Source organism: Citrobacter sp. CK195, from assembly GCF_030333365.1.
GTDB classification, from domain to species: domain Bacteria; phylum Pseudomonadota; class Gammaproteobacteria; order Enterobacterales; family Enterobacteriaceae; genus Citrobacter_B; species Citrobacter_B koseri.
On record NZ_JAOWGB010000022.1, the window covers coordinates 1 to 52,623 of the forward strand.

Consider the following 52,623-nt stretch of genomic DNA (forward strand, 5'->3'; position numbering starts at 1 on the left):
GAAAAGATGTGATTGTATATTTTTTAAAATCACTAAAGATCGTCCAAGAGCATATGATTTTTCAGTGACTTACAAAAATTTCATTTCGGTACTATATGAACTTTACCGAATTTTATACGTTCTTTTCTGCCCCAAAACTGCCCCAAACGTACCATTTTTGCCCCAAAGGTGCCCCAAAAATTGCTTTCCTAAGCATTGACACTGTTTATTTATACAGTTTAAATTTAACTGTATATCAAACCAGTAAAAGGAGAATTTTATGTTTGTGGAACTCGTTTACGACAAACGCAATGTAGAGGGGTTACCGGGTGCAAGAAACATCATTCTTAACGAGCTGACAAAGCGCGTACACCGGATCTTTCCAGATGCCGAAGTGAGGGTTAAGCCGATGCAAGCTAACGCATTAAACAGTGACTGCACAAAGACTGAAAAAGAACGACTTAATCGTATGCTGGAAGAGATGTTCGAGGAGTCTGATATGTGGCTTGTGAATGGAGAAGGTTTTCGCTGATGATTTCAGAGATGATCACTACGCCTATCAATGTGTGCTGGTGAGTCAACAACCCCAAGCAGGTGGGAAAATACCTGCACTAAAGCACGGTTAATGGTAATATTTTTCATAACTATTATTTGATGGCAATGAAGAGGCTGACCTTGATACCAAAAAAGATTCACTATATTTGGGTAGGTAATAAACCTAAACCCCCATTTGTTTTAGAGTGCATCGCTACATGGAAAAAATTCCTCCCAGATTATGAAATTATAGAATGGGGAAATGAATGTCTGGACTCCATTAATAATACTTACGCGATTGAAGCGTATAAAAATGAAAAATGGGCTTTTGTGTCCGACTATATAAGACTCTACGCCTTATACCATCACGGTGGTATCTATCTGGATACAGATGTCGAGGTAACAAAAGAATTTGATAACCTGCTATCACTCGATTTTTTTAGTTGCCATGAAGTGTTTAATGGCAAAACTCTCCCTATTACATCAGCAGTAATGGGGGCTTCTAAGGGAAATGGTATTATAAAAGATTTACTGGATACATATAAAAATAAAAAATTCATAATTAAAAACACATTTGACCTAACACCAAACACACTGCTAATCACTGAGTTCCTTGTCAAGGAATTCAATATATCTCAACCTTTTTTATCTGACAACACAATTCACCTAAGAGAAAAGGAAATAATTTTCCCATCAAATTATTTTTGCGAGAGAGTTGATAATAAAACAAATTATTCCATACATCACTTCTCCGGCTCCTGGTTACTATCTCATACCAGAAAAGATAAATTAAAAATTTTCAACAGACTGATCGTTAGTCGATTAAAGAAAAAATCAGATAAAGGAGAACTCCCTATTCTATCTAATGAAAAACCACTTTTTTCAGTTAAGCTAACGAAAAAAATCTCATATTTACTCTTACTTAGAACCCCATGATCGCTCTACTCGACCTGATGCTGTTTACAATTACAGTGATATTCCGGAGTCATTGAACGGGTTTACAATAAACGAAATGTCGGTAGGCTGGCGAGAGCCAGAGAATTTATTCTGGTTGGAATGACAAAGCGCGTACAATCCGCAGTTGCGTCGTCTGCAAGAGTGCAACTGCGGCAATTCGCTATTCTTCGCCCTTTTTCTGTCCGCATAACCCGCAAAAAATAACCCTTATAACCCCAAAAGGTATTGACACCAGATTAGCCAAGGGTTACTATAACCCCATCAAGACAACACAGAGAGCCGGAGGATGGATAGCAGGAATGCAATAGCAATGATAGAAGCCGATGGGTGGTATCTGGTGAGAGTAAAAGGCAGTCATCACCAGTTCAAACACCCAACGAAGAAAGGGCTGGTAACGGTGAAACATCCACAAAAGGACATACCGCTACCAACTCTGAAAAGCATCAAAAAACAGGCGGGGCTTTAGGCCCCCCTACTGGAGGTTTTAATGTTATACCCCGTTGCTATTGATAAAGGCGATTCATCCTTCGGCGTTCGCGTACCTGATATTCCTGGCTGTTTTTCTGGCGGCGATAACTATCAGGATGCAATCGAGAGCGTACGTGAAGCAATCGACGCACATATAGAATTACTGGTGGAAGATGGTGAAGCTGTACCGGAAGCTACCAGTGTGGAAAACTGGCTGGACGATCCTGATTACGCAGATGTAGTATGGGCGCTGGTGGATGTTGATGTTACACGATTGATGGGGAAAGCGGAAAAAATCAATGTCACCCTTCCCTCTTTGTTGATTCGACGTATCGACCAGTTTGTCGCCGCACACCCTGAGTACGGTAGCCGTTCTGGCTTCCTGTCCCGCGTAGCTGCTGATAAAGTGATAGGACGAGAAAAACGATAAGCCTCGCAAGAGGCTTTATTTACAATAAATTTCAGTAAAATAAGGACATATTCAATGAGCGCCCCTTTCTTGTTAAGCGTCATAATTCCTTGCTACAACTGCCAGGATTATATTTATGAATGCTTGCAATCTGTATGCAGCCAGGTTGATGATAGTGTCGAAATCATTGTAATTAATGATGGTTCAACAGATAACTCGCTTAAAGAAATAGAATCTTTTATCAAAAAAGCGACTCAAACTGTCAGAGTGATATCTCAAAAAAATCAGGGGATATCCATCGCAAGAAATAATGGAATAGAGGCATCATCTGGAAAATACATAGCGCTACTGGATGGAGATGACCTTTGGACGCCGTCCTTCTGGGAGAAAATCCGCCCAGTGATAGAGAATGGCGAAACTGATCTAATCGAGTTTAATATAAAAGTGCTTTATGAATATAATAACAAAATGAAAGTCCCATTAATAACGTCATCTGATGGACACTTTAAAATAAACTCAATAAGTGATTTACGTGAAACTTTTCTAAGAAGTCAATGGTATGCCTGGGCCAGAGTTTACAAAAAGGATTTATTTAATGAATTTAAATTTCCTGCTGGAAGGCGCTACGAAGATGTTGCGCTATTACCAAAAATATACCTTTCAGCAAAAGAAATCCACCGCATAACTGATGAACTGGTGCTCTATCGCATCAGGCAGGGAAGCATAACCACCTCCACGGCAAGTATGGATGTAGATGATATAATATATGCTTTGAGCGTTTTCAAAGAGTTAGCTAATGGTAAAACTAAAGATGAGATTGAAATCATATCGCCATCTGTATACACTACATACAATTTTGCAAGAAAAATCAGCAAAAGAATTTATGGCTATTGTTTTTTTAACAATACGCAAATTCATGATATAAAGAAAGCACTCAAGCCATATTTCAGAACACAAAAAACAAGCCGTCGTATTAGATTGTTTTTTATCCGTGAATTTTGCCTTGTAAATAAATTCAAATACAAGTTAAGGCTACTCGCTGGCACTAAATAGTATAGAAGGTGGCGACCTGTGTTTGTCCGTTCCTTTCTAATGGGCTTAGAGATACCTAAGCCCAAATCACTTTGTTAGGCTGGTTGTTCCGGCCAGTTAATGTCCGGCGCATCTTCCGGTTTTACCCGACTAAGTAGCACACGGTATTTTTTCCAGGCGGTCAGCAACTTCACATCGTCATCGGTCGCCATATCGAGATCGACAGCATCCTGAAGCATAGCAATTGTGTTATTTGCCTCCTGCATCAGGCTGGCTTTAGTGTTTTGAGCGTCGGTGATGTTGGCGGCTTTTTCCGCTTCTTCATCCTTCACCCATTTTTTGCCATCCCATTTTTCATATGAGCCATCCGGTGCAACTGAAACTACGTTATCAGGCAATGATCCCAGTGATTCGATAGAAATAGCCTGTCCAGTCTGGATGTCATAGACAGTTTTACCACGATGATCTTCAACCACAGACCATTTCTGATCGTTATTATTAAAAACAGCAACATGACCAGCAGGAGTATCGGGAGGGGCAATATCTGTGCTCCATGCGGGTAAACCTGTATGCGCAGGAATAAAACCATCACCTTTCCCGATAAATTCACCACTGTCAGCGGAAAGATTATAAATCGTAATAATTCGGTCTGAGTCTGTCATTTCAAAAGTCATTATAAAACTCCATCGCAGGATGAGTGAACAACATGCTGCCTTCCTAGAGCATACTGCCAGTTAATGCTGGAGGGCGGAGTTACAATACTGCGCCACGCCAGTTTCATTTGTGCTGCTACGCTGCCAGCTGATACTTGCCCGCATCCCGCCCCCATAGCAGGGAACACAACGCGCCGAATTTTACTGTGTTCAGGATGTGTCTTGTTGTGGTGATATACAGCAAGCAGTGCTGCCCGCGTAGCAAGGTAAACAGCGTCAGTGCCACTGATAATCAAAGGAACACGCATCGTCGGAGCATGTACCAGCCAAGGGTGTTTAGAATCTCCGCTCTCAATGACAAAAGCCGAGCCAACAGGCTGCTCTCCCAAATATTCATTAACGATGCGCTGCTGAACTCTGGTCATCAGTTGCGTGCCAAAAAACGCGGTAATGGCGGCATCGACACCACCATCCATCAAGCCAAAAGAGTTAGCCGCGCTGACCATGCAATCAAAATCTGGAATTGTTTCAAACGGCTTACTGATAATTTCTACATTTTCATCATCAGAAAAAAGACGCTCAAATGCCTCCGCGATTTCAGGAACAGGGGCAGAAAGAATTAATTTAATCATGCAAGTCTCACGATATAGTTAAGCGCAATGTTTTTTACGGTGTTTTCTACATTACCTGCCGCAGCAACAGTAATAGTGTGATTATGAGCCCCCAACACCATATTATGCGTATGTGCCCCTAAAACCACATTATGGGCATGAGCACCAATGCCAACGTTATGGGCATGGGCTCCTATACCGACGGTATGAGCATGCGCACCATTTGAGGATGTGTTCATACCTTGTGAGTTGTAGTTCCAATGATCGCCCGCCATTTGAACATTACCGGGCGTTGCCCCTGTTCCCCATGTATTCCCGCTCGGTGGCGCTGAAATAGTGGTATGGCTATGCGCTCCAGTGTTATTGGTCGTTTTAGTACCGTGATCGAATGATACTGTCGATTTAGTACCATAATCGAATGATACTGTTTGTTTTGTACCGTAATCGAATGATGTTGTCGCCTTTGTCCCAAGGTCAGTGTTTGCTGCGGAAGCTGAGTGGTTGTGCGACTTAATGCCGTCCTGCTCGAAGGACAACACGGCACGACCGCTGGCAGGTTTACCCTTGATGGTTTGCCCACGCATATCAGGAATTATCCCCGAGGGATAGGCAAGCGCTAATTTGGGATACTTCGTTTTATCAAACGTCTGCCCCTGCATAAGAGCATATAATCCAGATGGATTTGAATCAGACGGCCACGGAATTGGCGCGCCAACGGGGTAAACATCATTTAACCCAAGCGTCGCCAGTTCCCCTAATGCCAGATTACTTCTTGCCTTTGCTTTATCCTGGAGATCTGCAAGGTTTTGCGCTTTTAACAAGGCATTACCCACACCACTCCCTACCAGCAACTGTATCGCCTCAAATAACTGGGTATGTTTCCCTTTTTCAAGGGTCTCACCAGCACCTTCCACGACACTGCAAATCTCTTCCTGTACGGCATCCCACATGTCACTGTTAAGATCCGTCGCGCGGCGGCCGGTTGCCGGGTCTCCGTTCGTAAAACCATTTTTCCCCGGCCCAAATTTATCAACCTGAGCCGTGGCTGTATCAATTCGATGCATCTTCTGTTCCTTCCGGATAGGCAAAAACAACAACGGTGTGCGACGGAGCAAGTTTGTCGATCACACATTCCGCAACGGTATCGCCCCATGTCCTGATCGCTGAATCACAGGTACTGCTGCATGTCTGCCAGTTAACATTCGCGTCAGCCGGAATATTCACGCGCCAGTAGTAACGCCAGAACTCGCCCCATTCAGGATCAGGCGTGCTGTCGAGGTTCTGAAACTGTTCAATGGTGGCTGTGGTATAACCGAGAGCATTAAGCTGGTTACGGTAAAACTGTTCGTTAATCCCCCCAGCGACGTTTGCTTTAGCATCCAGACGCTGCTGGCGCTGGCGTAACGTCTGCACGCCATCGGGGGCGCAGGAGTCCGGCAGCCCGTACAGCCCCTCATAGCGATCAATCAGTTCAGTCGTCTTTGCCGGGTCAATTTCATTCATCAGTGCGCCTGCGCGCTGGTGTACGCGGGCCAGTGACGGGGCCAGACCTTCAATCAACGGGTTCTTTCCTTCCCATGCGGGGCCGGGAGGGAGCAGGTGATAAAGAAGCTGTGTGTATTCATCATTCAGCGCCATGGCTATTCAGTCGCCTCCGTGTAGGTCTCCCAGGTGATATCCCCGAGTACCGGCAGCTCAGTCTGCCCCAGCACAACATCGACCGTCGGCGCGCGCAGCTGGTGGGCCACTTCGTCAGTCGCAAGGCTGATGGCTTCGCTGATGCGCGATACGTAAACCTTCCCGGATGGCTGGCCGTCGCGCAGCATCAGAGAATTAAGCTCTGCGGTAACGGCAGTACGAATCTCCGGGGTGTCTTTCGCCAGCGCAATGGTCACCGGAATAACTTTTTCTGCGGCCGCGAAAACAAACAGGCCACTGCCCGCCACCGGCGCCCGTGGCAGAATATGTTCTCGCACGGCCTGAACAATATCGTCACCAGGAGCCGGGTTTGCCGGGTCACTGGTCGCCACCATCACGCCGACCGTCCCGATCCCCTGGTAATGGCGGAACGTCCACGCACGGGTAATGACCGCAATCTCTTTGGCCCAGATGACGTAATCAGGATCCGCACCGCCCTGGGGTGTCCAGTAGTAGCGTTCCATCACTCGTGCCCGCCACGTCTCCAGCTCCTCCACATCATCACCGCCGTTCAGCGTATCTGCATACCCGGTTGATGGAATACCGCTAACCGGCGTCCCCAGGCGTAACGCGGTGCCATCATCGGTATTACCGGCAGAACCGGCAACGTCGGCAACAACCGGCACACGTAACAGCCCATCAGAAGCCGTAACGGTCTGCGTGGTGGTGAACGTCACCTGGTCATCGCGCTGGATCTGTGTACCCGCAGGCAGCGTCGGTGTACCGCCAAGACCATCCCAGCGAGCAAAACCGCTTGCAGCCACCGCGTCTTTTCTCGGGCATCGCTTAATCCTCGCATGCCGGTATAGCCAGTCCTCATCGCATAAATCCGGCAGCATGTTCCGGGCCAGATAATCAAGGTAGCCATAAAGCGTATGAACGGCGGCCGCCTGTACCCTGGCGTAAACCTCAGCATCCATACGCCGCAAAACAACATCCTGCTGAAAGCGCGTCAGTAAATCGCTGCGAATGGTGGCGATCAACTGCGGAAGTTCGGGTCGTGCAAATTGACTGTCAGCCATTCAGTTCGCTCCATATATCGTCAAAGGTAATGTTGTGAATTGCCCCGTCACGCTGATAAACCGTCACACCAGCAGCCAGGGTATCTATCCCTGTACGCTCTGAGATCACATCAATGCGCGCTGCCACGCCGTCTTCAGTCATCCACGCCAGCGCCTGCTGCATATATTCGCGGGCATCCTGCGGGGTTTTGTTGGTGAGTTTCCGTCGCTTCAGCAGATACAGACGGGAGCCGATACGGTCATTCTGGACAGTGGGCCAGGTGTCTCCCCACCAGCCGTATGGCTGCGGGGTTTTATCGTCCCGCTCAGCGCGGCGCCAGGAGAAGAGAGAAATCACCACGGCGCGCGTCAAAAGGTCGAGCGGATCCGTGGCATCCTTCCGGATTCCATTAACATAGAGGATCATGGTGTCAGCTCATGGGTTGGTCTGGCTTGTCGGTCGTTCCACCACCGTCGCCATTTTCTTTATGGGTGTGACCGTTATACGTTACGCGCATCTGCGCCATGGTTTTTCCGCTGCCGTCGCAGTTATCTTTGATGTCGTCGGTGGATTCGATCGGCATTTCAAAGCGGGCTTTGGGGGCGTTTGTGAACACAATCGGCTTACCGCCACCATCCACAACAATCCCGTTACGGGTCAGGGTGACCGACTGGTTCAGATCGTCATAAATAGCGACTTCTCCGCGTTTCAGCCCCTTCAGCCGATAACGTCTGTCGGCAACAATAACAGCAACGCCGTGGGAACGGTCACCGCCGGGAAACAGCACCACCGCTTCCGCGCCGTCCTGCGCAGCAGAGGTAAAACCGTAAGGCTCCAGATGCTCAACGCCCTCCTTGGGTTCGCCTGCAATGAGTTTCAGCCCGGCCGCCTGGCATTTTTTCGCCGTATCGAGCGCGGTAATAACAGCGCGCGCTACGATATTCCGAAGGGAATTGCTCATCAGAAATCGATCCCCCCGCTCGTTTTTTTAGCCGCTTTTGGTCTGGCGGGTTCCGGCAGATAAGCATCAGCAGGACCCACCCTGATTTCAGTGACGGTGCCGTTATTGTCCTGGCTGTACGTCACCTCGGCAATCACCAGCGTTTCATTATCAAAACCGTTCAGCGGGTCATACACCACCACGGACTGGTTAGGCTTCCATAATTCCCCGTTTCCCTGCCGCCAGCCCTGTACGGTGTAGGTGGTTTCCTTCGTTTTGGCTGCCCGCTGCCGCGCTTCAAATTCACAGCGTGATTTGCAACTGTCAGTAGTGGCCGTACCGGACTGCTGGAGCGTGCGGGGGCGATAGCGGGTCACACCTGCATCGGTGGTACTCTGCCGGATAGCCGCTATGGTCGCTTCGCCAAAATCATCATCGGTGCCCGGACGTTGCCCGGTGACAAGATAGTCTGAAAATCGGTCTCGCACGCTGCACTCAGTGTCGCATGACAGAATATTCTCCCCCAGCACCAGTGCGGTAACGGCTTTCGCGCTCCCCGGTTTGCCCAGCACCAGCCGCCCCTGCTCATCGTCATACGCCAGCGCCTGAACCTGCCCCAGCAGGCGGTTAAGGCAATCCACCACCGTTTCGCCATGCTCAGGCTGCGCATCAATGACGGCCACCGTAGGCGCACCGGTATCAACAACCTCCACGCCAAACGGCCGGGCCAGTGCGCTGGCGATACGGAACAGATTTTTCCCGCTCTGCTGCGCGGGCGCCGCAGTGCAGTCGATGAGATCTGCGGTTTTACTTCTGCCAACAATGCCACGGGTAATACTGCCGGCATCGTAACGCAGCGGCAGCGCTTCAACCCAGCCGGTGATCACCTTGTCATCGCCAATCAGCACTTCCACTTTATCCCCGTTTTTTATCCGGGGTGCGCCATCCTCACTGCCGGGCCACTGGCTGGTAATCGCCACGTTAAAATCCCGGGCGATACGGTCAATCCCGGCGCTAATCCTGACCGACGTCCAGCCGCCCCATTCGCGCCCGTTGACGCGCAAGAAAACCGTATTGTTCATCGTACTGGTACCCTCAGCGGTTCAACCGGGACAAAGCCAGGATGGCGGACAGGATTGCGTGTCAGAATATCGGACTCCCGCCCGGCGTCGTCATACCACGCAGCAGCCAGCACCAGCGCAGGCAAAACATCATCAGGCGTTCGCTGCGCGGTGCGCTCAACCTGCGCCAGCCGCGCAGAAATGTCGCGGTTCAGGTCAGTTCGCATCACGGAAATTTGCTGGAAAAGCACATCATCAATGATGCGCAACTGCTCCTGATCAATCGCGGTATTAAGCGCTGTCCGGATATCTTTCAGATCCTCATAGTTCGGTGGAGGACTGTCGTTGCTGACGGTCTGAGCGCCATCCAGCGCCGGGTGTGTGATATTGATAATGTCAGAGTCACGGCCGGTCCCTGCTGGTTGATTTGTCCCCCGCAGACCGGACACATCACGCGGCTGTGCCAGCGCCGTCACCGTACTGGCAGCCGTACTGATGGCCGTTGTCCGGATAGCCGAGGCGATCAAATTGCTCTGTGTCTTTTGGGTGATAACTGAACCAGAATCAGTGACCCAGGTTCCCCTGGGAGAAAGACCAGGATCCAGCGTAATGCCGGACAGGGTTTTTATCATCGTGACCAGATCAGAGGTATCGCCACTCAGACGGTCACCGGCGCGCCAGGCTTTCTGTAACGCACGAACAAAATCATTTGCAGCGCTGGGCGGCATCAGTATGACGGATAAATCCCCTTGCAGCAGACGCATGGCCGCAGAGACGCCGGAATCCACCATGTTGAATGCATCAGCGACGGTATTGATCATCGCCGTTGCATCAGCAATAACGTCATTCTGAATGAAATCCGCAATGCCTGAGAGGCCGAACGCAGAAAACATACTGTCAATGGCATCATCAAACAGCCCGCAGGACTCATCCAGACGCTGCGCCGTCGCCATACCTGCAACAGGAAAGGTAAGTTCACCACTCTCCACAAATTCGAAGGTTATTCGCGACATGCGCCCTTCCTGGCTGCTGTGCGATACCTTTACGGTTCCGTTAATACTGCCCTGCATCTCACCGTACTGCGGATGGACCAGCGTTCCCGGCCCTGCCGTTTCAACGGCAGCAATGAGACGATCCCGTTTATCGGCGTAGTCATCCCCGATAACGTAAGCGTTGACAGTTAACCGGCGCGCGGCCCGTCCCAAATCTTCCGTAAAGGGTTTGTCCCTGTTCGGGTATTCATGGGTCTGGACGCGCCGCCCGAAAGAGGCATCATCATCCTCAACGGAGAATGGCACCCCACGGAATGACGCATCGCGCAGGCGGTCGCGCCAGTCCGGCGAAGAAAAAAACGCCATGTTCTCACCTTATGAAAAATTGCCGGAGCAGGTTAACGAGGGGTTTTAAAGGGCGAATAGCCCACATCGTGGGAAATACCCATCAGCGGATTACCGGAGGCCGGAATATCAGTCACGCGCATCCCCTGAGGGGCATTTTCAAAGGTCACTTTGAGTTCACTGCGCTGCGTTGTTGATGAAACAGCACGATCCAGAACGCCCGGCGTCCTGTTTAGTGGAACAGAAGGTTGATAACGCCCTTCCGGGATCGGAGCGTCCATACCCAGGATTTCTTTAAGTCTGGGAATAAAACCGTTGTATCCCCGCTCCCGTTCTTTCGTCTGCATCTTCTGGACAACAAAAGAGCCAGCGTCCATCCCTGCATCACCGGCTGCTTTTCCCATATCCTGAAGTTCTTTAAAGAGTGATACCGCAACGCCGATTGTCAGCGTCATGGCTCCCATTCTGCCTATTTTACCCAGCAGTCCGGATAACTGGCCTGCCAGCAACACTGACTGCTGCAAAGCACCAATTGTTTTAACCGTAAAGGATCCGGCCATAACCAGACCAACACCCTTTATCACGTTTTCCCAGCCTCCCATCGCCTGTGCAACGTTATCCACTTCTTTCCATACGGCTTTAATTACAGGGCCAACTTCATCCCAGTTCTCAATGATCAGCATGGCGCCAGCGACAAGTGCAGCAATCGCTATTTTTGCCGGAGAGAGATTAATGACACTGTTCAGGATTTTAATGGCGCGGGACAGCGTACCAATCGACACACCGACAGCCAGCAGTGCGGCGCCGAATTTCGCGGCAGACTGCACCAGTTCAGGGTTTGCCCGGACAAACGTTCTGACCTGTTCCAGATAAGGCTTGACCTCTTCCGCAGCCTCATTAATCGCAGGTAAAAACGTGTCGCCAAGCGTGACAGAAATCGCATTGATACTGTTTTTCAGCAGGATCAGCTGGTTTTCCGTCGTGGCCGCGCGCGATGCGTATTCCTTCTGCATCGAGCCACCGTACTCCTGCGCATCCGCAACACGGTTAAAATTGGTGCGCAGCAGGTCAAGGTTTGTCAGCAATGGCGCAATCGCCCCTAACGATTCCTTGCCGAACAGGGCATTCATAACGGATGCCTGTTTTGCTTTCGGCACCTTCGCCAGCGAGTCCAGCACTTTCAGCATCGCCGCGCGTGAATCTTTCTGCATATCGGCGGCCAGTTGCGCCGGATTCAGCTTCAGAAAAGCCATCGCCCGCTTCTGCGACTTCGTCGCGGAGTTTCCGGCGGTAAGCGACAGCATAAAGTTTTTGATGCCGGTTGACGCAATCTCAGACTCTACGCCCATCCCGGCAATGGTGGCTCCCATCGCCGCAATTTCACCGGAGGCCACCCCGGCAACACTGCCTAATGGCCCGATCCGCGTCACGATATCAGAAATCTTTTTCGCATTCGCCGGACCGGTATTCCCCAGATAGTTAATTTTATCGGCGAGGACAACCACATCATCCTGCGTCAGTTTGAACGCCGTCCGCCACTGCGCCATCATCTGGCCTGACTCTTCAGCAGTAGTGTCAAACGCCACGCCCATCTTCACCGCATCGTTTGCGAACTGCATCAGATCACTGCGGGCAATACCGGACTGCCCCCCGGCAGCAACGATTTCGGCGATACCTTCCGCCGCCATTGGCAACCGGGTTGACAGGGTCAGAATATCGTCGCTCATCTGTGCAAAGGCTTTTTTATCGTCCAGCCCGTCAACCACCTTACGGATGTCGGCCATTTTCGATTCGAAGCCAATAGCAGAATTCACCGGCATTGCCAGCGAAGCAAGAATTGCCGTTCCGGCAGCGGCAGCCCCCAACGCCAGCCCTGCCATTTCCTTCTGAAACCCCTTCAGTTCCCGCTGCATCCCTTTCAGCGGGCCGGATAACTGGTCAACGGCGGTGATGATGGCTTTTAACTGGAAACTGTCAGCCATGCTTTATTTCCTCATTGATGCGGACGGCCTCCGATTCCAGATCCAGAAAATCGGATATAGCCGCCCGCCGGAGTTCAAGGGGGTTTATTCGCCAGTAGTGTGCTGTGTTGTAGAGCCGGCTTCTGAGGTTTCCTCCGTCTCCGATTGGGTAAAAAAATTGAGGATCAGCATGCAGCCTTTGAAAATATCCAGTTTTGTCAGCTGCGCTGCCGAAGAACGGGGGATCCCGGCAAGTAGCGGGAGATATTTCAGCGCGACGAAACTGTCCAGTTTTACCGCCCCTTCAGCGGAAACAGTAAACGGAAACCCCGTCGCCTCAATTTCATCATAGGACGGCTCACGCAGCTCCAGCACATGAAGCTTTTCGTTGTGCGCCATAATCGGCTTTTTAAGCACCAGTTCTTTTGTCATTGGTAAAATCCTTCCTCACCGTGGAACTCCAGATCCACCGTGCCCTCTTCGGGGTTATGGTTGGCCTCGCCGTGCAGCCAGGCGTTTGAGAGAACGTACACCTGACCATTTGCCAGCTCTGATGTGATGGTCATGGCATCAGACGATGTGATTTTGCTGACAGGGAAGTTCTTCGGCACTTTGGCCGTGACCTTCGTATACGCAGCCCGGCTTGTCTCCTTGTAGTCAACAGAACCGTCCAGGCCGATCACGTCATCACGGACTTTTGTGTTCATGGGGACTTCAATACCCCCGGTGATCGACAGCTGCTGGCCGTCAATTTTGAAATACGTCGTTCCAGCAATCTTTGCCATTATGCGGCCTCCTCGTTGTATTGCAGGCGGAACTGGTTAAGCACAGCAAACACGCGCAGCTGGTTGACATAATCCGGCGGGAACAGCACATCCAGACGGTTCGGATCGTTCGCGTTACGCTCAACAATCAGGTATTGCTGGAACAGGTCAAAGTTTTCCACAATGCCCTCACGTTCCAGTTGTCGGTACGTTGAACCCAGCTCACCACGGATAACGGCTGGCGTGACAATCGCCTGGCCGGGACCGAAGCGGGTACCGTCGTTCGCCAGTTTATGGCGGCCATATTTGCTGGTGATCACCGATTTCAGGCGGCGCAGCACATAAGCGCTGGTATGCAGCGTCTCGCTGTCGAGATAGCTGTTATCCGCCACACCGTAGGCATTGGTTTTGTAAGTGGTGATGTCACGCTGGATGCGCAGCACGCCAGCTTCCGTGTACGCGGTCGCAATCCCATGCATCAGCAGGGACTGCTGCTCGGTGATGGTAAAGCGCTTGCCGGTTGGTGCAGGTAGCGCACCGGTGAGTTCTCCGGTCTGCGTAGGACGTGCCGGATCGATACGCAGGAAAACAGCTGCCCGCGCCAGACGATAGCCCACCAGCTCATCAACACACGTCTGTACCTCTTTCTCATAACCGGCAATGGTGATGTGCTGATAGTTGAACGTATCACCATAGGTCACCAGCTCAGACAGCGTTCCGGTCCTGGCCGTGTAGACATGACCATAAAGCTGGCGAATGTAGCTCCAGCGTCCGGAGCTGTCGTTCATTTCAACAGACATCGCCTGAAGGGAGTTCGCATCACTGAACGGCAGGCCGATATAGTCAAAAGGCTCGTCCCCCATCGCGGCAATCGACTCAGACAGGTCAGGATCGCCTGCACCACCGCTCATTTTGCCGATCTGGATACTCAGCCCGGCGGGAGTTTCTTCACCGCTGGCGGTACCGTAGTAGTTCAGGGTTAACGGGATGCTGTTGCCCACCGTCCCGCTGTTCACCGCAGAAAGATTAACGGTACCCTGAGCGTCTCCGCCGGATGTACCCTGGTATTCAGCACTCACAGGCAAATCAGGATAGTTGTTGATAACACTCACCAGCGCCTGTGCTACCTGATCGCCAGTGTCCCCCGTCGCCACCGTCACCTGCACCTTACGGGTACCGACATAAAGATTCACGGAACCAGCATCTGTCACGGTGCCGGTAACCGTCACTGTACCGGTTGCCACCTCGCCATTATCAGGTACGGCAATCACCCAGAGTTCTCCGAACGGATCAACCTGGCGATATGCTTCAACCATACGCGCCAGCTGGCTGCCACGGCCTGCCATTTTTTTTGCCAGGTCCTTCGATGGCATGATCACCAGCTGATTCAGCGGCATATCTGATTCCGGTAATGCCATCCCGATAAGGAGGGAGGGAGCACCACCCTGGGCGGTATTCGCCGCGCTGTTATCCATTTCGGCATAAAACAGCGGCACCCGGTTATCCGCCGGTATAGTGTTAAAGCTTACGGTCATTTTTTATCCCCTTTACGTGAGATTTTCTCGATGTCACCGGCGGCTTCCCGGCGGTACCACCAGGCGCTTTCCTCAACATTTCGCCCGGCAGCAGGCAAAAGGTCGCCTCGGGCGGGATCCGGAACGGACCGCCCCTCTTTGGGTTTCACAAACATTATTTTTTCCAGTCAGGTGTGGGGTGATTACGGGAATGAGATTTCAGCGCGGTGTTCAATATTACCGTCCGGCCCGTCGCCGGGATCGATGTAGTCCACATCGATGCTAATCAGTTTCAGATCATCCAGCGCGTCAAGATCGTCCTGCTGGCGTGTGTCTGCCTCGTCGATCTCATACTTCACCGTGAAGTCGAACTGGTAATAAAGTTCATAGCGGTTCAGCTCCAGCAGCATGCCGCCAGCGTACTGAATTTCATGGGCGTTCGGATCCGGACACCAGCCCAGCAGGGCTTTCCAGAGTTCATGACGAACATCATGCACCGCATCATAAGATGCCCACTGGCCTTTTTCGTCGCGCTCATTACTGAGGACGACAATAACGGAAAAGCCCTCCGTCAAATCCTGCCAGTAGTCTGTCTGGGAACGTTGTTCCCCTGTCACATCCTCTGACGGTACGACATAGGCGGCGGGCAGTTTCAGCTTTCCGGACTCCGGGATCGCTTTAAACTGCGCGGCACCACCCACACGATTTTCAAAACGCGGGCAGCGGCCACGCAGCGCGGCCACAATGGGTGTCAGTTTCATTTCTTTTTCCTTCTCTGGGGACGCAGGGACCTGCGCAACTCACGCGACAGCACATAGCGGGTCCAGCTGCGGCGCCGCTCCAGCACCTCCGCCATATAGTTATTGCGTGGGGCGATTCTCCAGCCACTGCCACCGGACGCACCGCGATGATGGCCTTTTTTACGTTTCGCGCCACGGCGCACGCCGTAGAACAGAAACGCCGGATAAAAGGCACCGGAAATATGGCGATTCCCCTCACCGTTCTTCTGGTTGGGAGCAATCTTCACCATCAAACCTGGGCGTCGTCTGGATGCGCGAGGAACGTAATAACCTATTGAGCGGGCCAGTTTCCCTGTACGGTATGCCGGGTTTTCGCCAGGTGCAGAGCGTCCCCGACGCATGACCAGACGGCGGGCATCCCGCATATGTACCTGACCAATGGTGACAAACGCCCGTCGCATGCGGGCGCGATTGAAAACCAGCTCTTTCGGCTGTTCAAAATCAACGTGTAAAAATGCTTTGTTCTGCATAGCCAGCTCCCCGATCCGTGCCGAGTTCCTCGCATTCAAGCAGCAAAAAGCGGCGCTTACTGTTCAGGTCACGCACACGTCGGATGCGGTAACTCTGACCGTCACAGACCACCTCATGATCGGCGGTAATATTCCGGCGCCGGCGGATCGTGAAATAGTGCGTTACGGTGTTCTCTGTCTGCACGGAACCCTGGTAAGCAGCAGCACCGGGTTGCGCCATCTTTGCCCAGGTACGGATTTCATCCGGATACGTGGGGGACACGCCAAAATCATCATCCGGCTCATCCACCCGCAGGCGAATGGTAACGCGCTTATCCAGTTCGCCCGGGTCCGGCAAAATGTAGGTCGCGCTGGTCTGCGCCTGTCTGAGTTTCATAGCGGGATATACCTGTAAGGCCCGACCAGCCATTTGAAGCTCATCGGTAACTCAAGTTTTTCAACCTCAGTGACCGCCGAGCGGTTCTCGTAGAAGTGGGTGACAAGCATCAGTAAGGCCAGCTTCACGTCATCCGACATCACCAGCCCGTCGGGATCGTCAGTTGGTTCAGTTGCATACAGCTTACGGTTGAGAAAATTCTCAGTCCGGCTCTGTACCGCGTTTCCCAGCAACTCCAGCAGGCTGTCCTCGTCGGTAAAATCCTCGTCCAGCCGGAGCTGGAGTTTGATTTCTTCCATCTTCAGCAGCATAAAGCCTCCTGTGCCCGCCAGATTGCGGGCACAAAAAAACCGCATTACGCGGCGGACTGTTGTTCCGTGATAAAGGTTATCAGCTGCTGGCGCTGCCTTTGCCCACCAGCGCTTTAATGGCGGAGGTGTCTTCCAGGATGCAGTCGAAGCGATGGAACGCCAGGAAGCCGGTCTGATCAAACTCAGCGTAACGTTCCACCAGGCGTTTCAGGATCATGTAGCGCACGCGGCGGATAATAAAGCGGTCAAAGTCACCGCAGAACATGAATTTTTTACCCGCCCCGATATCATCAATCTCCTGATCGATAACATACGGCACATTCAGCACAGAGGCTGGCGCCACGCCAACGATATCCGGCAGCCACAGCGGACGCCCCTGACCATCTTCCATCTCGCTGATGAGTTTCAGCGTATTGTCGTTAAATGCCAGGCGGAACTTCGGACCGCGACGGTATGCCGGATCAATGCTGTGCTTCAGCGCCAGAATTTCCTGCCACTTCACCGCAGCGGCAGCCGCAGTCTGCGTGGTGCCACTCACGGAGGCGGCCAGACCTTTCGGCTGTTTCGGTGTGCCGGCACCGGTACCCTGAATCAGATAACGCGCTTCACCACGGCCGATACGCTCTGCAATGCGGCGGGCAAGATAAGCTTCCATGTCGATCGCGCTGTCCTGCAACAGTTCGTTAGACACGCGGATGATTTTGGAGGTCATTTTCAGCGCGCCCAGGCTGTCCATGCCAAATTCGGTATCTTCTTCACCGGCTTCTTCATTCTCGCCAAGCAGGACACCGACCTCGGCTGTACCGTCAGCCGTTGCCCATTCCATAGTGCGTCCGTCGGAGGTTGTCAGGATCTGCGCCACGCTGGCGATACCACCGTAAGCCTTCATCTGCTCGACGACTTTCGCAAGGAAAGTGTCCGGCACGGTATAGCCGCCCTTTTCATCCGGCGCGACACCCTGAGCACGCAGCTCACGCAGGGCCTTACGCTCTTCAGCGGTCAGCTCACTGGCACCGTGGCGCATCCATTTATCAAAAATCTGGCCGCGCTGTTCATCCGGCTTTTTACCGTTATCCTTATCCAGATTGTCGCGCTGCTCATCGCTTTTATCATCGATGTATTTCTGATCCATATCGCGCAACTCTTCTTCGCGGGCAATACGCTCATCCAGCCCTTCCAGCTCGGTTTTAGCCTTATTCCATTCAGTGCGCTGCTCATCAGTCCAGGCGTTATCGCCGATCTTTTCATTCAGCGCACGCATTTCGGTCGCGATGGTATTGCGCTTTTGTTTCATTTCATGAAGCTTCATGGATGTTTCCTTATGCATTAAGAAGTGTCAGGACGCGCTCACGCGCCATTCGTTGGTTAATGGCAAGCTTCAGCGCGCCGCTGTCGCGTGCTTCCTGCCAGGCTTTCAGGGAGCGAACCCCGGAATCAGCTTCCTGGTACGCCGGATACGTTACGGGGCTGACATCAAAGAGACGCGAGAAACGCGAAATCTCACGAATAACCACGCCCTCTTCATCCTCATACCAGCGCTCGCCGTCCCGGGCGACCTTGAAGGCAAAACTGGACTGGTTGATGTCGCCGCGCAGCATCGGTGCCAGCACCAGATCGCGGATGGTCTGGGTATCGGGTGCTTCGATGTCGTAACGCAAACCACGCTCATCGGTCGAAACCGTCAGCGTACCGGACGCACTGCGCCCCAGAATAAAGTTAGGATCATGGTTGAACAGGCCACGTACATCGTCGCCCAGCACGTCATCAAACGAGCCTGGCTTGATAATTTCGCGGAACCCCCATAGCGGTTCAGAGCGCGAATTAAACACCGAGCCATAACCGATAATGCGCGTCGGCTGTTGATCGTGCTGCTCGGCCCTGACTTCGCCGCTGTAGCAGCGTATTTCCCGATCGTCACTCATCGGAATTGCCCTCCGTTTTATCGTCGTCTTTAAAATCTTTTGCCGGATCTGCGGCGTTGACGCTCACCAGCATCTCGTCGAGCCCGTCTTTAGGGTTCATATCCTCAAAGGCGCGAGCCTCGTTGCGGCTCATCCAGCCATCAGTGATGGCAAAGTGGTAGAACTGAGCACGCTCTTTCGGCGTGCCGCGCAGCAGGCCTGTCAGGTTAAAGCGGACGTAATACCCGGCCTCCCGCTCGGCGCGGGTGAACAGACGACGGTTTATCTCCTGCTCCCAGTTCGTTACCCAGGGCATCATCGTGTAACGCACAAACTGAATGGCCTGCTCGGAGATATTGGAGAATGTCGCTTTTTCCAGGTCGTTAATCATGTGTGCCGGTACGTTGAAAATTCCGGCAATCATTGAACGGTTAAGCTTCATCATGTCGATGAGCTGGGCATCAACAGGGGAGACGGTCAGAGCTTTATAATCCAGCTCTGCCGGCAGCAACATGGTTCTGTTTTCCTGGCTGCGCAGCATGGCAGAGGCTTTCTGCCACATCTTTTTGAGACGATCCCAGGAGTTGTCGTTAAGTTCCCCTTTTACCGACACAATCCCCGCCGGACGGGCATTCCCGCTAAAAAAGCTCTCGGTATATTTCTGCCCGCTCATCCCCATACCGATCGTTTCGGCGTGCTGGAGTATCGGACTCAGCCCCATCTTCTGGTTATTCCCCAGCGCCCGGATGTGGATCATGTCGTCAGGGCTGATAGCAAAAGAGCCCTCTTCGTTGTACATGCCGTAGGTGTAGCGCCCGCCAGTATTCAGCAGTGTCGTTTCCCATGGCATGCAGGCTTCAAGCTGGATAACTTCACCCCGGCGATTACGCTTAACGTGGGTATAGCCATTTCCCCAGCCGAGGATATGGCGCTGTTTCAGCTCGCGCCATTTATAGCTGGTTTGCCAGTCGTTCGGCTCATCATGAACCAGATAAAAAACGGGGTGATCCCGCGCAGGCTCCACAAACTTCCCGGTTCGCCGCATAACGTGTAGCGGCATCTGGGCAACGTTAGAGGAAATGACGTAAATACAGGCATACACCGCCGCCAGCTTCATCGCCGTTTTGGGGTTAACGATCACGTCACCGTTAAAAATCCCGTCGTTTTCGGCCGCTTCAGCAGTCAACGGAACAGCCGGATTTTCAAGCGAGTTGCTTCTGAACATGGCATTAATCAGCATTTTGATCCCCTTGCTGCCAGCAGCGCCCATAACAGAAGCCCGGCACCGCCAGCCATAAGCGCAGTCGCGGCGCCGTATTTTAGGTAAATACCGCCCACCAGCGCGCCAAAGCCAGACAGCCCGGCGACATCGATAATTAGTGATTTCACAGGAATAAAACGTCCTCGTCTGGATCGAGATTGGAGAGAAAATCTTTTGGCTCGTTCAGCATTGCGCGGCCAACACCCATCATCATGCCGACGGCACCATCGATTTTGTTACCACCGCCCTCTTTGACCGGGCGGACAACATCATCACTGCCAGGCAGATACTTCCCGACAACGTTTGACACACACCATGTCATCAGCGGATTACCGTCGTGATGGAAGCGGCCAGCAGCGATCGCGGCCTCAATCTCCCGCATCGGGTCGCTCATGTTGGTGTAGTTCTGGGTGATGGTGACGGGCTCCAGCCCTTCATCCTGCAACATATGGGAAAGGCCTGTGGCGCCATAAGGGTCAATCGGGCTCGCCGCTATTTTCACGGTTTCACGTAATTTCAGGATCGCTTCGAAAATAAGGCGGTAATCCACCTCAGCCCCGTCCGACGGAACCAGCACGCCCTGATTAACAAAGGACTGGTAACGGTCGGCGATCGTTTTCAACGCCGGGTCCGTGGCGTATACGGTATCTTCCGGCACCCAGAAGAGAGGCGAAACACAGTAGTAATGGCTCAGGCCGTCTATTTCTCGCCGAAAAATCGGCACGACGGCGTTCAGATCCAGTTTTGATGCCAGGTCGATGCCAAGATAACACTCTTCCCCGGCAAAGTCTGACAATTTCAGCGTCTTATCCGCTGCTGCCATCCACTTCTGTAAGTTGTAGTAAGCCGCTTTAGAACTTACCCATTTATTGAAGTGTTTCGTCAGGATCTTGTTGGTCTGGCTCGGCGTGGACATCGCCAGCAACTGCTTCGCCCTGAGAAAACTGTCTTTTATCGACACGCCATAGTTTGGATTCGCCTTAATGAGTGCTTCCGGCTGAGTCCAGTCGTCTTCGTCATCAAGGGTATAAATAATCCCAAAAATAGCCTCGTTTTCGCCCCCTTCCCTGATGCGTTCCAGTATCTCGACAACCTGTGCGCGTTTCTCATAGCAGGGGGAAGCAATATCAAAGCCCGCTGTCGTGATGATCAGCGTGATGGGCTGTTCACGCGCCCCCATCCCGGTGGTCATCGTGGTATAGAGCGCATCAGTATCATGCTCGTGATACTCATCGATGATGGCGCAGGACGGTGAATCGCCGTCGCCGGGGTCACCGATAACGGGTGCAAACAACGAACCATCAGGGCGGGTCATTTTCTTCGCCCAGGGCTTGATGCTGAATTTCTGACGCAGTGACGGGAGTTTCTTCACCATCGCCAGCGCGGGTGCAAACACTTTCCACGCCTGTTTTTCGGTCGTGGCGCCACAGTAAACTTCCGCCGCATACTCGCCATCAGCGCAGAACATGTAATTCCCGACAGCGGCAGCAATCGCCGATTTACCGTTTTTACGCGGCACCTCAATGTATATTTCCGTGAACCGGCGAAACCCGTTATCCCTGCGTACCCAGCCGAACGGCACGCCCAGAGAAAACTTTTGCCAGGGTTCAAACTCAATACGCAGCTTTCTGCGCGCCCATTCGCCGGAGGTATGCGGCATTTTCTGGGCAAATCGCAGAAATCGCTCTGCCTTATTTTTATCGAAGCGGTAAGGCCATTTTGGATCTTTAGCGCGCTCCAGATCGTCCAGATGTCGCTGACAGGCAAGAATGGTTAACCGGCAGGCCAGAATCTTCCCGTTCACGACGTCCCGCGCATACTGGTTCGCCGCATTGACGTTCGGATATGTAGCCATCAGTCAAACTCATCAAATTCATTCCCTTCATCGTCCGGATCATTTTTGCCGCTGGTCATACGAATGCGGCTGAGCGGGTCTAACCCAAGAAGTGAACCCAGACGGGCGAGTTGCGATACAGAGTCATTTCTGACATTAATGGCCGGGTGTTTTTTTTCACCGCCCATTTCGCTGGATACCGTCAGGCCGTCTTTCGCAATAATATTTTCGGCTTCAAGCATCAGATGAAACGCATTGCAGTACGCCAGCAAAATCGGGGCGTCCTCCAGTTCAAACACGCCGCGTTCAATTAAAATTTTGCTCTGTGTTTTCCAGAGACGGATCGCGACATCCCCCATCAGTTCATCAGGCGGCGCGATCCTGGTCAGTTTGCTTTTTTGTCCGACGGGTAAAATCCGTTTTCGACCTCCACCTGAAGATCTAACAACACCCCCCATAAAATCCCCTTTATCAATAGGCAAAACCTTCCCGAAAAAAGTTTCTTATTTTGGGCGCGTAAAAATTTGATGAGGCGGGCAGTCCGGGAAGGCAAAGGCTGGAGAGATTTTACCCCGCCCCCCTGTTGCGTCCTTCGCGGGCTGTCTTCTCCCGGTGGCAGGCGGTGCAGAGACTTTGCAGGTTCGCATCATCATCCGTGCCGCCCTGAGATTTAGGAATGATGTGGTCAACGTGGCGAGCCTCGACAGCCACCCCCTGCCTGCGGTGCTCACAACAGAGCCCGCCATCACGCTTCAGTATCCGGATGCGCCGTCGATCCCATGCAGTTCCGTAGCCTCGCTGGTGGCGTGTCTGGCCGGGCTTGTACTGCTGCCAGCCATCACCTTTATGCTCATCACAGTAGCCGCTGCGATCGGTCGTGGTGTTCCGGCAGCCTCGTTTTCTACAGGCTTTCGGCGTTCTCGGTGGCATGCTATTTCCTCCGGAATGCGTAGCTGCTTATCCCGTCGCGGCCCAGCCTGCTTTCAATCGTGTTGTGCTCAACACAGGTAAATCCCTGCGCTTCGAACCACATCAGCAGCCCTTCATGCGTCCAGTACCAGATGTGCTCATCCTTACGGTAATGGCGGGAAGTCAGAATATGTTCAGCGTTGTCAAATATCGGTAGCGAAACAAAAACGAACTCTTTCGCCTGTCGTACCGCGCGTTCCGGATCATCAATATGCTCCAGCACATCCCACATCGTAAGCGCCCGCCAGCGGCTGGCATACAGATCGGCGTAAGCATTACGTTCATGCAGCCAGGCCACGCCCGCAGGATTAACATCGAAGCCCAGCGCGCCGGGGTAACTGCTGACGAACTGACCTGAGCCGATCCCCACATCCAGTACAGGCCCCTGATAGTGGCGCATCACAAGCTGAATACGTGCCGCCGTCAGTTGCTGCCCCATAGATGTATCGGCCATCGCCTGATAGCGCGCGAAGTAATCCGCGTTATAGGGCCGGTCAGCAGGAACGGGATAACGTCCCATTCCCAGCTCGGGCAACCACACCAGGCCGTTTTGCAGTTCATTTGAGAACAGTGTCATGTAACCAGCCTTTGAATTTGTCCAGAAAACCTGTGATGTGCTTGTTGCAGTCGTGTTCCATGCTGGCGCACATGCAGTAATCATCGGGCTGCGCCCAGCCGACACGGGACAGGTCCATTTCAGGATCTGTAACGATATGCGGGGCATTGTGGGCGCCGCAGCCGCCCTGAATGATGAAAACAGGCGTTTTGTAGCAGACTGCCGCAGGCAGCGCCCAGCCCACACCAGAAACGACAACGGCGGCATGTTCCACCAGCGCCAGCATTTCGGTTAGAGACAGCTCGCCGCTGTGCAGCTGCAAATCGGCTTCAGGTGGCTCACCCACCAGCCACTCTTCCCCGTCTTCCAGATCAGCCAGGCTTACTACGTAGAAATGCTTGCGCAGTTCCCTGGCAGCAGCGGCCAGATATTTCGGATCAGGATTGCGTGCCGGGTTCGCCCACTCTTTACGGACGGTTGCAGGACGAATCACTGCGATCGGCTTATCCGCCGTCACTGGTGACTCACCATACGACGGCAAATCGAACACGCTGGCCGCCTTGCCGAACTGCCATGTCATGGCGTCAACAATAGAACCTTTCTTCAGCTCTTCCGGACCATAGAAGATAGTAAGGACTTCTGACGGGCGCGCCGGTTCCCGCACATACACCAAGCCCGTTTCCTCTTCATTTTTACGCTGCGTTCGCAGGCTGGTACCGGAGCGGACAAATCGCACATCCAGATCAGAGTAAAGCTCCGGCCATGGAGTACGCAGGAACGCTCCGGGGAACTGGCGCACAAACGCACGCTGATAAATAGAATCACCAAGCCCGTACATCCCTCGGATGCAGACCTTTCGTCTTAATGCCATAAATGTCCTACAGAGAAAGCGCAGCCTCTAACGGCTGGCGGGGAAAGCAGGTAAGCCGCGTATAGCGGGAACAGTTAATAATTTCGGCACCACCAGCGATAGCCAGCAAGCGGCTGAACTCATCATGCCAGCGCGCCACGCTGAATTTATCCGGATTAGCCAGCAACTGGTGGTTGCCGTGCCAGTGGGTTCCGTGCCGTATTGAGCAGTCGTACCCCAGAAGCAGAACACGGTGTGCGCCCAGATGGAGCGCCAGTTCAATGGCGCGTTGCCCGGAGTTGAAGGAACCAGGCAACGCGGAGGGAAAGCAGTTAATACCAAAGCGGCGGGCGGTAAACTCATCGCCGCACCATCTTTCAGCAGATGAAGCGATCATGCGGTGGTGTTCTTCCCACCAGCAGCAGTCAGCCGCATAGATAGCGGCGCAAAACGGAGTCGCTTGCCACGAACTGTTCACCGCGATTATCGGAATATCGGCTTGATTAAGTGTCTGACAATCATCGTATGTCAGTGATGGGCCGCTAGCCACACATGCAAAAGTAGCCATACTGCATACCCGTTATGGCAATAAAAAACCGCCCGTAGGCGGTTTATTGAGATTTATCTTTAAAATAATAACCAATGATAAAGCCCAATGATGTTCCAAGAGCCCCAATTACCACAGCAAGAACCTTATCAAGTTCTAAAAGGGTTATATTTTTTGCTTCTTCATACAGCCCTTGCTTATGCAAATCAACAATCCATCGCACAGCATTGTCGTTATACCAAAGGGTAAAAAAGAAACACCCTCCAATCAGACCAAAAAAACCAATCATGAACCAAAAAGTGAGGGCGCTTCTTGTTTTCCCGTCCCTCTGTAATGCCCCGAGAGAAGAGAACTCCTGTTCATCAGCCTCTTTTTTCACTCTTTCGTGCTGAGCTTGGGTCTCTTTAATTTTTTTAAGGGCATCGCTTAGGCTATCGGTGATTGGCGTAATTTCAATCATTAGACTTATCCACCGCTTTTACACCAAGGGCTTTGATTACTTTTGTATAGTCTTTCCACATCGATTCATTGTAGTTGTGTGAATCATTCGATGAGGCTAGCAATAAGTCTATCATTTGCTTAAGACGAGAGAGCATCAGATCCTCACCCTCACTGCGATTTTCACGAGCTTCTGTCTCTGATATCAGATCAAAGATGCGTATTGAGATATTATAAATGTCTTCAGACAGCTTATCTCCGGCATCCCTGAACCTAGAAAGATGCTCTATCATTTGTTTGTTGGACAAACTATCCATGATTTCTCCCAATAAACGGTCAACTTTGCTATATAGGAAATCATAACATAATTAAGCATTATCACAGGCACTCCGTGAATGCCTGCTGTAATGCCTGTCACATTAAGAGAAGGAGACGCCTAAATTAACCAGTACGGCTCTTTTTTCCTCAATACGACGGTCAAGCTCAGCCACAGCATGTGGGCGTATAGCATCCAAAAAGGCATTATCCTGATAGGTAGATTGGATTGTTACCCCAAGCCCTGCACCACTCTCCAGAATACTTTTCTGTCGCTGTAGTTCTTTTATCTCGTTATTGATGTAATACGCTTCACTTAGGTTCTCTGCGTTCACGGGCAGACTCCTTCTTGCAGTTAGCCTGCACTGATTTGTTATGGGCCAGGATGTCGCGCTTGGTCTGCTTATCCAGCACGGCAATATCGTGTTCAGTAAGGTAGATGATATTCACCCAGTCACAGGCCGTGTCCGTTACTTCAGGTTTTGCGGGTAAAGTTTTCGCGCAACTCACGGTCAACATCGTCATCAGGAAGATGATTAACAGTCTGCTGTACATCCCTGGCTCCTTTTGTTTTCTCTACCCGGCGTTCTGCAACGGCTTCAGTAGCTGCCGCGCGTTCTTCTGTGCGCTGGATTTCGGCTTTGGCTTCCGCTTTACTGGTGCCGCGCAACTGGCCGAAACCAAAAGCACCAGCGATAGCGGCAATCACCGCTGCGGCCAGGCCGATAATCATTTCAAGTCCCATAGCAGCCTCACACCAGCACGGCTTTTGCCAGATTAAAACGGCGACGGCGGTCATCAAGACCGTTTTTACCGCCGTTGATGATGATCGTGATACGTTCCACATCGCCGGAATACACAAGGCATCCGCTGGTGGCAAAGAACCACGCTGCGGAACGCGCTGCATTTTCGTCCTGTTCCAGCAATTCCGGCTGTGTGACCAGATCCAGTTTTAGCGCCATGCCGCATTTGCGATAGTTGCTTAGCCCGGTGATTTGCTTCAGCCCGCGCCCGCGATATTTCCAGCCGTCACCAGCAATCTGGTTGCCTAGGTTCTTTTTGCCCCACTCGCCGCCGTAAACCAGATTGGCTATCGCTTTCTGATTAGCTGGTTGCGTTGCCGTTCTGCCGAGTGCGGCAGCCTGCTGTGCCGTGATACGGTGCTTGCCGAATACGGGAACAAGACGATCGGCTGCGTAGTTCAGACTTTCCACCAGCTTTTCATACCCGCCGGACTCATGCCCCATCTGCGCGATGAACATCGCCTGATCGAGCGGCGCAGTGATGCCGAATTCTTTCATTGCCGCGTCGATGTGCGGAAACCAGCGCGCAGATAATCCGGCGCTTATACCAGCCGCCTTCTGAAATCGTGATTGATTCATAAAATTACCCGCCAGGAAACTACCAGATTTAATAGGGATAAAAAAGGGAAACAGAGATGCTTTCAAATGTAATTTGATTCAAAATTCCAACCAAGAAAAATCCTAATACCTTTATGTAACCTTTGTGGGTTGTAGTGATGTCGTTACAACCCACTTTTTTATTTCTGAAGAATGTTGATTAAACGTGCCACGTTTCCCCGCGCCCATAGCACGGCGGCGCAAATTAGTACGTTACCCAACACCACAAACCAGTGAGATTCCTGATAGAGGCCGAACAGATACCGGAATGGGACGCTGGCATATACCAGCACTGTGAAGTAGGCCACCAGCGATATCAGAGGGCGATGTCTCGCGCTGCCGCGCTGGTAGAACATCAGCGCAACCACGATCACCCCACAAATTAACGCATTAAAGAATGCAGAAGGATCATTTAACATTACCCCCTCCTCCGCGCAGACGCGAAAGCATACCGAACAGGCTATTTAGATCCTGACTGTTGATGAATGTCAGCACCTTGATAGTGATGGCCGATACAATCACGGCGCCAAGCGCATCAAGTGGCCGGTCACTGTACCCCGTCCAGGCTGAAAGTTTCGAACCCAGTAACCCCGCACCGAGCACCCCAACAATGAACGATGTCATAAAGTATGCAGCCAGACGACCACGGGTAAGATTTGCAGCCGTTGCGACGTAGAAAACCGCGCCACCAAACGCACCAAATACAACGCCAAAATCGGTATGAGTGAAGATTCCGTAAATTACGGAACCCACCAGCCCACCTCCGAGCATCGCGCCGGAGCCAGTTACAGGATCGGACATTTAGCCCCCTCTATTGCTGTGAGTCCTCTCAGTACGAGGGGAAAGAAAAAAGGCCACGCAAATGCGTAGCCTGGAAAAGTAATGCTGTTGTGATGGCCGGTGCTGATCTCCGGCATCTGGAATATTAGTGCGACAGTTTATTCGGATTCAGTCATCTGCGTATCAAGGTGCCTGTCTTCGCAGAATAGTCGCTTTCGGTTCATCAATGTGCATTTCACCCGGTTTCCCGGCTGCTGTTCTCAGCTCCCCAGCACCTACTGGTTTCTTCCAGTGACCTTCCCTCCTGACGGAGACCACTATCACGAGCGCATCAGCCTGCGCATTCATCACAACCGGAAGCACGCTCCGCTACATGAATTAACGACAAAACTCATCTGAGAAGGAATTGAAGCGTGCTTGCGGTTGGGATTGTGTTGCGGTGCCGGGTGCCTCCCGGTAGGCCTGCTCCAGTCAGCAGACCTGCAAAAGGATGTATCTTTTGACTGGTTGCCCCTCCGCATAGGGGGATTCACCGCAACGAAGAAAGCTTACCATTACAACCAACAACGAAAAACCCCGCCGTGGCAGGGTTTCGATGATTAAGCTGTATGTCGAAGTGACCACTCATTATGCAGCCAAACGAAATTGCTCTTCAATCAGCGGCTGGCGATGGTTGCGATCAAATACACCCTTTAGCGCCTCTTTGCGCTGCTCAAAGTCCCAGCCCATGCCAATGAAAACTGTATTGGCCCGCTGCAACTCAGTTACGCAGTGGATCTGCTCCGGCGTCAGGTAGTCACGGATGTTCTCTTTTTTGTCGATGTCGTGGTAAACACGAAATTTTGCCGCCGTCATACCGAGCGCGATGCAGTTAATCAAATCGGCTTCGTTGCTGAAGTGGTAAGGCTTAATCTCCTTACCCAGAGTTTCGCGCTCATGCTTAATGGCATCGCTCATCGGACGATACTCCAGACGGGCGGTGTTGCGACCCATTTTCTTCTTCGCCAGCGCACTGCGCATAGTGAAGAACTCAGCAACCAGTTTCTTTTTGAACTTGCGGACAACATCGTTATTACGCATGTAGGTGATCAGTAGAGTGGTTTGCTGTTCGTTCAGCAGCGCCACACGAACCTTCGCGTTATTGTAACCAGCTCGGATTTCAAATCCGACCTTTCCAAATTCTTCCAGGTCTGATTTATTGCGGTCGATGAGTTTGATTATCGTATCGTGATCGCGCTTTACGCCATCAGCAATAGCAATGGAATTGGTTACAAGGTCGAGTTTTTTAATTTCAACTAATTGCATGGCGTTTACCTTACTTTGAGATGAACCTTTGCCGCACAGGAAATCAGCCCACCGAGGCTCGCCAGCACTAACAGACTTCCTCAAAGGCTCATTTCAAAGGGTGTGGTTCGGTGTGATATGTGCGCGGGCGGTGCGCGAAGAATTGCAGGCATAAAAAAACCCGCGCTGAGGCGGGTTTAATTTCGTGTAGGCATAATATCCCACGATTGGAAGGATACAGGACAGTTTTATGCAAAGTCAACCTTATCGTGCAAAAAATTGTCGGCATTTGTTCCGATCACATCAATAACTGGTTGCCTTCTCAAACTCTAACGCAGCGTGTGTCTCCCCCTTGTGCAACACATCCACCAGCATTTTATAGAATGGCTTCCAGTTGCGGGACCACGACGACTGATGGAGGTTCGGTAGACGTCTGAGAATAGCGCGGTGAACGGTCGCAGAAGACACTCTCGAATACCCTTCACCACCACAACGCTCACAGATTTTGAATACCGGCGCCCCATGCTCTTTCGTAGCCTTGCGATCGAGCACCTCCCCCTTGCCACCGCAGCGACAGCGGGCGCTTATCGTTCCCTTACCTTCACAAACTTCACAGACAGCCGGGACACTCTCTGTAACCTCGTTCCATTGCTCCCAGTCTGAAGGACGAACAGCGCGGGACTTGCTGGCCCAGTATGGCGCTTTACCCCACGGGTAAGATACTTTGCAGATTGTCCGGGTCACCGTTACACGCCCGGAACCATTGCAACTGTGGCATGTCGCGCTGGTGGCCGCAGAACGGGAATACTCAGCAAATGCAAACTGCGCCAGCACCTGCATGCACCAGCCGAACTCAGTCCCGGCGACCTTTCTGACGTTCTTCGGTGCGGTATCCATCGCGTGACGCGCCAGCGCCTGAACTGCCAGTTGCTCATCTGTCTTGCTGATCCCCGCCTTACCAAAGAAGGCAGACAGGCCGAACCGTGCACGGCTGCTGGTGGTACCGATGGCCGCCATAACATCAGTGCCGGTGATCCGATCCGGTGATGTGCCTTTCACGCTGTCGCTGATGTGCATCCCCTGAGGGCTGAAATGTTTTAGTGACGCTTCCAGTTTCATTGTTTAGCCCTCCAGAACCACTGCTGTTTCATGAGATACGTCATAACAACCAGGCGGCTGTAAACCATGTTCAAATCCACCAGCCGGTTAATATCGATGAAGACAGGACCTGAATAGCTACCGTGGGCAGCGCGAAGGTATTCGCTTATGGTGTGCCCGTCTTCCTTCGTTACATCCAGCTTCATTGGATGGTATCTCCCTTCTCTGCCGTACCGAACCAGCCAGGATGTGTCCACTGGACTTCCGTTATTTTCTCTCCCTGCTCCCACAGCGCCAGAGCGCGCATAACGACATAATGCATAAAGATTTTTTCATGCTCGCGCCATTCATCTTCAGGAGTTCCTTCAACAAATTCCGCTATAGCATCAGCAATGAGCCCAAAACATTCAGGAAAATCACTGTGTCCTGTCGCTATTTCACAAGCCGTTTCCTGAAGTTCCTCAAAGCGCTTTTTGGTGAATAAATACGACATTTCGCGAATAAGACGATCCATTGCTGACTCCTTAGGCTTTTGCATAACGTCGGGGTTGTGATTTTTGCTGTGGTGCTGATTTTCGCTTGGCTTCTTCCTGGTCAACCGGGAGGAAATGTCCGTTATAAAAACGACGGTACACGGTCCCAAGAACGCCATTACGCTGTTTGGTGATATTGATTTCCGCGATCCCTCTTGCTGGTGACTCAGGGTTATATACCTCGTCACGGTAAAGCATCATGATGATGTCAGCATCAGCCTCTATTTCGCCTGAGTTCTTAAGGTCGGAGTTCATTGGGCGTTTGTTCGGTCGGGACTCCACGCCTCGCGAAAGCTGGCTCAATGCGATTACGGGAGTCTGGTTTGCCTTAGCCAGATTTTTTAACCCCTTTGAAATTTCACCTACAGCGAGGTCATAACGTGCCGTACTCTGGATCTTAATGAGTAAGAGGTAATCAATGACCACCAGGGAAATTTCCGGGTGGGCAATCTGGTGACTGGTGGCGACCTGCTGGATTTGCTCAACCGTCAGATTGGTAGCGTCCACCATCCAGATCGGGCGTCCGGTAAGACGACCAACACCGGTTGATAACCGCGCCCAGTCCTCATCGTCAAACTTCGCCGCAGCCTTGAGTCGGGAAACTGACATACCACCGGCGGCAGATACCATTCGTTCACCAATCTGAATGCTGGCCATCTCCATGGTGAAGAACAATACACCACGCCCCTGCTCCGATACCTTGTCGATAATATCAAGCGCCAGTTCGGTTTTACCCATTGATGGCCGGGCAGCGATAAACACCAGATCCGTGGGTTCAATACCGCCTGTTTTCTCGTCCAGCTCTTCAATGCCAGTGAGCAGGCTTTTTGCTGTCTCCAGCCCCTGATACCGGGCATCAACACGATCAACGACAGCAGGCAGGATTTCATCAATATGAACTGGCTGTACGGTGTTTGCGGAAAGGGAGATAGTCGCAATGCTGGCCTGTGCAGCTTTCAGTGCTTCAACTGCACTCTCACCATTGGCCGCTGCCCGGATTCCTGCAAGGGCATTTTCAATCACCACTTCCGCATCGCGTACAGCTGCGTTACGTTCCAGCACAGAAACGTAGGAAACCAGCGCTGATTTCGCCCAGGCTATTTGCCCTGACGCCATAATAACCGCACTATATTCCGGCATGCTCTCGCAAAGCAGAAGAGGATCAATAACCCCCGTTCCACGCACTTGACGGCATATGCCGGAATAAATTTCACGGTACTGCCGAACATAAAAAACGCTTGCTGGCAGGCGGGAAATGATTTCAAGAACCTCAGGATCAGCACCGCGCAGAAAAATAGCGCCAATTACCGCACCTTCCAGATCATCGTTTCTCCATACTGGCGTCATTTAGACCACCCGTCTTTGCCACGGAAGCTTTCCCAGTTGAATGCCAGCCGGTTGTGTCCACCGTTTGTCACGCGGTCAACGATGCGCTCACCAATGGAATCCTTAAGCTGCTCAAAGGTCAGATTGCTAATCAGGATGGTGGGCAGCACACTTTCATAGCGAACGTTGACGATCTCCTGCAAGATAGCCAGCTCTGAGGCGCTGCCGAGCTGAACTCCGACCTCATCAATAATCAGCAGATCCAGCGACGCAAAGTGGTCCAGCACACTGTCTTCTGTCATTTCAGAGTTATGGCGCCAGGTGCTTTTTACGGCACGCATAACGCGCATCACATCGGTAATTGCAACCCGGGCGAGGTGGTTGCGAATAAGGTTTTTTGTCATAGCAACAGCCAGGTGATTTTTCCCGGTTCCACATTTTCCAACCATCAGCAGGCCCAGTCCTGCATCAAAGCAGTGCTCCCAGTTGTCGACATAGCCCCGGCACACAGAGAGGTTTTTCGCCGCATCCTGAGTTACAGTCTGGTAGTTATCGAACTCACAATCCTCGAAGCGGCGGGCAATACCAGCGCGATCCAGCAATTCAGTAACGCGCAGTGTACGCAGTTTTGCGCCAACCTCCGCAAGTTCATCCCGCAGGCATTCCGGACATTGTGAGTGTTTAAAATTCTCACCTCCGCGAAAATCTTTTCCCACCAGAGTGAAACGCTCAAATTCGCCATGTTTTTCGCAGGTAGTGGTCTCGGTTTTTCCTGAGTCCCAGCCGCGATATCCCCACGGAAGTTTATGCTCCAGTGTGAAATTTAATTCTTCGTTCAGGCGTTCCTGTCTTGCCTTCAGGTCAGCGCGATCTTTCTGCTGATTCAACAAATTTAACATTTTAATTATCCCCGCTTTACCACTGACAACCCGATTCACCGTAGTCCTGCTCGCTGAAGCCGGATACAGGGAGCGCATTGCGACGCCCACCTCCGGGAGCGGACGGAGTCTGCCAGGACTCTTCGAAGTGGCGATCGGGACCGAAGAACGTTGCAGCCTGCTTGACGAACTGTGTGCCGGTATTACCGGTCGCCCGGCAGTATGCCGCGTAGCGCTTGACGCCTTCCAGCATGTCCTCAGGCTTAACTCCGTCTTTCAGGCGGGCTTTCCAGGCTTTGAATGCTGCCGACTTGGAATTTCCACCAGCACGCTTAGGGTATGCCTGCCACGCTGTTTCAAACTCCGTTGAATAACCCTGTTTTGCAGAGCGAGTTGGTGCAGGCGCGCCAGCAGATGCGCCAATATCTTGCGATTCATGTTTTGAATTTACTTGTGGATCATGTTTTAAACCTTGTGGATCTGGGGTCAGATTCTGACGGGTCAAAACGCCTTTTTTGTCAGAATCTGACGGGTCAAAACCGTATGAACGTCCAGAATCTGAAGGGTCAGAATTTGAAGGTTCAGAATCTGACGGGTGAAAACTGGTTGCTCTGCGTTGCTGTTTCATTGCTGAAACTTTATCCCGTTCAGTGCGTGCCAGCGCCTCAAGGCGTTCGGCATTCAGATAGTAAAGATTGGACGTATTCCGATTTCCTTTGCGACGTGATTCACGACGTAACCAGCCAGCAGACTCAAGTTCTGCAACCGCTGTCCTGACCGTGCTTTCTCCCAGCCCCAGTTGGCGACAGATTGTTTCCACCCCTGGATAACTAACACCATCATCATTCGAGTAGTCAGCCAGGCGAGCCATAATCATTAGCTTCGCGCCCTTAACGTCATGCGCAGCGCATGCGTCCCAGACGTTGCCCAAAATTTTGCTACTCATGCTGCACCTGCTAATTCTTTGTCGTGGGTAAATTCCCCGTTCCAGCTCTTTTTCATCGGCAGAGCACCTTTGAGATACTGGCGATAAATCCACACCGCTCCTTTGCGGAGTAAGACAGGGGTATAAGTGTCGAAACTGTCAAAATCATCATGCTCGACAAGGTGGCGGCGTTCGGTCAGATAAAGATCGCGCGCATAAGCCTTTACACGCCACGCCGGACGCCTGGACTCAGGACGATCGTCATAAAGCCAGTTGTGTTCTTCAAGAAAGGCCGTCACCTGCTGCACATTGACGCCGTTGAGACGCTTACAAAACTGCGTAGGGGTCATCCCCGGGCTGAAAAGATTTTCCAGATGCTGGATGTACCTTGCCTGGCGTTCTGCGTATCCAATTGCTCGCCGTGCCGCCTCTCGTTCATCGGCCCACGCACGAGCAGCTGCAACCTCATCGGAAAAATCAGGAAGATTATTAGACGGGATAAGATTGTATGATCCCGTCATTCGGATAGATGGCAGCACATCGGAAGTGACCCAGCGCTTGAAGCGTTTAGCCTGTTTTTTGCGGCTTTTAAGAATGAGCGTGTAAAGCCCGGATTCATTAACCAACATTGGTTTACGACCCGAACCCGAATACTGTTCGTGTTCACACTTATCCTCTTCATCTACCGACAAAAGCGCTTTGTTGGTATCGCTCAGGCCCAACGCCTCACACACATCAACAGCGAAAAACCACGGAGAGCGATCAATCTGCACAGTACGAACCGAAGCCAGCAGATCACCAGCATCAGACTTAAAGTCGAACGTTTTAATGGTGGCATTCATATTTGAGCTTCCCGTTGTTCGCGTGTGACATGTCACACCTCTGAGGATGGGTGCGGAAAAGTATCAGGAAGATCCGGACGAATCTGATAAGCTTTAACTTCGCCGTTGGTAGCTTTCACAATGGACATGACATGGTCGGCCTTTACACGACTACCATTAAGCCAACGGAATACAGCGGGTTGAGTAACGCCACAGGCCCTAGCTAATGCGGCTTGCCCACCAAGAATATCGATTGCTCTTTTTACATGTTGGTTGGTCATGGAAATACCAAAAGTTATTAAACACAAAGCAAGATTATAACCTTGAATAAGATTATGCAATAACTTATCGTATTTGCCGTGTAATAACTTTTTGTATAGGCTTACTCTTATGAACACATTCTCAGATCGTATTAAAAAAGCGATGGCTGACGCCGGCCTAACTCAGGCTGAATTGGCTACGATGGTTGGGGTCTCGCAGCCAGCTATCTGGCGCCTAGCCTCCGGGAAAACCAACTCATCACGTAAGTTGGTTGAGATCGCTCAAGTTCTGGGCGTTAGCCCCGAATGGCTTTCGACTGGTAAAGATCACACCCCTCATAAACAGGGGTACGTGATTGAGAATATGAATGATAAAGAGCTGCGGGCTAACTCCGATGTATTCAGGGTTGAAGTACTTGATCTTTCTGTAAGTGCAGGGCCTGGCACATTTATGCTTTCTGAATTTGTTGAAGTTTTACATGCCATAGAATACACGACAGAACACGCCAAATCCCTTTTTGGGAATCGTAGTGAAGATGTCGTAAAAGTAATGACTGTAAATGGCGATAGCATGGCCAATACCTTCAATTCAGGAGATCGCGTTTTCGTTGACATTTCGGTCCGTCACTTCCTCACTGACGGAGTGTATGTGTTCGTTTTTGGTAAAACATTCCACCTTAAGCGCCTCCAGATGCAGGGAAACAGACTTGCCGTCTTATCCGACAACCCCGCTTATGAAAAATGGTATATCACGGAAGAGAGCCAAGACGAGCTATATGTGATGGGCAAAGCAATCATGCACGAATCAATAAATTACAACAGGCTTTAATACTCTGAATAACCTACCTCTCCCCATGTGAAGCCGCTTAAATGCGGCTTTTTCATGCGCGTCAGTCGGTAAAATAGGCCCATAAAATAAAATTTATACTAAAAAAATCAATGCATTAAACTAAAATGCAAAATAAAAATAAGTTTTGTTATTGCAATAAGTTATTGCATGACTTACAGTTCACTCATCGGCAAAACAACGGAGCCAATGAGATGACAACTTCATACCCCCCCTTATTAAGCAATGCAAAAAAGAAAATCGATAGCATCGTCTGTCTATTAATTGCACTAGAGCATTGTGGCTCATCACTGGATGAAACGGTTCTTGAGGGGGCTATTTCAGGAGTTAGAATGCTAGCTTCCGATGCATATTGCAATATGGATTCGGCAGAGAAATATATTAACTCGTCTAAGGCAAAGGAGGTGAGCAATGAAAACTCCAATTAACATGCTCGAAAGTATTGCCGCTGACATCGTTGAAAACACCTCGTTACTTGAGGTTATTTATCGCATCAATGAATTACCACCAGAAGCAGATCATGCAATCGCATGTTTAATCAGATCAATGCAGAAAACGAATGAAACTGCATGTGGGTATATTGAACAACTCAGCGGTCAAGGCGGTGAATAATGAGCACATGTTTATTAGGAGCCAGAAACCGAGTCAAACAAGCAGAAGCAGTTCTGAATCAATGGGCGGAAAACCCGAGAGATGATTATGAGCGCACATTGATTATGGCAGTAATGACCCTGCTTGAAGGTGTTGGGGATTCAATTCAGCAAGCAGAAACCAAACTCGAACCGAGCAAGCAGTAAATTCGTGAAAACATATATTACACCTTAACAGGTGGGGAATCGCTCACCCCAAGGAAATGAAGATGGATATTATCGTCAGAAATGAAGCTGTAAAGACCAAGGTTCATTCCGTTATCCAGGATGATGATCTTCTTTATATAAATAAAGCAAGTAAAACAGCAGAGTGTGCTAATAAATATGCGCATGAACTTCGTGCGGAGTTTATCGAGTTACTAATGCCAGCAATCACACGCACTGATGTGAAGGTGGCCGGGCGATTCACCTCGTTACTGAATGAGCTTTGTTTCATGACCAAAATGACAATGGAGAATACATCCAAAGGGGGGGGCAATAATGAAATTTCTGAAAGATAAAGCAGCACATAAAACAGCAACATTACTTGCCCGCTATGGCAATGGCTACCTGCATATTGCAAACCTTTTTCTGCGCAAAGCATATGGGCGGTAACAATGAAAACAAGCCTGATTGAAACTCGCCGCCGTCATCTTGTCCGGGCAAAACTCGATTCAATGATGCGGAGAACCGGAAGTTATTTCCAGATAGTTAAGCTGGAAGATGGTTCAAAATTACCAGTTGAACTTGACGAAGATATTTTGACGAAAGCGCTGATAAAACTTTTCGAAGCGATGATTTATGACATGCATAAACATGAGCAGGCAGAGGACTTAATTTCTGAACATTATTCAGCATGCGTGGGTATTAATAAATTAACACCCGATGGTGTGGATTTTATAAATGCACTTATTGCAACGCTGGCAGAACAATCATTAAAAGCGGAGGAATTAACTGATGATTAGTCAGAATACATTTTTACGCAATAGCGCTCCTACCCATTCTCGGTCGCTGACGGCTGATCTGCATGTTTCGCCGGATTTCTCCGGGCGAGTGCTGGTTTATGTGCGTAACGGTCTGGTTACAGTTCGACGCCTTGCTGATAACGAACATCTTTTGACGCTGACCGGATTTATCGAAATGGCCCGCCAGGCTGGCTGGGTTGTCACTCCATCTGAAGACGTAATGGAGGTCTGCGCCAGTGGCACTAACAGCAATCAGGATTCCTGAGCGCGTTTATTGCAGTGGGCTTTCATGACCTGAATACGGGAGTGTAATTCGTGAACAAATTCGAAATTGACCATTTTTTAGAATCTAAAATCTCGCGGAAAAAGAAGAAGAGACTTATTTGCGGCATTGGGTGTTTTGATGTTGATTTCCCGTGTGGAATCTGGATAGACGGTAAATGCCATCATCACAGCGCGTACGACGTCTGGCGTCACATGATTCAACGTTGCTACAAACCGAACACAGAGCAGGACGCGCGCACCTACGCCGGATGTATTGTGTGCGATGAGTGGCTTTATTTCAGTAATTTTCTGGCCTTCTGGAAAGCCCATTACCGTGAAGGCTGCGCACTGGACAAAGATTTATTACATCCCGGTAATAAAATTTATTCACCAGAGCATTGTGTATTCATTCCGCAAGCACTGAACGGCTTTGGAGCTGACCACGCCAGAACACGCAGTGAATTACCGCAAGGTGTGAGCCGGCACAAGCTACGTAGTAAGTTTCGGGCGAAAATCCGCATAAAAGGGAAAACCAAACATCTCGGGTTGTTCGACAGCGTACAGGAAGCACATACAGCATGGCATGCAGCAAAGATGCAACAGGCTCGTGACTGGAAGTCAGTCTGCGATGAAATCCATCCAGACCTGCACGCCGGGTTGATGCAAAAAGTAGCAGGGGAAATAAAACGATGATCGACAACAGAACCGCCAGCACCATTGACCAGGCATTACAGAAACACGACACACCAGTTGGCCCGTTGTTCGTCGCGGAGCGCCACGGTCGCATTAAGAAATGCTTCAGCCGCGACACGGCGATCCGTTACCTGGCTTTCTTCATGACCACCTGGACTTTTGAGGCATCAGGTTTTAAGTGCCGCCATCCGGACGTGAAAGTATGGCATCCGGTACACGGCGAAGTATGTCAGCGTGGCGCCGTTACTCGTGAATATTTCATAGCCCACCAACGCTGTGAGCGTCGCCTGCGCCGCATTCTTGCCCGTAAGCGCGAAATGCAGAAATGGTGCGCAAAGTGGGACGCCATGCATGTCCGCTTTGTGAAAGAGGTTGATGCGCTACAGGCCAATAAACCGCAGGGGATGCGCTGATGGCTAACCAGGATAATGCAAACATCTTTGCGGTTGAGTCCGCACACAAAGTGCCAAATGCAAAGCATCGTCGGCGTCAGTCGAAAATTTACAGCCCGGATGAATTTCTTGCGCTGCCAATGGTACAGGAGTTCATAAAGAACAACCCTAATCAATATTTCGTCAATGAAGAAACCGGCGAGCAAATGATGGCCCAGGAACTGGCAGAACTTTACTGCTCGGTCAATAACGGCAAGAAGATGAAGAAAGCGCTTCGTCGCGCCTTTGGATATAAAGCATGAATACCGTAACCATCAACAATAAGCAACTTCCAGCAGTCGAATATCGCGGTCACAGCGCGGCACCCACTGGTATCCCCCCAAAATGGGACTCTTTCAGGCTATCGGGTGGGAGGTAAAATAATGGCGCTCATTACGAAAAATTTCCGTCTCAATGCGTTGGCGAACCAGTACGCCACCGCGCTGTATAACCATATTTCAACCATCAGCGGTGATCACTTCATGATCAATGCCAATGGTCAACCGATACAGGTAAACATCATTGGTGGGGTTCAAGGCGTAAGGGACTTAATCAACGGCTACGCACTGGAGGCGCTCAGAGACAGCTATCCACAGCAGTGGGAAGCTATCGGAATTCAGTTATTGAGTAAATGCGTTCATGGTGACGAGTTGACTACAAGTGGCCGTGAAATCTGGCAAAGCATGGTAAATGACATGAGTGATACGGTTGCGGGGAATATGTGAATGAAAATCGAATACCAGGACCACGGCGCCGTAGCGAACATCGTGATCACCAGTACCGTGTTTGAGTTCCGGAAACATAACCGTGTAGTTGACGCTACCCTGCTCTGCACGCCCGGCATCGTTGCAACCCGCAGCGGCGTGTTCTTCATGAAGTCGGTTTTATCCGGTAAATCCCGCGATATGTTGCGGGCCTACAAAACCGTACAGCGGGAGGCGAAACGATGAGTAACAAAATTCTTAACCCGATCGTGCTTATCCATAAGCGCGAAAACAGTGACACCTACGCTGTTGCGATCACCAGTGGCAGCCAGGACTATCACGACGCCGTTCTGATGGCGACGATGGAACCGGACATGACCGGCGATAACGTCGATACCTGGAGCAAAACAGGTTACTACATGGCTGAGGAGATTCAGCGCTTACGCCAGCAGTTGATCGCCCCGTTGAGCATCGGGGAGTTAATTCAGCGCCTGGAATCTCAGACTGGAGACCGCTGGGAGAGAGTGGTTAACGATGTCACTGATGGTAAACCGTTGACCACTGGCGCCAGCGTTTCATTCACCATCGACGAACTCTCCGCAATGTTTAGCTGGATGATACCGCCGTACGTCGTCACCGATACGCACACGGACGGGTTCAACAAACTAAGAAATAAAATTTTTTGCGCTTTACGCGAGATGCAACGCACTGAAACCGCACCAACCGGAGGTGAAAAGTGATTGATTATTTCTTTATCGGTCTTATTGCCCTGCTGGGTATAGGTGCCCTGTTCTGCATGGTAATGATGTGGAGAGTGGCTCTTGTGTACGAGTGGAGAACCAAAGCACTCCGGGCAAGTCTTGAGGATTATCAGGCATTGCCGGATTACGACACGATGATGTGGATGGTCTGGATATGGAAACTTGAGCGTTTTCCGAGGCGCGATAATCTGGGGACGAAAGTGAATAAATGAACAAATCGTTTGAAATGTGGGTGCGCCAGCGGTACGGAAGCCGCTACGACCTTACGAGGGATATAGAAGGGTTTTACTGCCGTGAAGTGGTTAAACGAATGTTTGAAACGTGGTGCCACTGCCGTGGCCTGAATGTGGCGTGAGGTGGGTATGAGCGATGTCATTCTTCTGGCCCCTAATGAGTGGGTTACAGAAAAGGTTCTGATAGCAGTTACCGGGCTAAAACCCGGAACGGTTCTCCGGGCCCGCAAGGAATCCTGGATGCTCGGACGAGAATACAAGCACATAGCGCCCGACGGCAGCCCGAAGCCAACGAGCGAGTGCATGTACTGCATCCCTGAGATAAACCGTTGGATCAAAAGCCAGCCGAATCCAGCAGTCGATCTTTGACTTAAATCTTTGAGGATGTAATCTGATGAAGCTCTTGGACGCAGGAGGATTTATGGCTAAACCGGCCTATCCAACCGGCGTTGAAAACCACGGAGGTAAACTCCGGATCTGCTTCCACTATAAAGGGAAGCGTGTACGTGAAAATCTGGGGGTGCCTGACACCCCTAAAAATCGCAAAATTGCAGGTGAGTTACGGGCTTCTGTCTGCTTTTTAATTAAGACTGGTAGCTTCAACTATGCGGAACGGTTTCCTGATTCGCCAAATCTGAAGCAGTTCGGCGTGGTGAATAAAGACATCACTATCGCTGAACTGGCGGACAAATGGCTTGGCCTTAAGGAAATGGAAATATCGAGAAACACGATGATCCGCTATGAGTCGATCGTAAAAACGAGTGTTTCTTTGCTTGGAGGGCGGGTTCTTGCTTCCGCTGTAACACAGGAAGACTTGCTCGTTTTCAGGCGGGAACTGATGACAGGTCATCAGGTAGCGAGACCAAACCGTGAATTGACACCGAAGGGACGTAGTGTGGCGACAGTAAATGCTTATATGGGGATTGTCTGTGGAATGTTCCAGTTTGCAGCATGCAATGGCTACATTTCACAAAATCCGTTCAGTGGAATATCAACACTGAAGAGAGCAAAAGCTGAACCAGATCCGCTTTCACAGGACGAATTTACGCGACTCATTGACGCCTGCCACCACCAGCAGATCAAAAATCTCTGGTCCCTGGCTGTTTACACTGGCATGCGACATGGAGAATTGTGCGCGCTGGCGTGGGAAGACATCGATATTAAAGCGGGCACTTTGGTTGTCAGGAGAAATTACACTCAGGCTAAAGAGTTCACCCTGCCGAAAACCCAGGCAGGAACCGACAGGGTGATACATCTGATACAACCTGCGATTGATGCATTAAAAAACCAGGCATCACTCACAAGGCTGGGCAAACAACATAAAGTTGAGGTGAAGCTACGCGAATTTGGCCGGACAAGCGCACATTCATGTACCTTCGTATTCAACCCTCAGCTTACCACACGTTCAGGAAAGTCCGGAGCGCATTATGCTGCAACGTCACTAAACAGGATATGGGAATCAGCGATGAGACGAGCCGGTTTACGATACAGAAAAGCGTATCAGTCCCGGCACACTTATGCCTGCTGGTCACTCGCCGCTGGAGCCAATCCTAATTTTATTGCCGCACAGATGGGACATGCAAATGCTCAGATGGTCTATACAGTATATGGTGCATGGATGGCCGACAATAACCAGTCACAGGTTGATATACTGAATCAGAGGCTAGCAGCCACTGCCCCAAAGGTGCCCCAAAAGGGGTTGGCAGCAAGTTTAGTTTAGAAATAACAATACGTTAATCGGTTATACAATCATAGAAAAGATATAATTGATTATCGTAGATCGCTTTTTGGCAGATCGCTTATAAGGAAATCACTATGCGCTACAGCAAACTCTCTCTGCTCGTCCCTTGCGCACTGCTGCTCAGTGCCTGCACAACCGTCACTCCTGCTTATAAAGACAATGGCCCGCGCAGCGGGTCGTGCATAGAAGGCGGGCCGGACAGCGTGGCTCAACAATTTTATGACTACCGCATTCAAAACCGTACTAACGACATTACCGCCCTTCGCCCTTACTTAAGCGACAACCTGGCAAAACTGCTCTCTGACGCCAGCCGTGATGACGAACACCGCCAGTTGATGAGCAGCGACCCGTTCTCCAGCCGCACCACCTTCCCGGATAGCGCCAGCGTAGCCAGCGCGTCCACCATTCCTAATCGCGACGCCCGCAACATCCCGCTGCGCGTGGAGCTGAAGCAAGGCGACCAGACCTGGCGCGACGAAGTGCTGATGATCCATGAGGGTCAGTGCTGGGTTATTGATGATGTACGTTATCTTGGCGGCAGCGTCCACGCGCCAGCCGGTACGCTGCGCCAGTCCGTCGAAAACCGCTGATCACCCGACAAAACGTCGATAAATCATAAGCCCCACAAATTGTCTGGCATTCTGCATAGAATGCCGACAATTATTCTTGCCGCCTACCGCCCCCGCTATTTTGTGCTATGTTTAGTGAAGAATGCGGTTTGCATTTAACTTTTAACGCATAAATATTGCATAACTATTCTGTCAAAGGTACTATCTGCGGCCTCAACATACACAAAATCATTCATGATGCGTCGAGGCGGCAAGTGACTGGAGTGACAAATCTGTCAGGAACAGATTTGAACGTCGCGAGCAACGGTCCGTAAGGGCGAGTCTCAGGGTGAGACGAGTCACTCAGCAGCCAACAAAGAGGCAGCATGAAGGATGACGTGTACAGTTATCAGACTGCCAGCATACGAGAATCAATGAGTATTCAATTAAACGGCATTAATTGCTTCTACGGCGCGCATCAGGCGCTGTTCGATATCACGCTGGATTGCCCTCAGGGCGAAACGCTGGTGTTACTTGGCCCAAGCGGAGCGGGTAAAAGCTCGCTGCTGCGTGTACTCAATCTGCTTGAGATGCCGCGCTCCGGCACGCTCACTATCGCAGGAAATCATTTCGACTTCACGAAAACGCCTTCCGACAAGGCGATTCGTGAATTGCGCCAGAACGTAGGCATGGTTTTTCAGCAATACAATCTCTGGCCGCATCTCACGGTACAACAAAACCTGATTGAAGCGCCCTGCCGCGTGCTGGGTCTGTCAAAAGACCAGGCGCTGGCGCGTGCCGAGAAGCTGCTGGAACGTCTGCGCCTGAAACCTTACAGCGATCGCTATCCTCTGCATCTTTCCGGCGGTCAGCAACAGCGTGTGGCTATCGCCCGTGCGTTAATGATGGAGCCGCAGGTGCTGCTGTTTGACGAGCCAACCGCCGCGCTGGACCCGGAAATCACCGCGCAAATCGTCAGTATTATTCGTGAACTGGCGGAAACCAAAATTACCCAGGTGATCGTCACTCACGAAGTAGAAGTGGCGCGTAAAACCGCCAGCCGGGTGATCTATATGGAAAACGGTCACATCGTCGAGCAAGGGGATGCGAGCTGCTTTGCGAACCCGCAGACCGATGCATTTAAAAACTATTTATCTCACTAAGATTCGGGACAATGACAATGAAAAAAGTTCTGATTGCCGCGCTAATTGCAGGCTTTAGCCTTTCCGCTACAGCAGCTCAAACCATCCGTTTCGCCACGGAAGCATCCTACCCTCCGTTCGAATCTATGGATGCCAGTAACAAAATCGTCGGCTTTGACGTCGATCTGGCCAATGCGCTGTGTAAAGAGATTGACGCGACCTGCACCTTTACCAACCAGGCGTTTGACAGCCTGATCCCAAGCCTGAAGTTCCGTCGTTTCGACGCGGTGATGGCCGGTATGGACATCACGCCTGAGCGTGAAAAGCAGGTTCTGTTCACCACGCCTTACTATGACAACTCCGCACTGTTCATCGGTCAGCAGGGTAAATACACCAGCATCGACCAGCTGAAAGGCAAAAAAGTGGGCGTACAGAATGGCACTACCCACCAGAAGTTCATCATGGATAAGCACCCGGAAATCACCACCGTGCCTTATGACAGCTACCAGAACGCGAAGCTGGATCTGCAAAATGGTCGTATTGACGGCGTGTTCGGCGATACCGCCGTGGTCACTGAATGGCTGAAAGATAATCCGAAGCTGGCGCCGGTTGGCGATAAAGTGACCGACAAAGATTACTTCGGCACCGGCCTCGGCATCGCGGTACGCCAGGGCAACACGGAACTACAGCAGAAATTCAACACTGCGCTGGAAAAAGTGAAGCAAGATGGCACGTACGAAACCATCTACAACAAATGGTTCCAGAAGTAAGACTTGATGAACGAATTTTTTCCTTTAGCAAGCGCCGCCGGGATGACCGTCGGCCTTGCCGTTTGTGCGCTGATCATCGGCCTCGTCCTCGCTATGATTTTTGCCGTCTGGGAGTCCGTAAAATGGCGCCCGATAGCCTGGACAGGTTCCGCACTGGTCACGATTCTGCGCGGCCTGCCGGAAATTCTGGTGGTGCTGTTTATCTATTTCGGTTCCTCTCAGCTTCTGCTGATGCTGTCTGATGGCTTCACCATCAACCTGGGGTTTGTGCAAATCCCGTTGCAGATGCAGATTGAAGACTTCGACGTCAGTCCGTTCCTGTGCGGCGTCATCGCGCTGTCGTTGCTGTATGCGGCATACGCGTCGCAAACGCTGCGCGGCGCGCTGAAAGCGGTTCCGTCTGGACAGTGGGAATCCGGTCAGGCGTTGGGCTTATCAAAAACCGCAATTTTCTTCCGCCTGGTGATGCCGCAAATGTGGCGTCATGCGCTGCCAGGGCTGGGCAACCAGTGGCTGGTATTGCTGAAAGATACCGCGCTGGTCAGCCTTATCAGCGTGAACGATCTGATGCTGCAAACAAAAAGCATCGCCACGCGCACTCAGGAACCGTTCACCTGGTACATTGTGGCTGCGGCTATCTATCTGGTGATTACGCTGGTGAGTCAGTACATTCTCAAACGCATTGACCTGCGCGCGACACGTTTTGAGCGGAGACCAGGCTGATGTTTGAGTATTTACCTGAACTGATGAAAGGGCTGCACACCAGCCTGACGCTGACGGTTGCGTCTATCATCGTCGCGCTGATCCTGGCGCTGATTTTCACCATCATTCTGACGCTGAAAACGCCGGTGCTGGTATGGCTGGTTCGCGGCTACATTACGCTGTTTACCGGTACGCCGCTGCTGGTGCAAATCTTCCTGATCTACTACGGCCCGGGGCAATTCCCGTCGTTACAGGATTACCCGGTACTCTGGCATCTGCTGTCCGAGCCGTGGCTATGCGCCTTACTTGCCCTGTCGCTCAACAGCGCGGCCTATACCACGCAGTTGTTCTATGGCGCGATCCGTGCGATCCCGGAAGGTCAGTGGCAGTCCTGCGGCGCGCTGGGGATGAGCAAAAAAGATACCCTGGCGATCCTGCTGCCGTACGCGTTTAAACGCGCCCTCTCCTCTTACTCCAATGAGGTGGTGCTGGTCTTCAAAAGCACCTCCCTGGCGTACACCATTACGCTGATGGAAGTGATGGGCCACGGCCAGCTGCTGTACGGTCGTACCTACGATGTGATGGTGTTTGGCGCGGCTGGCGTGATTTATCTGATCGTCAACGGTTTGCTAACCTTGCTGATGCGCCTCATCGAGCGTAAAGCGCTGGCGTTTGAGCGCAGAAATTAAGAACACCATGTAGGCCTGATAAGATGCGTCAGCGTCGCCATCAGGCAATGGCGCAAGCGCCTTATCCAGCCTACAAAATCATCGACATAAATGCATAAAACGAAATCATAAAGACGGACAAGCCACTAAGCTGTCCGTCTTTTTTTATAACAACAAAAATATTTAATCATTTTTATTGCATATAAATTCATTAAATGGCATTGTAAACCCATGCCGCAGACACGGTGAATAATCATAAGATTGACAGACGGGAGTTCCACCATGAAAAAGTTAGTTCTGGCCGCATTACTCGCTACTTTCGCCGCTGGCGCCTCAGCTGCCGATAAAATCAATTTCGGCGTTTCCGCCACTTACCCGCCGTTCGAATCACTGGATGCGAGCAATAAAATCGTCGGTTTCGATATCGATCTGGCGACTGCGTTATGCAAACAAATGCAGGCCGACTGTACTTTTACCAACCACGCGTTTGACAGCCTGATCCCGGCGCTGAAATTCAAAAAATATGACGCGGTTATCTCTGGTATGGATATTACCCCTGAGCGTAGCAAACAGGTGACGTTCACCAGCCCTTACTATGCCAACTCTGCGCTGGTGATTGCGAAAAAAGACAGCTATAAAACCTTTGCCGACCTGAAAGGAAAACGTATCGGCATGGAAAACGGCACCACGCACCAGAAATACCTGCAAGATAAGCATCCTGAAGTGAAAACCGTGGCTTATGACAGCTACCAGAATGCGATTATCGACCTGAAAAATGGCCGTATTGATGGCGTATTCGGCGATACCGCCGTGGTGAATGAGTGGCTGAAAACCAATCCGCAACTGGGCGCGGCAACAGAAAAAGTGACCGATCCGCAATACTTCGGCACCGGCCTTGGCATCGCTGTGCGCCCGGATAATAAAGCGCTGCTGGAAAAACTGAACACCGCGCTGGCGGCAATCAAAGCTGACGGCACTTATCAGAAAATCAGCGATCAGTGGTTCCCGCAGTAATCTTCCTTGCCGGATGGCGCTGCGCCATCCGGCAATTCTATAAGGGCACAAAGAACCTAAAGCGCGCGCCACTCACTGAATCCATCAGCCTGATCCCACCGCCGTGCAGTTCCAGCATCCGTCTTACAATCAGCAGCCCTAACCCTCCGCGATCTTCCCGCGACGCCTGATGCCCCAGCACCGACGGTCGCTGGAACAGTTGTTCACGCAACGCTTCGTCAATACCTGGCCCGCTGTCGCTGACCTCGACCTGTAGCTGCGCCTCCTCCTGCCACACCTTCAGCCGGATAGTGCTCCCCTGCGGCGAATGGCGCACGGCGTTATCCAGCAGATTCGTCACTACCCGCTCTATCATCGAGACGTCAGCATTGATAAGCGGCAGGGAATGCGGCATATCGACCTGCAAATGCAACTGCCGGGTCTCTATTGTCAGATCGAATTTTTGCGCCACATCCTGAATCAGCTCACCAATAGCAAAGCGCTCCAGTTGCGGTTTAATGCTGCCATGCTCAAGCCGCGCCAGCTCGAAAAGCTGCTGCGACAGGTGCCGCACCTTGTGCCCCTGACGCAGCGCAGTGGCGAGATATTGCTGCGTTTCCTGCGGCGTCAGCGTAGCGGATTTAAGCGATAACGTTTCCAGGTAGCCCAGCAATGACGTCAGCGGCGTGCGTAAGTCATGCGAGATATTGGCGATAAACTCCCGGCGCTGCCGGTCGCTGTCGGCCAGTTGATCCCACTGGCCAGCGATTTTGCGCGCCAGCTCGATAAAAGTATTGCGCAGCACCGCAACTTCATCACTCACCGTGGTCTCCGGCTGCTGTGCCGCCAGCTGTTTGATGGCGGTAATGCTGTCCTGCTCCAGCCCGGCAACGTCCATCGTCAGGCGTTTTACCGGGCGCGTCACCCAGTACCAGATCAGTAACCCCGCCAGCAGGCCGAACAGCGCCACCCATAGCAGGGACCACAACACCGTACTCCAGAGTGCTTTATGCCAGGCCATTTCTGCCAGCGCATTTGACTCTTCGCCTTGCAGGATGATGTACAAATAGCCTTTAAGCTCACCATCCTGACGTAAAGGGGTAACGCTGAAAACCTTCTGACTCTGACTACGCGGATCGTCGCCATAGACGGGCATCGCTGCGCCGCTGAGAAAGGTTTGCAATGGACTAATATCGATCTTTTGCCGCTGGATATGGCCCGGCGGCGCGGCATCGGCCAGCAGTTCGCCGTCAGAGGAGACGACATACAGCTCAACGCTCGGGTTAAAGGTCATCAGGCGGTCAAACAGCGGCTTCAGCACGCTGCGGTCAACTCTGCCCTGCGCATCCAGAATGGGTTCACGCTGCACAATCTGTTGCGCCAGCCCGCCGGACAGCCGCTGCACCATCGCGTTGCCGTACTGCATGCTGCTGTAGAGTTGCACCGCGCAGGCAACGGTGGCGCAGAGCATCAGCAGCAGAATGAACAGCAGCGTCAGCCGCTGGCTCAGGCTAAAGCGCCGCATCATGGTTCAGCTCCGCAAATTTGTAACCTTTGCCCCAGACGGTACGAATAATCTCCGGTTCAGCGGCATCTTTTTCAATCTTGATGCGCAGGCGATTAATGTGGGTGTTGACGGTGTGCTCATACCCTTCGTGCTGATAGCCCCAGACCTGTTCCAGCAGCGCCAGACGCGAAAAGACTTCGCCGGGATGACGGGCAAAGAAGTACAGCAGCTCAAATTCACGCGGCGTGAGGTCCACATCCTGACCGTGCAGGCGCACCGTACGCGCCAGCGGATCAAGCGTCAGGCCATGAGCCTGAATATGCCCGGCAGTCTGTGCCTGCCCCATAGCCTGCTGTCGGCGAAACAGCGCTTTGATGCGCGCGATCAGCTCCTGCACCGAGAAGGGTTTTGCCAGGTAATCATCTGCCCCGGTTTCCAGCCCGGTAATGCGGTCCGTTTCGCTGCTGCGGGCGCTGATGATAATCACCGGCAGGTAGCGGGTCATCTGACGGATGCGACGACAGATTTCCAGACCGTCAACGTTGGGGAGCATCAGGTCGAGGATCACGGCATCCCAGGGCTGGGTTTCAAGGCACTGTAACGCCTTGCCCCCATCCGGTTGGTGAGTAATGGCGTAGCCTTCGTCTTCTAAATTGAGGCGCAGGAGCGCCGCGATGTCGTGGTCATCTTCCACCAGCAGGATCTGCTTCATGGGTAAGCCTTCATTCTCTCAATGCCAATGACTTAAGCTTACCCGATTTCACAGGGGGGAAGAGTTCACATTTTGTTGAACTTTGTGCGGCCGTTGCGCCAGGCGGCGGCTTCGCTTTACCCGGCCTACCGGTCAGCGTGCTTTGGTCAACAGCGTTAACACTTCATAATGCGCGGTATGCGGGAACATATCGAAAAGTTGAACACGCTCAATACGGTAGCCCGGCAAGTTGGCAATGTCCTTTGCCATCGTCTGCGCGTTGCAGCTGGAGTAGATGATGTATTCCGGCGCCATCTGGCTAAGATAGTCGCACAGGGCTTTTCCAATGCCGCGACGCGGCGGGTTCACCAGCACCAGTTCCGGCACTTCCCCTTGCGCGGTGGCGAATCGGGTGGAATCCAGCGCCTGAAAATGAAGATTCGTCAGCCCCAGTTCCGCAGCGGATTGCTTCGCGCAGGCGATTGCCTCTGGTGCGATCTCAATACCCGTCAACGTCATTTCCGGGGTGGCGCAGTGCAAACCAAATCCCCCGACGCCGCAAAACAGATCCCACATGTGATGAACAGGCAGTTGACGCACCCAGTCACGCGCCGTCGCATACAGACGGCTCGCAACGACCGGGTTGGTCTGGAAAAAGCTCTGCGGACGGATCCACAGCGGCACATCGTTAAAACGTTCTGCCAGCGCCTGCTGCTCCGTCAGGAAGATCTCCGTCTCCCCTTCCATAATCGCCATGTGTACCGGTTGAATATTCGCGGTAATAACCTTCAGCTGCGGTAACTGCGCCTGTAGCCACGGCAGCGCCGCGCGCAGCTGCGCCAGTTTGGTTTCTGAGCGCAGCACGAACCGCAGCATCATGCCGCCATCGAACTGGCTTTCCGTCAGCAGGATGTATTTCAGCTCGCCGCGTTTGCGCGCCACGTTGTAAGGCGTTAACCCGGCACGGGCGATGAACGGCTTCAGCGTGGCGAAAACGGGAGCAAACGTGTCGGGATAGAGCGGACAGTCGCTCAAATCCTCCGGGGTGCCGTCGCGATGCAACATGCCTAACAACGGCTTTTCCACGCTGCCGCTGACCACCATTTTGGCTTTATTACGAAAGGCCTGTTCCGGGCCGCTGACCGGCGCGCACCACTGTTCAACCGAAAAATCGGCAAGCAGCCCCTTTAGATCGGCGGTTTTGGCGGAGAGTTGATCGCGGATCGGCTGGACTATCCACTGACAGGATCGACAGCGACCGGCGTCGTAGAGTGCGCACTGCATACAAAGACCTTCATATTACCAGGGGCGAGGATTATACACGTTATTGCAAACGGAAGAACCGCCTGCTGCCCGCAGGGATAAAGAGCAGCATCAGAACCAGCATGTCCGGCAATTTCTGCATCACCAGCGTGCGCAAAATTTCGCGTTTCGACTCCCCGGCAATACTGAACAGTTCCGGGTAGCCATAGCCCAGCGACGCCGCCCACAGATAACCTGTGGCAATAACCTGCGTGAGCAGGTACACCCAGCGCGCCCAGTTGCGCCCTTTCACCAGCGAAAACGCGCAATATATTTCAGTAAAGACCAGCGCCAGGCTGCCTAAAAACACCAGCGTCAGATTCCAGGTTTGCACGCTGCGATGAATAAATTCTCCCATTCCCCGCATGCCGAGCGTGTTAAAAATCATCAGCAAATCGAGGCAGCGGATCAAAATAATCGCGAGCGCCGCCACCTGCACCAGCGTGGGTACATTTAAACGGGCATGTGATGAGGATGATTTCTTAAAAAATCCCAACGAATCGTCTTCCATGAAAACGTTACCGCGCTTGCCCACGGTAACGTGTTGCCAGGTTGGCAGATTTTAGTTTCTTCAGCCGCGTCTTGCACGTTGGATATCACGCATTCGCTGCTTTTCTGCGCGCGCCATCAGATACCAGGCGATAAAACCGACAATGCCTACCACGCCGAGGATAAGGGTCGCCAGCGCGTTAATCTCCGGGTTAACCCCCATACGCACGCTGGAGAAGACCAGCATCGGCAATGTCGTCGCCCCCGGGCCAGAGACAAAACTGGCGATCACCAGATCGTCCAGCGACAGCGTGAAAGCCAGCAGCCATCCAGAGATCACCGCAGGCATGATCATCGGCAGCGTAATCACAAAGAACACTTTTAACGGCGTCGCGCCAAGATCCATCGCCGCCTCTTCAATCGAGCGATCCAGTTCGCGCAGACGCGATGAAATAACCACCGCCACATAGGCCGTACAGAAGGTAACGTGCGCCAGCCAGATTGTCAGCATTCCGCGATCTGCGGGCCAGCCGATGGCATGGGCCAGGGCCACAAACAGCAGCAACAGCGACAGTCCGGTAATCACATCCGGCATAACCAGCGGCGCGGTGATCATAAACGCAAAGCCATTCGCTCCACGAAAACGGCCAAAACGCACCATTACCACGGCGGCAATCGTCCCCAGAATAGCCGCCATTGTCGCGGCGCAAGCGGCAATCGTGAGGCTCAGGCCGACGGCGCTTATCATCGCGCTATCCCGGAACAGCTCTCCATACCAGCGCGTAGACCACCCCGCCCAGACAGTCACCAGCTTCGAGCTGTTAAACGAATAGATGACCAGCATCAGCATCGGCGCATACAGAAAGGTAAACCCGAGCACCAGAATAACAATTCGCCAGGGCGAACGAACCACCGGTAAAGTATTCATCCGTGTTCCACCTCGCTTTTTTGCTGATGCTTATGGAACCAGATAATCGGTACAATCAGCAGTAATAACATGATGATAGCCACCGCAGAGGCCACCGGCCAGTCGCGGTTGTTGAAGAACTCCTGCCACAGTACGCGGCCGATCATAATGCTGTCTGGCCCGCCGAGCAGTTCCGGGATCACAAATTCCCCCACCGCCGGAATAAACACCAGCATCGATCCGGCAATTATTCCCCCTTTCGTTAACGGCACAATGACGCTAAAGAAGGTTTTCAGCGGACGCGCGCCCAAATCCAGCGAGGCCTCCACCAGCGAATAGTCAATGCGCGTCAGCGCGATATAAATCGGCAGCACCATAAACGGCAGATAGGCGTAGACAATACCGATATACACCGCCAGATTGGTATGCAAAATCGTCAGGGGATGATCGATAACCCCCAGCCACATCAGAAAGTTGTTCAGCACGCCGTTATTTTTCAGAATCCCCATCCAGGCGTAAACGCGGATCAAAAACGAGGTCCAGGACGGCAGGATCACCAGCAACAGCAGAATATTACGCGTTGACGGCCTGCTGTGCGCCACCGCCCAGGCCAGCGGATACCCCAGCAGCAAACAGCAGAGAGTCGAAACGCCCGCCACCTGCAAAGACTGCAAATAGGCGTCAAAATAGAGCGGATCGTCCGTCAGTTGCAGGAAGTTTCCCAGGTTGAGGGTCAGGGATAGCTGCCCGTCGGCCCACGCCATCAGATCGGTATAGGGCGGG

Annotated in this window: 77 protein-coding genes and 1 pseudogene (1 of these 78 only partly in view); 27 read left to right on the forward strand and 51 right to left on the reverse strand. The window is 51.8% G+C overall.

The genetic code is table 11. The features are described 5' to 3' along the window. Positions 1-259: 259 nt before the first annotated feature. The 5 genes from OGX93_RS04820 to OGX93_RS04840 all read left to right on the forward strand — a co-directional run bounded on the left by OGX93_RS04820 (position 260) and on the right by OGX93_RS04840 (position 3,400). Positions 260-511: a DinI family protein gene (locus OGX93_RS04820; protein ID WP_190286984.1), complete on the forward strand. Its 252-nt coding sequence runs from the start codon at positions 260-262 to the stop codon at positions 509-511. 128 nt (positions 512-639) lie between these two features. Beyond that, the gene (locus OGX93_RS04825; RefSeq protein ID WP_286487778.1) at positions 640-1,449 is read left to right on the forward strand and encodes a glycosyltransferase family 32 protein; all 810 of its coding nucleotides are present in this window, start codon (positions 640-642) and stop codon (positions 1,447-1,449) included. A gap of 307 nt (positions 1,450-1,756) precedes the next feature. Next, the gene (locus OGX93_RS04830) at positions 1,757-1,936 is read left to right on the forward strand and encodes a type II toxin-antitoxin system HicA family toxin (protein WP_012906750.1); all 180 of its coding nucleotides are present in this window, start codon (positions 1,757-1,759) and stop codon (positions 1,934-1,936) included. 21 nt (positions 1,937-1,957) lie between these two features. Further along, positions 1,958-2,368, forward strand: a complete 411-nt coding sequence (locus OGX93_RS04835; protein WP_190286983.1) for a type II toxin-antitoxin system HicB family antitoxin — start codon at positions 1,958-1,960, stop codon at positions 2,366-2,368. Positions 2,369-2,422: 54 nt separating this feature from the next. After that, positions 2,423-3,400 carry a glycosyltransferase family 2 protein gene (locus tag OGX93_RS04840; RefSeq protein ID WP_286487779.1) on the forward strand — a complete coding sequence of 326 codons (978 nt, stop codon included), beginning with the start codon at positions 2,423-2,425 and terminating at the stop codon, positions 3,398-3,400. 74 nt (positions 3,401-3,474) lie between these two features. On the opposite strand, the gene OGX93_RS04845 is transcribed toward OGX93_RS04840, so the two are convergent. The 45 genes and pseudogenes from OGX93_RS04845 to OGX93_RS05065 form a co-directional block, all read right to left on the reverse strand. Beyond that, on the reverse strand, positions 3,475-4,053 hold the full coding sequence (locus OGX93_RS04845) for a tail fiber assembly protein (protein ID WP_286487780.1): 579 nt from the start codon (positions 4,051-4,053) through the stop codon (positions 3,475-3,477). 17 nt (positions 4,054-4,070) lie between these two features. Then, positions 4,071-4,664 (reverse strand): annotated as a pseudogene (locus OGX93_RS04850) (macro domain-containing protein); the annotation flags it as partial. Then, positions 4,661-5,707, reverse strand: a complete 1,047-nt coding sequence (locus OGX93_RS04855) for a phage tail protein (protein WP_286487781.1) — start codon at positions 5,705-5,707, stop codon at positions 4,661-4,663. The gene OGX93_RS04855 and the pseudogene OGX93_RS04850, both read right to left, overlap by 4 nt. Then, entirely contained in the window at positions 5,694-6,281 is a 588-nt protein-coding gene (locus OGX93_RS04860; protein ID WP_286487782.1) for a YmfQ family protein, read from the reverse strand. The genes OGX93_RS04855 and OGX93_RS04860 overlap by 14 nt, the downstream gene beginning before the upstream one ends. Positions 6,282-6,283: 2 nt before the next feature. Next, a complete protein-coding gene (locus OGX93_RS04865; protein ID WP_286449791.1) occupies positions 6,284-7,363 on the reverse strand; it encodes a baseplate J/gp47 family protein in 1,080 nt (359 codons plus the stop codon). Continuing rightward, positions 7,356-7,769 (reverse strand): phage GP46 family protein, encoded by a 414-nt coding sequence (locus OGX93_RS04870; RefSeq protein WP_200077416.1) that lies wholly within the window; start codon positions 7,767-7,769, stop codon positions 7,356-7,358. The genes OGX93_RS04865 and OGX93_RS04870 overlap by 8 nt, the downstream gene beginning before the upstream one ends. Before the next feature lie 4 nt (positions 7,770-7,773). Further along, positions 7,774-8,304, reverse strand: coding sequence for a phage baseplate assembly protein V (locus OGX93_RS04875; RefSeq protein ID WP_286487783.1), 531 nt, complete (start codon positions 8,302-8,304; stop codon positions 7,774-7,776). Beyond that, positions 8,304-9,365, reverse strand: coding sequence for a phage baseplate assembly protein (locus OGX93_RS04880; protein WP_286487784.1), 1,062 nt, complete (start codon positions 9,363-9,365; stop codon positions 8,304-8,306). Before OGX93_RS04880 ends, OGX93_RS04875 begins: the two co-directional genes overlap by 1 nt. Beyond that, on the reverse strand, positions 9,362-10,702 hold the full coding sequence (locus tag OGX93_RS04885) for a DNA circularization protein (RefSeq protein WP_286487785.1): 1,341 nt from the start codon (positions 10,700-10,702) through the stop codon (positions 9,362-9,364). Before OGX93_RS04885 ends, OGX93_RS04880 begins: the two co-directional genes overlap by 4 nt. 32 nt (positions 10,703-10,734) lie before the next feature. After that, positions 10,735-12,663 (reverse strand): phage tail tape measure protein, encoded by a 1,929-nt coding sequence (locus OGX93_RS04890; RefSeq protein WP_286449787.1) that lies wholly within the window; start codon positions 12,661-12,663, stop codon positions 10,735-10,737. Between the two features lie 84 nt (positions 12,664-12,747). Next, on the reverse strand, positions 12,748-13,074 hold the full coding sequence (locus tag OGX93_RS04895; protein ID WP_286487786.1) for a phage tail assembly protein: 327 nt from the start codon (positions 13,072-13,074) through the stop codon (positions 12,748-12,750). Further along, complete coding sequence (locus tag OGX93_RS04900) at positions 13,071-13,427, reverse strand: phage tail tube protein (RefSeq protein WP_200074544.1); 357 nt, start codon at positions 13,425-13,427, stop codon at positions 13,071-13,073. The genes OGX93_RS04895 and OGX93_RS04900 overlap by 4 nt, the downstream gene beginning before the upstream one ends. Then, on the reverse strand, positions 13,427-14,941 hold the full coding sequence (locus tag OGX93_RS04905; protein ID WP_286487787.1) for a phage tail sheath subtilisin-like domain-containing protein: 1,515 nt from the start codon (positions 14,939-14,941) through the stop codon (positions 13,427-13,429). The genes OGX93_RS04900 and OGX93_RS04905 overlap by 1 nt, the downstream gene beginning before the upstream one ends. Further along, a complete protein-coding gene (locus tag OGX93_RS04910) occupies positions 14,938-15,096 on the reverse strand; it encodes a DUF2635 domain-containing protein (protein WP_200077423.1) in 159 nt (52 codons plus the stop codon). Before OGX93_RS04910 ends, OGX93_RS04905 begins: the two co-directional genes overlap by 4 nt. A 27-nt stretch (positions 15,097-15,123) precedes the next feature. Then, entirely contained in the window at positions 15,124-15,681 is a 558-nt protein-coding gene (locus OGX93_RS04915; protein ID WP_200077424.1) for a phage tail terminator protein, read from the reverse strand. Beyond that, positions 15,678-16,190 (reverse strand): hypothetical protein, encoded by a 513-nt coding sequence (locus tag OGX93_RS04920; RefSeq protein WP_286462662.1) that lies wholly within the window; start codon positions 16,188-16,190, stop codon positions 15,678-15,680. Before OGX93_RS04920 ends, OGX93_RS04915 begins: the two co-directional genes overlap by 4 nt. Next, positions 16,162-16,566, reverse strand: a complete 405-nt coding sequence (locus OGX93_RS04925; protein ID WP_286462661.1) for a phage head closure protein — start codon at positions 16,564-16,566, stop codon at positions 16,162-16,164. The genes OGX93_RS04920 and OGX93_RS04925 overlap by 29 nt, the downstream gene beginning before the upstream one ends. Next, positions 16,563-16,877: a head-tail connector protein gene (locus OGX93_RS04930; protein ID WP_200074538.1), complete on the reverse strand. Its 315-nt coding sequence runs from the start codon at positions 16,875-16,877 to the stop codon at positions 16,563-16,565. The genes OGX93_RS04925 and OGX93_RS04930 overlap by 4 nt, the downstream gene beginning before the upstream one ends. A 79-nt stretch (positions 16,878-16,956) precedes the next feature. After that, positions 16,957-18,186, reverse strand: a complete 1,230-nt coding sequence (locus OGX93_RS04935; RefSeq protein ID WP_200074537.1) for a phage major capsid protein — start codon at positions 18,184-18,186, stop codon at positions 16,957-16,959. Positions 18,187-18,196: 10 nt separating this feature from the next. Further along, a complete protein-coding gene (locus OGX93_RS04940; protein WP_200090000.1) occupies positions 18,197-18,799 on the reverse strand; it encodes an HK97 family phage prohead protease in 603 nt (200 codons plus the stop codon). Beyond that, entirely contained in the window at positions 18,792-20,018 is a 1,227-nt protein-coding gene (locus OGX93_RS04945; RefSeq protein WP_048241144.1) for a phage portal protein, read from the reverse strand. The genes OGX93_RS04940 and OGX93_RS04945 overlap by 8 nt, the downstream gene beginning before the upstream one ends. After that, the gene (locus OGX93_RS04950; RefSeq protein ID WP_200074534.1) at positions 20,012-20,167 is read right to left on the reverse strand and encodes a hypothetical protein; all 156 of its coding nucleotides are present in this window, start codon (positions 20,165-20,167) and stop codon (positions 20,012-20,014) included. The genes OGX93_RS04945 and OGX93_RS04950 overlap by 7 nt, the downstream gene beginning before the upstream one ends. After that, positions 20,164-21,894 (reverse strand): terminase large subunit, encoded by a 1,731-nt coding sequence (locus OGX93_RS04955; RefSeq protein ID WP_200077429.1) that lies wholly within the window; start codon positions 21,892-21,894, stop codon positions 20,164-20,166. Before OGX93_RS04955 ends, OGX93_RS04950 begins: the two co-directional genes overlap by 4 nt. Continuing rightward, positions 21,894-22,331 carry a phage terminase small subunit P27 family gene (locus OGX93_RS04960; RefSeq protein ID WP_200077462.1) on the reverse strand — a complete coding sequence of 146 codons (438 nt, stop codon included), beginning with the start codon at positions 22,329-22,331 and terminating at the stop codon, positions 21,894-21,896. The genes OGX93_RS04955 and OGX93_RS04960 overlap by 1 nt, the downstream gene beginning before the upstream one ends. Positions 22,332-22,440: 109 nt before the next feature. Further along, on the reverse strand, positions 22,441-22,803 hold the full coding sequence (locus OGX93_RS04965) for an HNH endonuclease (RefSeq protein ID WP_200077430.1): 363 nt from the start codon (positions 22,801-22,803) through the stop codon (positions 22,441-22,443). Position 22,804: 1 nt separating this feature from the next. Then, positions 22,805-23,419, reverse strand: coding sequence for a methyltransferase domain-containing protein (locus OGX93_RS04970; protein ID WP_200074531.1), 615 nt, complete (start codon positions 23,417-23,419; stop codon positions 22,805-22,807). Then, a complete protein-coding gene (locus tag OGX93_RS04975) occupies positions 23,400-24,269 on the reverse strand; it encodes a glycosyltransferase family 9 protein (RefSeq protein WP_286487788.1) in 870 nt (289 codons plus the stop codon). Before OGX93_RS04975 ends, OGX93_RS04970 begins: the two co-directional genes overlap by 20 nt. Positions 24,270-24,276: 7 nt before the next feature. Continuing rightward, the gene (locus OGX93_RS04980; RefSeq protein WP_286487789.1) at positions 24,277-24,816 is read right to left on the reverse strand and encodes a hypothetical protein; all 540 of its coding nucleotides are present in this window, start codon (positions 24,814-24,816) and stop codon (positions 24,277-24,279) included. A gap of 43 nt (positions 24,817-24,859) precedes the next feature. After that, positions 24,860-25,255 (reverse strand): hypothetical protein, encoded by a 396-nt coding sequence (locus OGX93_RS04985; RefSeq protein WP_286487790.1) that lies wholly within the window; start codon positions 25,253-25,255, stop codon positions 24,860-24,862. Then, entirely contained in the window at positions 25,248-25,550 is a 303-nt protein-coding gene (locus OGX93_RS04990) for a hypothetical protein (protein WP_200077434.1), read from the reverse strand. Before OGX93_RS04990 ends, OGX93_RS04985 begins: the two co-directional genes overlap by 8 nt. Before the next feature lie 102 nt (positions 25,551-25,652). After that, positions 25,653-25,883 (reverse strand): hypothetical protein, encoded by a 231-nt coding sequence (locus tag OGX93_RS04995; protein ID WP_114647309.1) that lies wholly within the window; start codon positions 25,881-25,883, stop codon positions 25,653-25,655. Next, the gene (locus tag OGX93_RS05000) at positions 25,861-26,067 is read right to left on the reverse strand and encodes a hypothetical protein (RefSeq protein WP_225622024.1); all 207 of its coding nucleotides are present in this window, start codon (positions 26,065-26,067) and stop codon (positions 25,861-25,863) included. The genes OGX93_RS04995 and OGX93_RS05000 overlap by 23 nt, the downstream gene beginning before the upstream one ends. Continuing rightward, positions 26,024-26,293 carry a hypothetical protein gene (locus OGX93_RS05005; RefSeq protein WP_192466404.1) on the reverse strand — a complete coding sequence of 90 codons (270 nt, stop codon included), beginning with the start codon at positions 26,291-26,293 and terminating at the stop codon, positions 26,024-26,026. Before OGX93_RS05005 ends, OGX93_RS05000 begins: the two co-directional genes overlap by 44 nt. Before the next feature lie 7 nt (positions 26,294-26,300). Beyond that, the gene (locus OGX93_RS05010) at positions 26,301-26,930 is read right to left on the reverse strand and encodes a glycoside hydrolase family 19 protein (RefSeq protein ID WP_286487791.1); all 630 of its coding nucleotides are present in this window, start codon (positions 26,928-26,930) and stop codon (positions 26,301-26,303) included. Positions 26,931-27,088: 158 nt separating this feature from the next. Beyond that, a complete protein-coding gene (locus OGX93_RS05015; protein ID WP_115625647.1) occupies positions 27,089-27,367 on the reverse strand; it encodes a phage holin family protein in 279 nt (92 codons plus the stop codon). Beyond that, positions 27,357-27,749: a phage holin family protein gene (locus OGX93_RS05020; RefSeq protein ID WP_047462987.1), complete on the reverse strand. Its 393-nt coding sequence runs from the start codon at positions 27,747-27,749 to the stop codon at positions 27,357-27,359. The genes OGX93_RS05015 and OGX93_RS05020 overlap by 11 nt, the downstream gene beginning before the upstream one ends. A 606-nt stretch (positions 27,750-28,355) precedes the next feature. Next, a complete protein-coding gene (locus OGX93_RS05025) occupies positions 28,356-29,033 on the reverse strand; it encodes a Rha family transcriptional regulator (RefSeq protein ID WP_286487792.1) in 678 nt (225 codons plus the stop codon). 282 nt (positions 29,034-29,315) lie between these two features. Further along, complete coding sequence (locus tag OGX93_RS05030; RefSeq protein ID WP_286487793.1) at positions 29,316-30,131, reverse strand: antitermination protein Q; 816 nt, start codon at positions 30,129-30,131, stop codon at positions 29,316-29,318. Then, positions 30,128-30,316: a hypothetical protein gene (locus OGX93_RS05035; RefSeq protein WP_058668901.1), complete on the reverse strand. Its 189-nt coding sequence runs from the start codon at positions 30,314-30,316 to the stop codon at positions 30,128-30,130. Before OGX93_RS05035 ends, OGX93_RS05030 begins: the two co-directional genes overlap by 4 nt. Continuing rightward, on the reverse strand, positions 30,313-30,624 hold the full coding sequence (locus OGX93_RS05040) for a hypothetical protein (RefSeq protein WP_275147112.1): 312 nt from the start codon (positions 30,622-30,624) through the stop codon (positions 30,313-30,315). The genes OGX93_RS05035 and OGX93_RS05040 overlap by 4 nt, the downstream gene beginning before the upstream one ends. 10 nt (positions 30,625-30,634) lie before the next feature. Continuing rightward, complete coding sequence (locus OGX93_RS05045; RefSeq protein WP_286487794.1) at positions 30,635-31,990, reverse strand: replicative DNA helicase; 1,356 nt, start codon at positions 31,988-31,990, stop codon at positions 30,635-30,637. Beyond that, entirely contained in the window at positions 31,987-32,868 is an 882-nt protein-coding gene (locus OGX93_RS05050; protein WP_286487795.1) for an ATP-binding protein, read from the reverse strand. Before OGX93_RS05050 ends, OGX93_RS05045 begins: the two co-directional genes overlap by 4 nt. Positions 32,869-32,884: 16 nt before the next feature. Further along, a complete protein-coding gene (locus tag OGX93_RS05055) occupies positions 32,885-33,793 on the reverse strand; it encodes a helix-turn-helix domain-containing protein (protein WP_286487796.1) in 909 nt (302 codons plus the stop codon). Beyond that, positions 33,790-34,614 carry a BRO-N domain-containing protein gene (locus OGX93_RS05060; RefSeq protein ID WP_058668890.1) on the reverse strand — a complete coding sequence of 275 codons (825 nt, stop codon included), beginning with the start codon at positions 34,612-34,614 and terminating at the stop codon, positions 33,790-33,792. The genes OGX93_RS05055 and OGX93_RS05060 overlap by 4 nt, the downstream gene beginning before the upstream one ends. Positions 34,615-34,646: 32 nt before the next feature. Then, positions 34,647-34,874 (reverse strand): helix-turn-helix domain-containing protein, encoded by a 228-nt coding sequence (locus OGX93_RS05065; RefSeq protein ID WP_072274353.1) that lies wholly within the window; start codon positions 34,872-34,874, stop codon positions 34,647-34,649. A gap of 109 nt (positions 34,875-34,983) precedes the next feature. On the opposite strand from OGX93_RS05065, the gene OGX93_RS05070 reads away from it, so the two are divergent. From OGX93_RS05070 to artJ, 22 genes are all read left to right on the forward strand, one after another. Continuing rightward, a complete protein-coding gene (locus OGX93_RS05070; RefSeq protein WP_058668888.1) occupies positions 34,984-35,682 on the forward strand; it encodes an XRE family transcriptional regulator in 699 nt (232 codons plus the stop codon). Between the two features lie 212 nt (positions 35,683-35,894). Continuing rightward, positions 35,895-36,128 carry a hypothetical protein gene (locus OGX93_RS05075; protein WP_125337035.1) on the forward strand — a complete coding sequence of 78 codons (234 nt, stop codon included), beginning with the start codon at positions 35,895-35,897 and terminating at the stop codon, positions 36,126-36,128. After that, positions 36,112-36,312 (forward strand): hypothetical protein, encoded by a 201-nt coding sequence (locus OGX93_RS05080; protein ID WP_058668885.1) that lies wholly within the window; start codon positions 36,112-36,114, stop codon positions 36,310-36,312. Before OGX93_RS05075 ends, OGX93_RS05080 begins: the two co-directional genes overlap by 17 nt. Continuing rightward, positions 36,312-36,497 (forward strand): hypothetical protein, encoded by a 186-nt coding sequence (locus OGX93_RS05085; RefSeq protein ID WP_058668883.1) that lies wholly within the window; start codon positions 36,312-36,314, stop codon positions 36,495-36,497. Before OGX93_RS05080 ends, OGX93_RS05085 begins: the two co-directional genes overlap by 1 nt. A 62-nt stretch (positions 36,498-36,559) precedes the next feature. Continuing rightward, positions 36,560-36,850, forward strand: a complete 291-nt coding sequence (locus OGX93_RS05090) for a hypothetical protein (RefSeq protein WP_200077442.1) — start codon at positions 36,560-36,562, stop codon at positions 36,848-36,850. A gap of 96 nt (positions 36,851-36,946) precedes the next feature. Further along, positions 36,947-37,294: a hypothetical protein gene (locus tag OGX93_RS05095; protein ID WP_200053053.1), complete on the forward strand. Its 348-nt coding sequence runs from the start codon at positions 36,947-36,949 to the stop codon at positions 37,292-37,294. Then, positions 37,287-37,559: a hypothetical protein gene (locus tag OGX93_RS05100; protein WP_058668878.1), complete on the forward strand. Its 273-nt coding sequence runs from the start codon at positions 37,287-37,289 to the stop codon at positions 37,557-37,559. The genes OGX93_RS05095 and OGX93_RS05100 overlap by 8 nt, the downstream gene beginning before the upstream one ends. Positions 37,560-37,609: 50 nt before the next feature. Then, on the forward strand, positions 37,610-38,251 hold the full coding sequence (locus tag OGX93_RS05105) for a hypothetical protein (protein WP_286487797.1): 642 nt from the start codon (positions 37,610-37,612) through the stop codon (positions 38,249-38,251). Next, positions 38,248-38,664: a hypothetical protein gene (locus OGX93_RS05110; RefSeq protein WP_286487798.1), complete on the forward strand. Its 417-nt coding sequence runs from the start codon at positions 38,248-38,250 to the stop codon at positions 38,662-38,664. The genes OGX93_RS05105 and OGX93_RS05110 overlap by 4 nt, the downstream gene beginning before the upstream one ends. Next, on the forward strand, positions 38,664-38,945 hold the full coding sequence (locus OGX93_RS05115; RefSeq protein ID WP_200077444.1) for a hypothetical protein: 282 nt from the start codon (positions 38,664-38,666) through the stop codon (positions 38,943-38,945). The genes OGX93_RS05110 and OGX93_RS05115 overlap by 1 nt, the downstream gene beginning before the upstream one ends. A 120-nt stretch (positions 38,946-39,065) precedes the next feature. Then, on the forward strand, positions 39,066-39,407 hold the full coding sequence (locus OGX93_RS05120; RefSeq protein ID WP_200077445.1) for a hypothetical protein: 342 nt from the start codon (positions 39,066-39,068) through the stop codon (positions 39,405-39,407). Next, positions 39,408-39,632 carry a hypothetical protein gene (locus OGX93_RS05125; RefSeq protein ID WP_200077446.1) on the forward strand — a complete coding sequence of 75 codons (225 nt, stop codon included), beginning with the start codon at positions 39,408-39,410 and terminating at the stop codon, positions 39,630-39,632. Beyond that, positions 39,629-40,126 (forward strand): ATPase, encoded by a 498-nt coding sequence (locus OGX93_RS05130; RefSeq protein ID WP_275147122.1) that lies wholly within the window; start codon positions 39,629-39,631, stop codon positions 40,124-40,126. The genes OGX93_RS05125 and OGX93_RS05130 overlap by 4 nt, the downstream gene beginning before the upstream one ends. Further along, positions 40,123-40,359 (forward strand): hypothetical protein, encoded by a 237-nt coding sequence (locus tag OGX93_RS05135; RefSeq protein ID WP_200077447.1) that lies wholly within the window; start codon positions 40,123-40,125, stop codon positions 40,357-40,359. Before OGX93_RS05130 ends, OGX93_RS05135 begins: the two co-directional genes overlap by 4 nt. Before the next feature lie 150 nt (positions 40,360-40,509). Beyond that, positions 40,510-40,749: an excisionase family protein gene (locus OGX93_RS05140; protein ID WP_199972553.1), complete on the forward strand. Its 240-nt coding sequence runs from the start codon at positions 40,510-40,512 to the stop codon at positions 40,747-40,749. Between the two features lie 52 nt (positions 40,750-40,801). Next, complete coding sequence (locus tag OGX93_RS05145; RefSeq protein ID WP_502873160.1) at positions 40,802-42,100, forward strand: site-specific integrase; 1,299 nt, start codon at positions 40,802-40,804, stop codon at positions 42,098-42,100. A gap of 95 nt (positions 42,101-42,195) precedes the next feature. After that, positions 42,196-42,711: a lipoprotein gene (locus tag OGX93_RS05150; protein WP_286449762.1), complete on the forward strand. Its 516-nt coding sequence runs from the start codon at positions 42,196-42,198 to the stop codon at positions 42,709-42,711. Between the two features lie 392 nt (positions 42,712-43,103). Continuing rightward, positions 43,104-43,832 (forward strand): arginine ABC transporter ATP-binding protein ArtP, encoded by a 729-nt coding sequence (gene artP, locus OGX93_RS05155; protein WP_024130493.1) that lies wholly within the window; start codon positions 43,104-43,106, stop codon positions 43,830-43,832. A gap of 17 nt (positions 43,833-43,849) precedes the next feature. Beyond that, entirely contained in the window at positions 43,850-44,581 is a 732-nt protein-coding gene (gene artI, locus OGX93_RS05160; RefSeq protein ID WP_024130494.1) for an arginine ABC transporter substrate-binding protein ArtI, read from the forward strand. A gap of 6 nt (positions 44,582-44,587) precedes the next feature. After that, positions 44,588-45,304: an arginine ABC transporter permease ArtQ gene (gene artQ, locus OGX93_RS05165; protein ID WP_049009773.1), complete on the forward strand. Its 717-nt coding sequence runs from the start codon at positions 44,588-44,590 to the stop codon at positions 45,302-45,304. Continuing rightward, positions 45,304-45,972 carry an arginine ABC transporter permease ArtM gene (artM, locus tag OGX93_RS05170; protein ID WP_012133092.1) on the forward strand — a complete coding sequence of 223 codons (669 nt, stop codon included), beginning with the start codon at positions 45,304-45,306 and terminating at the stop codon, positions 45,970-45,972. The genes artQ and artM overlap by 1 nt, the downstream gene beginning before the upstream one ends. A 261-nt stretch (positions 45,973-46,233) precedes the next feature. Further along, positions 46,234-46,965 carry an arginine ABC transporter substrate-binding protein ArtJ gene (artJ, locus tag OGX93_RS05175; RefSeq protein ID WP_012133094.1) on the forward strand — a complete coding sequence of 244 codons (732 nt, stop codon included), beginning with the start codon at positions 46,234-46,236 and terminating at the stop codon, positions 46,963-46,965. A 37-nt stretch (positions 46,966-47,002) separates the two neighbouring features. Here the strand turns inward: artJ and OGX93_RS05180 are convergent, their stop codons facing one another. The 6 genes from OGX93_RS05180 to potH all read right to left on the reverse strand — a co-directional run. Continuing rightward, on the reverse strand, positions 47,003-48,472 hold the full coding sequence (locus OGX93_RS05180) for a sensor histidine kinase (protein WP_115181794.1): 1,470 nt from the start codon (positions 48,470-48,472) through the stop codon (positions 47,003-47,005). After that, positions 48,456-49,163 carry a response regulator transcription factor gene (locus OGX93_RS05185; RefSeq protein ID WP_047457883.1) on the reverse strand — a complete coding sequence of 236 codons (708 nt, stop codon included), beginning with the start codon at positions 49,161-49,163 and terminating at the stop codon, positions 48,456-48,458. Before OGX93_RS05185 ends, OGX93_RS05180 begins: the two co-directional genes overlap by 17 nt. Before the next feature lie 132 nt (positions 49,164-49,295). Further along, positions 49,296-50,426: a 23S rRNA (uracil(747)-C(5))-methyltransferase RlmC gene (gene rlmC, locus OGX93_RS05190; RefSeq protein WP_286449761.1), complete on the reverse strand. Its 1,131-nt coding sequence runs from the start codon at positions 50,424-50,426 to the stop codon at positions 49,296-49,298. A 40-nt stretch (positions 50,427-50,466) separates the two neighbouring features. Continuing rightward, a complete protein-coding gene (locus tag OGX93_RS05195) occupies positions 50,467-50,955 on the reverse strand; it encodes a YbjO family protein (protein WP_012133098.1) in 489 nt (162 codons plus the stop codon). A 60-nt stretch (positions 50,956-51,015) separates the two neighbouring features. Beyond that, positions 51,016-51,861: a putrescine ABC transporter permease PotI gene (gene potI / locus OGX93_RS05200; RefSeq protein WP_012133100.1), complete on the reverse strand. Its 846-nt coding sequence runs from the start codon at positions 51,859-51,861 to the stop codon at positions 51,016-51,018. Continuing rightward, positions 51,858-52,623, reverse strand: partial view of a putrescine ABC transporter permease PotH gene (gene potH, locus OGX93_RS05205; protein WP_115609451.1) — the 3' portion only. It continues 188 nt past the right edge of the window; the window shows 766 of its 954 coding nt (coding positions 189-954); its start codon lies off the right edge, out of view — the gene reads right to left on this strand; its stop codon occupies positions 51,858-51,860. The genes potI and potH overlap by 4 nt, the downstream gene beginning before the upstream one ends.

Excerpts from the sequence above, each read along its gene's own strand:
- OGX93_RS05140 (WP_199972553.1), top strand. The coding sequence starts at position 40,510 with ATGAGCGATGTCATTCTTCTGGCCCCTAATGAGTGGGTTACAGAAAAG.
- OGX93_RS05030 (WP_286487793.1), bottom strand. The coding sequence starts at position 30,131 with ATGAAACTGGAAGCGTCACTAAAACATTTCAGCCCTCAGGGGATGCAC.
- OGX93_RS04875 (WP_286487783.1), bottom strand. The coding sequence starts at position 8,304 with ATGAGCAATTCCCTTCGGAATATCGTAGCGCGCGCTGTTATTACCGCG.
- OGX93_RS04885 (WP_286487785.1), bottom strand. The coding sequence starts at position 10,702 with ATGGCGTTTTTTTCTTCGCCGGACTGGCGCGACCGCCTGCGCGATGCG.
- OGX93_RS04825 (WP_286487778.1), top strand. The coding sequence starts at position 640 with ATGAAGAGGCTGACCTTGATACCAAAAAAGATTCACTATATTTGGGTA.
- artM (WP_012133092.1), top strand. The coding sequence starts at position 45,304 with ATGTTTGAGTATTTACCTGAACTGATGAAAGGGCTGCACACCAGCCTG.
- OGX93_RS05130 (WP_275147122.1), top strand. The coding sequence starts at position 39,629 with ATGAGTAACAAAATTCTTAACCCGATCGTGCTTATCCATAAGCGCGAA.
- OGX93_RS04840 (WP_286487779.1), top strand. The coding sequence starts at position 2,423 with ATGAGCGCCCCTTTCTTGTTAAGCGTCATAATTCCTTGCTACAACTGC.
- OGX93_RS05150 (WP_286449762.1), top strand. The coding sequence starts at position 42,196 with ATGCGCTACAGCAAACTCTCTCTGCTCGTCCCTTGCGCACTGCTGCTC.
- OGX93_RS04860 (WP_286487782.1), bottom strand. The coding sequence starts at position 6,281 with ATGGCGCTGAATGATGAATACACACAGCTTCTTTATCACCTGCTCCCT.
- OGX93_RS05070 (WP_058668888.1), top strand. The coding sequence starts at position 34,984 with ATGAACACATTCTCAGATCGTATTAAAAAAGCGATGGCTGACGCCGGC.
- OGX93_RS04865 (WP_286449791.1), bottom strand. The coding sequence starts at position 7,363 with ATGGCTGACAGTCAATTTGCACGACCCGAACTTCCGCAGTTGATCGCC.
- OGX93_RS05050 (WP_286487795.1), bottom strand. The coding sequence starts at position 32,868 with ATGTTAAATTTGTTGAATCAGCAGAAAGATCGCGCTGACCTGAAGGCA.
- OGX93_RS05185 (WP_047457883.1), bottom strand. The coding sequence starts at position 49,163 with ATGAAGCAGATCCTGCTGGTGGAAGATGACCACGACATCGCGGCGCTC.
- OGX93_RS05120 (WP_200077445.1), top strand. The coding sequence starts at position 39,066 with ATGGCGCTCATTACGAAAAATTTCCGTCTCAATGCGTTGGCGAACCAG.
- OGX93_RS05005 (WP_192466404.1), bottom strand. The coding sequence starts at position 26,293 with ATGGGACTTGAAATGATTATCGGCCTGGCCGCAGCGGTGATTGCCGCT.
- OGX93_RS05125 (WP_200077446.1), top strand. The coding sequence starts at position 39,408 with ATGAAAATCGAATACCAGGACCACGGCGCCGTAGCGAACATCGTGATC.
- OGX93_RS04835 (WP_190286983.1), top strand. The coding sequence starts at position 1,958 with ATGTTATACCCCGTTGCTATTGATAAAGGCGATTCATCCTTCGGCGTT.
- OGX93_RS05085 (WP_058668883.1), top strand. The coding sequence starts at position 36,312 with ATGAGCACATGTTTATTAGGAGCCAGAAACCGAGTCAAACAAGCAGAA.
- OGX93_RS05060 (WP_058668890.1), bottom strand. The coding sequence starts at position 34,614 with ATGAATGCCACCATTAAAACGTTCGACTTTAAGTCTGATGCTGGTGAT.
- OGX93_RS04970 (WP_200074531.1), bottom strand. The coding sequence starts at position 23,419 with ATGACACTGTTCTCAAATGAACTGCAAAACGGCCTGGTGTGGTTGCCC.
- OGX93_RS04945 (WP_048241144.1), bottom strand. The coding sequence starts at position 20,018 with ATGCTGATTAATGCCATGTTCAGAAGCAACTCGCTTGAAAATCCGGCT.
- OGX93_RS05065 (WP_072274353.1), bottom strand. The coding sequence starts at position 34,874 with ATGACCAACCAACATGTAAAAAGAGCAATCGATATTCTTGGTGGGCAA.
- artJ (WP_012133094.1), top strand. The coding sequence starts at position 46,234 with ATGAAAAAGTTAGTTCTGGCCGCATTACTCGCTACTTTCGCCGCTGGC.
- OGX93_RS05010 (WP_286487791.1), bottom strand. The coding sequence starts at position 26,930 with ATGAATCAATCACGATTTCAGAAGGCGGCTGGTATAAGCGCCGGATTA.
- potI (WP_012133100.1), bottom strand. The coding sequence starts at position 51,861 with ATGAATACTTTACCGGTGGTTCGTTCGCCCTGGCGAATTGTTATTCTG.
- OGX93_RS04870 (WP_200077416.1), bottom strand. The coding sequence starts at position 7,769 with ATGATCCTCTATGTTAATGGAATCCGGAAGGATGCCACGGATCCGCTC.
- OGX93_RS05115 (WP_200077444.1), top strand. The coding sequence starts at position 38,664 with ATGGCTAACCAGGATAATGCAAACATCTTTGCGGTTGAGTCCGCACAC.
- OGX93_RS05040 (WP_275147112.1), bottom strand. The coding sequence starts at position 30,624 with ATGGATCGTCTTATTCGCGAAATGTCGTATTTATTCACCAAAAAGCGC.
- OGX93_RS04915 (WP_200077424.1), bottom strand. The coding sequence starts at position 15,681 with ATGAAACTGACACCCATTGTGGCCGCGCTGCGTGGCCGCTGCCCGCGT.
- OGX93_RS04935 (WP_200074537.1), bottom strand. The coding sequence starts at position 18,186 with ATGAAGCTTCATGAAATGAAACAAAAGCGCAATACCATCGCGACCGAA.
- OGX93_RS05045 (WP_286487794.1), bottom strand. The coding sequence starts at position 31,990 with ATGACGCCAGTATGGAGAAACGATGATCTGGAAGGTGCGGTAATTGGC.
- OGX93_RS05090 (WP_200077442.1), top strand. The coding sequence starts at position 36,560 with ATGGATATTATCGTCAGAAATGAAGCTGTAAAGACCAAGGTTCATTCC.
- OGX93_RS04925 (WP_286462661.1), bottom strand. The coding sequence starts at position 16,566 with ATGAAACTCAGACAGGCGCAGACCAGCGCGACCTACATTTTGCCGGAC.
- OGX93_RS04960 (WP_200077462.1), bottom strand. The coding sequence starts at position 22,331 with ATGGGGGGTGTTGTTAGATCTTCAGGTGGAGGTCGAAAACGGATTTTA.
- OGX93_RS04845 (WP_286487780.1), bottom strand. The coding sequence starts at position 4,053 with ATGACTTTTGAAATGACAGACTCAGACCGAATTATTACGATTTATAAT.
- OGX93_RS04990 (WP_200077434.1), bottom strand. The coding sequence starts at position 25,550 with ATGGATAGTTTGTCCAACAAACAAATGATAGAGCATCTTTCTAGGTTC.
- rlmC (WP_286449761.1), bottom strand. The coding sequence starts at position 50,426 with ATGCAGTGCGCACTCTACGACGCCGGTCGCTGTCGATCCTGTCAGTGG.
- OGX93_RS04890 (WP_286449787.1), bottom strand. The coding sequence starts at position 12,663 with ATGGCTGACAGTTTCCAGTTAAAAGCCATCATCACCGCCGTTGACCAG.
- OGX93_RS04980 (WP_286487789.1), bottom strand. The coding sequence starts at position 24,816 with ATGGCTACTTTTGCATGTGTGGCTAGCGGCCCATCACTGACATACGAT.
- OGX93_RS04895 (WP_286487786.1), bottom strand. The coding sequence starts at position 13,074 with ATGACAAAAGAACTGGTGCTTAAAAAGCCGATTATGGCGCACAACGAA.
- OGX93_RS04905 (WP_286487787.1), bottom strand. The coding sequence starts at position 14,941 with ATGACCGTAAGCTTTAACACTATACCGGCGGATAACCGGGTGCCGCTG.
- OGX93_RS04830 (WP_012906750.1), top strand. The coding sequence starts at position 1,757 with ATGGATAGCAGGAATGCAATAGCAATGATAGAAGCCGATGGGTGGTAT.
- OGX93_RS04965 (WP_200077430.1), bottom strand. The coding sequence starts at position 22,803 with ATGCCACCGAGAACGCCGAAAGCCTGTAGAAAACGAGGCTGCCGGAAC.
- OGX93_RS05020 (WP_047462987.1), bottom strand. The coding sequence starts at position 27,749 with ATGTCCGATCCTGTAACTGGCTCCGGCGCGATGCTCGGAGGTGGGCTG.
- OGX93_RS05195 (WP_012133098.1), bottom strand. The coding sequence starts at position 50,955 with ATGGAAGACGATTCGTTGGGATTTTTTAAGAAATCATCCTCATCACAT.
- OGX93_RS04975 (WP_286487788.1), bottom strand. The coding sequence starts at position 24,269 with ATGGCATTAAGACGAAAGGTCTGCATCCGAGGGATGTACGGGCTTGGT.
- artP (WP_024130493.1), top strand. The coding sequence starts at position 43,104 with ATGAGTATTCAATTAAACGGCATTAATTGCTTCTACGGCGCGCATCAG.
- OGX93_RS04940 (WP_200090000.1), bottom strand. The coding sequence starts at position 18,799 with ATGAGTGACGATCGGGAAATACGCTGCTACAGCGGCGAAGTCAGGGCC.
- OGX93_RS04855 (WP_286487781.1), bottom strand. The coding sequence starts at position 5,707 with ATGCATCGAATTGATACAGCCACGGCTCAGGTTGATAAATTTGGGCCG.
- OGX93_RS04820 (WP_190286984.1), top strand. The coding sequence starts at position 260 with ATGTTTGTGGAACTCGTTTACGACAAACGCAATGTAGAGGGGTTACCG.
- OGX93_RS04900 (WP_200074544.1), bottom strand. The coding sequence starts at position 13,427 with ATGGCAAAGATTGCTGGAACGACGTATTTCAAAATTGACGGCCAGCAG.
- OGX93_RS05110 (WP_286487798.1), top strand. The coding sequence starts at position 38,248 with ATGATCGACAACAGAACCGCCAGCACCATTGACCAGGCATTACAGAAA.
- OGX93_RS05100 (WP_058668878.1), top strand. The coding sequence starts at position 37,287 with ATGATTAGTCAGAATACATTTTTACGCAATAGCGCTCCTACCCATTCT.
- OGX93_RS04910 (WP_200077423.1), bottom strand. The coding sequence starts at position 15,096 with ATGTTTGTGAAACCCAAAGAGGGGCGGTCCGTTCCGGATCCCGCCCGA.
- OGX93_RS05180 (WP_115181794.1), bottom strand. The coding sequence starts at position 48,472 with ATGATGCGGCGCTTTAGCCTGAGCCAGCGGCTGACGCTGCTGTTCATT.
- OGX93_RS05075 (WP_125337035.1), top strand. The coding sequence starts at position 35,895 with ATGACAACTTCATACCCCCCCTTATTAAGCAATGCAAAAAAGAAAATC.
- OGX93_RS05055 (WP_286487796.1), bottom strand. The coding sequence starts at position 33,793 with ATGAGTAGCAAAATTTTGGGCAACGTCTGGGACGCATGCGCTGCGCAT.
- OGX93_RS05025 (WP_286487792.1), bottom strand. The coding sequence starts at position 29,033 with ATGCAATTAGTTGAAATTAAAAAACTCGACCTTGTAACCAATTCCATT.
- artQ (WP_049009773.1), top strand. The coding sequence starts at position 44,588 with ATGAACGAATTTTTTCCTTTAGCAAGCGCCGCCGGGATGACCGTCGGC.
- OGX93_RS05035 (WP_058668901.1), bottom strand. The coding sequence starts at position 30,316 with ATGAAGCTGGATGTAACGAAGGAAGACGGGCACACCATAAGCGAATAC.
- OGX93_RS04880 (WP_286487784.1), bottom strand. The coding sequence starts at position 9,365 with ATGAACAATACGGTTTTCTTGCGCGTCAACGGGCGCGAATGGGGCGGC.
- artI (WP_024130494.1), top strand. The coding sequence starts at position 43,850 with ATGAAAAAAGTTCTGATTGCCGCGCTAATTGCAGGCTTTAGCCTTTCC.
- OGX93_RS04930 (WP_200074538.1), bottom strand. The coding sequence starts at position 16,877 with ATGCTGCTGAAGATGGAAGAAATCAAACTCCAGCTCCGGCTGGACGAG.
- OGX93_RS05015 (WP_115625647.1), bottom strand. The coding sequence starts at position 27,367 with ATGTTAAATGATCCTTCTGCATTCTTTAATGCGTTAATTTGTGGGGTG.
- OGX93_RS05095 (WP_200053053.1), top strand. The coding sequence starts at position 36,947 with ATGAAAACAAGCCTGATTGAAACTCGCCGCCGTCATCTTGTCCGGGCA.
- OGX93_RS04955 (WP_200077429.1), bottom strand. The coding sequence starts at position 21,894 with ATGGCTACATATCCGAACGTCAATGCGGCGAACCAGTATGCGCGGGAC.
- OGX93_RS04985 (WP_286487790.1), bottom strand. The coding sequence starts at position 25,255 with ATGATTGAAATTACGCCAATCACCGATAGCCTAAGCGATGCCCTTAAA.
- OGX93_RS04920 (WP_286462662.1), bottom strand. The coding sequence starts at position 16,190 with ATGCAGAACAAAGCATTTTTACACGTTGATTTTGAACAGCCGAAAGAG.
- OGX93_RS05080 (WP_058668885.1), top strand. The coding sequence starts at position 36,112 with ATGAAAACTCCAATTAACATGCTCGAAAGTATTGCCGCTGACATCGTT.
- OGX93_RS05000 (WP_225622024.1), bottom strand. The coding sequence starts at position 26,067 with ATGTTGACCGTGAGTTGCGCGAAAACTTTACCCGCAAAACCTGAAGTA.
- OGX93_RS05145 (WP_502873160.1), top strand. The coding sequence starts at position 40,802 with ATGGCTAAACCGGCCTATCCAACCGGCGTTGAAAACCACGGAGGTAAA.